Source organism: Rubrivivax gelatinosus (assembly GCF_016583785.1).
In the GTDB taxonomy this organism is placed as follows: Bacteria; Pseudomonadota; Gammaproteobacteria; order Burkholderiales; family Burkholderiaceae_C; genus Rubrivivax; species Rubrivivax gelatinosus_B.
Window position 1 is genome coordinate 1 of sequence record NZ_NRRU01000027.1, and the last position, 53,374, is coordinate 53,374.

Annotated in this window: 38 protein-coding genes and 1 tRNA gene; 16 read left to right on the forward strand and 23 right to left on the reverse strand. The window is 69.7% G+C overall.

The features are described from left to right. A partial coding sequence (locus tag CKO43_RS09025) for a pyridoxal-phosphate dependent enzyme (protein ID WP_200378438.1) occupies nt 1-588 on the forward strand: 588 nt, incomplete at its 5' end. Nucleotides 589-601: 13 nt separating this feature from the next. Here the strand turns inward: CKO43_RS09025 and CKO43_RS09030 are convergent. From CKO43_RS09030 to CKO43_RS09095, 14 genes are all read right to left on the reverse strand, one after another. After that, a complete protein-coding gene (locus CKO43_RS09030) occupies nt 602-2,419 on the reverse strand; it encodes an AI-2E family transporter (RefSeq protein ID WP_200378439.1) in 1,818 nt (605 codons plus the stop codon). A gap of 257 nt (nt 2,420-2,676) precedes the next feature. Then, the gene (locus CKO43_RS09035; protein WP_200378440.1) at nt 2,677-3,714 is read right to left on the reverse strand and encodes an AraC family transcriptional regulator; all 1,038 of its coding nucleotides are present in this window, start codon (nt 3,712-3,714) and stop codon (nt 2,677-2,679) included. 161 nt (nt 3,715-3,875) lie between these two features. Continuing rightward, nucleotides 3,876-4,949: a protein-glutamate methylesterase/protein-glutamine glutaminase gene (locus CKO43_RS09040; RefSeq protein WP_200228288.1), complete on the reverse strand. Its 1,074-nt coding sequence runs from the start codon at nt 4,947-4,949 to the stop codon at nt 3,876-3,878. Continuing rightward, the gene (locus tag CKO43_RS09045; protein WP_200378441.1) at nt 4,946-5,473 is read right to left on the reverse strand and encodes a chemotaxis protein CheD; all 528 of its coding nucleotides are present in this window, start codon (nt 5,471-5,473) and stop codon (nt 4,946-4,948) included. Before CKO43_RS09045 ends, CKO43_RS09040 begins: the two co-directional genes overlap by 4 nt. Then, on the reverse strand, nt 5,470-6,273 hold the full coding sequence (locus tag CKO43_RS09050; RefSeq protein ID WP_200228290.1) for a CheR family methyltransferase: 804 nt from the start codon (nt 6,271-6,273) through the stop codon (nt 5,470-5,472). The genes CKO43_RS09045 and CKO43_RS09050 overlap by 4 nt, the downstream gene beginning before the upstream one ends. Beyond that, nucleotides 6,270-7,514 (reverse strand): EAL domain-containing response regulator, encoded by a 1,245-nt coding sequence (locus tag CKO43_RS09055; RefSeq protein ID WP_200378442.1) that lies wholly within the window; start codon nt 7,512-7,514, stop codon nt 6,270-6,272. The genes CKO43_RS09050 and CKO43_RS09055 overlap by 4 nt, the downstream gene beginning before the upstream one ends. Nucleotides 7,515-7,531: 17 nt before the next feature. Next, on the reverse strand, nt 7,532-9,460 hold the full coding sequence (locus CKO43_RS09060; RefSeq protein WP_200378443.1) for a HAMP domain-containing methyl-accepting chemotaxis protein: 1,929 nt from the start codon (nt 9,458-9,460) through the stop codon (nt 7,532-7,534). 34 nt (nt 9,461-9,494) lie between these two features. Further along, on the reverse strand, nt 9,495-11,309 hold the full coding sequence (locus CKO43_RS09065) for a methyl-accepting chemotaxis protein (RefSeq protein ID WP_200378444.1): 1,815 nt from the start codon (nt 11,307-11,309) through the stop codon (nt 9,495-9,497). A gap of 36 nt (nt 11,310-11,345) precedes the next feature. Next, entirely contained in the window at nt 11,346-11,894 is a 549-nt protein-coding gene (locus CKO43_RS09070) for a chemotaxis protein CheW (RefSeq protein ID WP_200228294.1), read from the reverse strand. A gap of 12 nt (nt 11,895-11,906) precedes the next feature. After that, nucleotides 11,907-13,580: a methyl-accepting chemotaxis protein gene (locus tag CKO43_RS09075; protein WP_242481108.1), complete on the reverse strand. Its 1,674-nt coding sequence runs from the start codon at nt 13,578-13,580 to the stop codon at nt 11,907-11,909. A gap of 56 nt (nt 13,581-13,636) precedes the next feature. Then, nucleotides 13,637-15,829 carry a chemotaxis protein CheA gene (locus CKO43_RS09080; protein ID WP_200378446.1) on the reverse strand — a complete coding sequence of 731 codons (2,193 nt, stop codon included), beginning with the start codon at nt 15,827-15,829 and terminating at the stop codon, nt 13,637-13,639. Then, complete coding sequence (locus tag CKO43_RS09085) at nt 15,826-16,125, reverse strand: STAS domain-containing protein (RefSeq protein WP_346728233.1); 300 nt, start codon at nt 16,123-16,125, stop codon at nt 15,826-15,828. The genes CKO43_RS09080 and CKO43_RS09085 overlap by 4 nt, the downstream gene beginning before the upstream one ends. A gap of 68 nt (nt 16,126-16,193) precedes the next feature. Then, nucleotides 16,194-16,562 (reverse strand): response regulator, encoded by a 369-nt coding sequence (locus CKO43_RS09090; protein ID WP_200228298.1) that lies wholly within the window; start codon nt 16,560-16,562, stop codon nt 16,194-16,196. A gap of 14 nt (nt 16,563-16,576) precedes the next feature. Continuing rightward, nucleotides 16,577-17,755 carry a methyl-accepting chemotaxis protein gene (locus CKO43_RS09095; protein ID WP_200228299.1) on the reverse strand — a complete coding sequence of 393 codons (1,179 nt, stop codon included), beginning with the start codon at nt 17,753-17,755 and terminating at the stop codon, nt 16,577-16,579. Between the two features lie 1,060 nt (nt 17,756-18,815). Between CKO43_RS09095 and CKO43_RS09100 the strand changes: the two genes are divergently transcribed. Further along, on the forward strand, nt 18,816-20,579 hold the full coding sequence (locus CKO43_RS09100) for a methyl-accepting chemotaxis protein (RefSeq protein WP_200378448.1): 1,764 nt from the start codon (nt 18,816-18,818) through the stop codon (nt 20,577-20,579). A 374-nt stretch (nt 20,580-20,953) separates the two neighbouring features. Here CKO43_RS09100 and CKO43_RS09105 read toward each other — a convergent pair. The 3 genes from CKO43_RS09105 to CKO43_RS09115 form a co-directional block, all read right to left on the reverse strand. After that, nucleotides 20,954-21,030 (reverse strand) — tRNA-Val (locus tag CKO43_RS09105). Between the two features lie 84 nt (nt 21,031-21,114). After that, complete coding sequence (locus CKO43_RS09110) at nt 21,115-23,352, reverse strand: RelA/SpoT family protein (RefSeq protein WP_200378449.1); 2,238 nt, start codon at nt 23,350-23,352, stop codon at nt 21,115-21,117. After that, a complete protein-coding gene (locus tag CKO43_RS09115; RefSeq protein WP_200378450.1) occupies nt 23,349-24,212 on the reverse strand; it encodes an alpha/beta fold hydrolase in 864 nt (287 codons plus the stop codon). Before CKO43_RS09115 ends, CKO43_RS09110 begins: the two co-directional genes overlap by 4 nt. Nucleotides 24,213-24,292: 80 nt before the next feature. On the opposite strand from CKO43_RS09115, the gene CKO43_RS09120 reads away from it, so the two are divergent. Beyond that, complete coding sequence (locus CKO43_RS09120) at nt 24,293-25,069, forward strand: 3-hydroxybutyrate dehydrogenase (RefSeq protein WP_200228303.1); 777 nt, start codon at nt 24,293-24,295, stop codon at nt 25,067-25,069. A gap of 24 nt (nt 25,070-25,093) precedes the next feature. On the opposite strand, the gene CKO43_RS09125 is transcribed toward CKO43_RS09120, so the two are convergent. Next, a complete protein-coding gene (locus CKO43_RS09125) occupies nt 25,094-25,795 on the reverse strand; it encodes an SIMPL domain-containing protein (RefSeq protein WP_200378451.1) in 702 nt (233 codons plus the stop codon). Nucleotides 25,796-25,970: 175 nt separating this feature from the next. Here CKO43_RS09125 and ompR point away from each other — a divergent pair, with 175 nt between their 5' ends. Both ompR and CKO43_RS09135 read left to right on the forward strand, forming a co-directional pair. After that, nucleotides 25,971-26,705 carry an osmolarity response regulator transcription factor OmpR gene (ompR, locus tag CKO43_RS09130; RefSeq protein WP_200378452.1) on the forward strand — a complete coding sequence of 245 codons (735 nt, stop codon included), beginning with the start codon at nt 25,971-25,973 and terminating at the stop codon, nt 26,703-26,705. Between the two features lie 90 nt (nt 26,706-26,795). Beyond that, on the forward strand, nt 26,796-28,124 hold the full coding sequence (locus tag CKO43_RS09135) for an ATP-binding protein (RefSeq protein ID WP_200228306.1): 1,329 nt from the start codon (nt 26,796-26,798) through the stop codon (nt 28,122-28,124). Nucleotides 28,125-28,127: 3 nt separating this feature from the next. Here the strand turns inward: CKO43_RS09135 and CKO43_RS09140 are convergent, their stop codons facing one another. The 3 genes from CKO43_RS09140 to ispD form a co-directional block, all read right to left on the reverse strand. Further along, the gene (locus CKO43_RS09140) at nt 28,128-29,285 is read right to left on the reverse strand and encodes a hypothetical protein (protein ID WP_200228307.1); all 1,158 of its coding nucleotides are present in this window, start codon (nt 29,283-29,285) and stop codon (nt 28,128-28,130) included. Between the two features lie 62 nt (nt 29,286-29,347). Beyond that, complete coding sequence (gene ispF, locus CKO43_RS09145; RefSeq protein ID WP_200378453.1) at nt 29,348-29,842, reverse strand: 2-C-methyl-D-erythritol 2,4-cyclodiphosphate synthase; 495 nt, start codon at nt 29,840-29,842, stop codon at nt 29,348-29,350. Continuing rightward, nucleotides 29,839-30,528: a 2-C-methyl-D-erythritol 4-phosphate cytidylyltransferase gene (ispD, locus tag CKO43_RS09150; protein WP_200228309.1), complete on the reverse strand. Its 690-nt coding sequence runs from the start codon at nt 30,526-30,528 to the stop codon at nt 29,839-29,841. The genes ispF and ispD overlap by 4 nt, the downstream gene beginning before the upstream one ends. A gap of 26 nt (nt 30,529-30,554) precedes the next feature. Between ispD and mfd the strand changes: the two genes are divergently transcribed. The 5 genes from mfd to CKO43_RS09175 all read left to right on the forward strand — a co-directional run bounded on the left by mfd (nt 30,555) and on the right by CKO43_RS09175 (nt 40,956). Beyond that, nucleotides 30,555-33,992: a transcription-repair coupling factor gene (mfd, locus tag CKO43_RS09155; RefSeq protein ID WP_200378454.1), complete on the forward strand. Its 3,438-nt coding sequence runs from the start codon at nt 30,555-30,557 to the stop codon at nt 33,990-33,992. 124 nt (nt 33,993-34,116) lie between these two features. Next, entirely contained in the window at nt 34,117-34,830 is a 714-nt protein-coding gene (gene serB, locus CKO43_RS09160; protein ID WP_200378455.1) for a phosphoserine phosphatase SerB, read from the forward strand. Nucleotides 34,831-35,173: 343 nt separating this feature from the next. After that, the gene (locus CKO43_RS09165; RefSeq protein WP_276570310.1) at nt 35,174-37,993 is read left to right on the forward strand and encodes a methyl-accepting chemotaxis protein; all 2,820 of its coding nucleotides are present in this window, start codon (nt 35,174-35,176) and stop codon (nt 37,991-37,993) included. Between the two features lie 5 nt (nt 37,994-37,998). Continuing rightward, on the forward strand, nt 37,999-39,468 hold the full coding sequence (locus CKO43_RS09170) for a chemotaxis protein CheW (protein WP_200378456.1): 1,470 nt from the start codon (nt 37,999-38,001) through the stop codon (nt 39,466-39,468). A gap of 129 nt (nt 39,469-39,597) precedes the next feature. Continuing rightward, nucleotides 39,598-40,956 carry a TrpB-like pyridoxal phosphate-dependent enzyme gene (locus tag CKO43_RS09175; RefSeq protein ID WP_200378457.1) on the forward strand — a complete coding sequence of 453 codons (1,359 nt, stop codon included), beginning with the start codon at nt 39,598-39,600 and terminating at the stop codon, nt 40,954-40,956. A gap of 134 nt (nt 40,957-41,090) precedes the next feature. Here the strand turns inward: CKO43_RS09175 and hrpA are convergent, their stop codons facing one another. Continuing rightward, nucleotides 41,091-45,101 (reverse strand): ATP-dependent RNA helicase HrpA, encoded by a 4,011-nt coding sequence (gene hrpA / locus CKO43_RS09180; protein ID WP_200378458.1) that lies wholly within the window; start codon nt 45,099-45,101, stop codon nt 41,091-41,093. A gap of 30 nt (nt 45,102-45,131) precedes the next feature. Continuing rightward, on the reverse strand, nt 45,132-45,521 hold the full coding sequence (locus CKO43_RS09185; protein WP_200228315.1) for a VOC family protein: 390 nt from the start codon (nt 45,519-45,521) through the stop codon (nt 45,132-45,134). Nucleotides 45,522-45,575: 54 nt separating this feature from the next. Here CKO43_RS09185 and argA point away from each other — a divergent pair, with 54 nt between their 5' ends. The 6 genes from argA to dnaG all read left to right on the forward strand — a co-directional run. Then, complete coding sequence (gene argA / locus CKO43_RS09190) at nt 45,576-46,916, forward strand: amino-acid N-acetyltransferase (RefSeq protein ID WP_200228316.1); 1,341 nt, start codon at nt 45,576-45,578, stop codon at nt 46,914-46,916. Between the two features lie 17 nt (nt 46,917-46,933). Then, entirely contained in the window at nt 46,934-47,206 is a 273-nt protein-coding gene (locus CKO43_RS09195; protein ID WP_200228317.1) for an oxidative damage protection protein, read from the forward strand. A 266-nt stretch (nt 47,207-47,472) separates the two neighbouring features. Next, the gene (locus CKO43_RS09200; protein WP_200378459.1) at nt 47,473-48,513 is read left to right on the forward strand and encodes an extracellular solute-binding protein; all 1,041 of its coding nucleotides are present in this window, start codon (nt 47,473-47,475) and stop codon (nt 48,511-48,513) included. An 89-nt stretch (nt 48,514-48,602) separates the two neighbouring features. Next, nucleotides 48,603-48,911, forward strand: coding sequence for an H-NS histone family protein (locus CKO43_RS09205; protein ID WP_200228319.1), 309 nt, complete (start codon nt 48,603-48,605; stop codon nt 48,909-48,911). Nucleotides 48,912-49,161: 250 nt separating this feature from the next. Further along, nucleotides 49,162-52,041 (forward strand): putative bifunctional diguanylate cyclase/phosphodiesterase, encoded by a 2,880-nt coding sequence (locus tag CKO43_RS09210; protein ID WP_242477918.1) that lies wholly within the window; start codon nt 49,162-49,164, stop codon nt 52,039-52,041. Next, on the forward strand, nt 52,038-53,374 hold a 1,337-nt coding region (gene dnaG / locus CKO43_RS09215; RefSeq protein ID WP_200378460.1), incomplete at its 3' end, for a DNA primase. The genes CKO43_RS09210 and dnaG, both read left to right, overlap by 4 nt.

Sequence of the window (53,374 nt, forward strand, 5' to 3'; positions counted from 1 at the left end):
TTGTTGCCGCTGGCCGCCGGACGGCGCGCCTACATCATCCCGGGCGGCGGCTCCAACGCCATCGGCGGCCTGGGCTACGTCGCCTGCGCGCAGGAACTGCAGCAGCAACTGTTCGAGCAAGGCCTGCACATCGCCCGCGTCGTCGTCGGCTCGGGCAGCTCGGGCACGCATGGCGGCCTGCTCGCCGGTTTCCTGGGCAACCGCATCGCGATCCCGATCACCGGCATCGGCGTCAGCCGGGATCCGGCCGACCAGGTGCCGCTGGTGCACAAGGAGGCTCAGGCCGTCGTCGACCTGATCGGCGCCGGCTTCGAGGTGCCGCGCGCGGCGGTGCACTGCGTCGGCGGCTACTGGCAGCCCAAGTACTCGGTGCCGAACGCGGCGATGGTCGAGGCGGTGCAGCTGCTGGCACGCACCGAAGGCGTGCTGCTGGACCCCGTCTACACCGGCAAGATCATGGCCGGGCTGATCGGCCTGGCGCGCAGCGGCGAGCTGAAGGCCGACGAACCGGTGCTGTTCCTGCACACCGGCGGCCTGCCCTCGCTGCACGCCTACGAGCCGGTGGTGCTCGGCGACACGCCGGTCTGAACCCGCGCCGCGCTCAGCTCGGTCGCCGCTGCACCAGGGCGACCGCCTCCTCGAAGGAGTAGGCGGTGTGGTGCACCCGGTCGGTGGCCAGCGGGTCCTGCGGCGGCTGGCCCGACAGCGAGGCCGGCAGCATCGCCACGACACGCGCCTGCGGCAGCTGGGCCAGACAGGCGTCGAGCGCGCGCAGCTCGTGCGCGGCGCCGGCCTCGCCGCCGCCACAGACGACGAAGACGACGCCGATCGCCTCCGGACGCATGTCGGGCGGCACCTCGGCCAGCTCGTTCACGGTGGCGTGGCGCGCGTCGTGGTGCTCGCTGCGCAGCACGCGAACCAGCAGCTCGGCCGTCAGTTCGGAGCCAGCGTCGGGCAGGCTCACGCACAGCAGCAGCGAGCCCGGCGGCACGTCCAGCGGGCCCTGCCAGCGGCCTTCGACACGCTCGCGTTCGCGGCGCAGGCGCAAGCCCAGGCCGGTGCCGTCCAGCACCGCCGAGCGCCGCCGCGACGGCAGCGGCGCGCGCGTCAGCTCGGCCAGCACCTGCAGGATGACGCGCTGCGCCGCGGCCTGCTGCTGCGGGCTGATCAGCTGGCGCTCGTAGTCCTGGTGCGCCAGTTCGAACGCCGGCATCACGACCTTGTCGCAGTAGGCGGCGAGCGACTTGCGCTTGAGGAAACGGCGTGCGTCGGCCAGGACCTCCACCGGGTCGCCGCTGATCGCACGCTGGTAGAAGCGCTGCGACAGGTCCAGCGCCGGCGCATCGCCCAGCAGCAGGTCGAGGAAGGCGAGCGAGGGCACGTGGCGCCCGGCGACCACCAGGCACAGCGTCAGCGGCGTCGACAGCAGCAGCCCGACCGGCCCCCACAGCGCGCCCCAGAAGATCGCCGCGACCACCACCGAGAACGGCGACAGCCCGGTCGTGTGACCGTAAAGCTGGGGCTCGACGACGTAGGCCGCGACCAGCTCCACGCCGAGGAAGACGAGCGCCGTCGACAGCACCAGCTCCCAGCCCGGCGCCATCGCCGCCGCCATCGTGCTGGCGAACAGCGCCGCGGCCGGGAAGCCGACGTAGGGCACGAAGCGCAGCAAGGCGCCGAGTGCGGCCCACACCACCGCATGCGGCACTCCCAGCAGGCCGAGCAGCGCCCAGATCGCGAAGCCGACACCGGCGTTCACCGAGAACTGCGAGATGAAGTAGCGCGACAGCCGCTGCCCGGCGTCGTCGAGTGCGCTGGTGGCGGCACGCAAGTCGCGCCCGCCGAGCAGCCGGATCAGCCGGTCGCGCAGCGAATCCTGCTCCAGCAGCGCGAACACCAGCACCAGCACGACGACGCCGACGAAGCCGAGCGGGCCCCAGACGGCGGCCACGAGCTGGCCCAGCAGCGAGGCGCTGGCGCCGTCGTCGCCCGCGGCTGGCGCCTGCGTGTCGGCGTCGGCCGGCAGCGCTGGCGCCGGGCCCAGGTCGCCGATCATCCGGCCGGCGCGGCCCTGCACTTCCTGCAGCGGCCGCAGCATCAGCTCGCGCAGCGTGCCGACCTTCTGGCGCACGTTGTTCTCGTAGCGTGGCAGCTCGTGCGAGAGCTCGCCGACCTGGGCGACGAGCACGCCGGCGACGGCCGCCACCAGCAGCCCGACGATCAGCAGCGCGGCGATCGCCGCCGGCGCCTGGCCCAGGCCGAGGCGGCGGATGCGGTGCACGATCGGCGCCATCACGAAGGCCAGCGTGATCGCCAGCGCGATCGGCTCGAGCACGTCGCGGCCGACGTACAGCAGGCCCAGCAGCGCGATGCCGACCAGGATCTTGAGCGCGAAGGGCTGGGGAGTCGGCGAAGTCATCGCATGGGACGGGACGGCATGGCAGCCGCGAGTATCCCAATACTTCCAGCGCTCGCCACCGCCCGCGCCGCCGGCAGCCGCGTGCGCGATGCTGCGGCATTCCACCCTCAGGCGCCGTTGTCGGCTGGCTGCCGCCGAAGGATGCCGGCTCTGGATGCACGGCGCTGCGGGAACTGGAGCTCAGGAACCGGGCGCCAGATGAACGCTGCTCGGAACAATCCGGCAAATCGTGCCGGCAGCAAACTTCCATGGACAACTCACCGGGTACCGTCGCGAGTGGCGGATCGGTCGGATCGGGCCATGTCCGATGGATTGGAACCGGTCCAGCGCTTGAAGGCGCGACGGAAGCTGCCGACGCCGGCGAAGCCTGTCTCCGCAGCCGTTTCCCGGACCGAGCGCTGCCCGTTCACCAGCAGTTCCAGTGCCCTCGACTTGCGGCAGTCGTCGAGCAGATGCCGGTAGCTGACGGCCTGTTCTGCCAGCCGGCGCCGCATGGAGCGCTCGCTCATGTGCAACTGCGATGCCAGCACGGCCGGGCTCACCACGTTGGGCAGCAGACGAAGTATCTCGCCCTCGACGTTCGACGATGTCGTCGACTCGGTCGACGCCCCCCGGGTCTCGCGTTCCATGATGTCGACCGCTTGCCTGCAGGCCACGGCGCTGGCCTGCGGCAGCGGGTAGTCGAGCCAGCCGTTGTCGGTGACGAGCAGGTTTCGGAGCCCGCCGAAGAACACCGGGCAGCCGAAATAGCGCTCGAGTTCCTCCGCGTTCGACGGCCGGATGCGCACCATCTCGACGAACATCGGCACGTAGTGCGCACCCGTCAGCACGCGGCGCAGGGTGACGCAGGCGGTGAACACTTCGTCGACCAGAAAGGACCCGATGTCGTGGTCGCCGGATCGGGGTTCGGCCACCAGAACATGGCGGCGGTCGGGCAGCTCGGCGCGCAAGGAAACCAGGTAACCGGCACAGCTCTGGAACTGCATCTCCAGTGCGATGGCTTCCCCCAGCGTCCTGCTGGCCAGCTGGCCCAGGGCGAGCGCGCCACGGTGGGTGATCCTGCTGCGGACGCCCAGCCGAAAGCCCAGCGCGGCGTCCCCGATCAATGCCAGCGCACGCCGCACGAGCAGGGTTGCGCTGTGATGGGGAATCATCGCCCCCGGAACCTCCAGCTCGCCCAGGCCGAACGCGAGCTCCGTGAACAGCGCGTCCGGATCGGCGTGCAGCCGCAAGAACTCGTCCTTCAGTGACCGCAGCAGAACCGGCGCGACCCGGCGCTCGCGGTCGCCGGCCATCGGCACGCCAGGGCTCGACAAAACAAGCCTGCTGCCGTCCGCTGGGCGAGACAAGAGATCGGTTTCGGGAATCGATACACCCGACCGTAGGCTGTCCGGGAGCGCCGGTCAGTACGCCAGCGCACATGGATCGCCGGCCCGCGGGGCCGGATCGCCCCGCCTCACAACTGCTTCAGGATCTCCTGCGCCATGCCGGACAGCGGCAGCGTGCGCTCGACGCCGCCGCGCTTGATCGCTTCCTTGGGCATGCCGAAGACGACGCAGCTTTCCTCGTCCTGCGCCACCGTCTTGGCGCCGGCGCCGCGCATCTCGAGCATGCCGGCCGCGCCGTCGTCGCCCATGCCGGTCATGATGATGCCGAGCGCGTTGACGCCGGCGCTCTTGGCCACCGAGCGGAACAGCACGTCGACCGAAGGCCGGTGCCGGTTCACCAGCGGCCCGTCGACCACTTCGACGAAATACTGGGCGCCGCTGCGCTTCAAGACGAGGTGGCGGCCGCCGGGGGCGATCAGTGCCCGGCCGTTGACGACACGGTCGTTGCTTTCGGCCTCCTTGACGCTGATGTGGCACAGACCGTCCAGCCGTGCCGCGAACGCGGCCGTGAACTTCTCGGGCATGTGCTGCACGATGACGATGCCGGGACAGACACGCGGCAGCGCCGTCAGCACCTCCTCCAGCGCCTGGGTGCCGCCGGTGGAGGTGCCGATCGCGACAACGCGCTCGGTCGTCTGCGTCATCGCGCGCGGCGAAGCCGCCGTCAGGATCACGTCCGCCGTGTTCTTGCCGACCGCCACCAGCGGCGGCGCGGCGGCGTTCACGGCCAGGCGGCGCACGTTGGCGCGCGCCGCGGCCTTGACGGTGGCGACCAGGTCGTCGGCCGCATCGGTGAGGAACTGCTTCAAGCCGAGCTTGGGTTTGGTGACGATGGCCACCGCGCCGGCGGCCATGGCCTCGAGCGTGGTCTTCGCGCCCTTTTCGGTCAGCGTCGAGCAGATCACCACCGGCGTCGGCCGCTCGCTCATGATCTTGCGCAGGAAGGTGATGCCGTCCATGCGCGGCATCTCGACGTCGAGCACGATGACGTCGGGCCACTGCTGTCGCATGCGTTCGATGGCGAGCAGCGGGTCGGCCACCGCGGCCATCACCTGCAGGCCCGGCGCCGCGGCCAGCATGCCGCCGATGACCTGACGCACGACGGCCGAGTCGTCGACGACGAGCACTTTGATGGGGTTCATGCTGCCTGCCTCGCTGACTGCTGTGGCGCCTGGCCCGGCAGCAGCCAGGCTGGCAGGCGCAGCTGACGCGACCAGACATGGCCGCTCTCGATGTCGAACACGATCTGGCGGTGGCCGAAGCCGAACAGGCTCTCCGACACGACCTCTATGCCCTGGCGCTGCAGCAGTTCGCGCGCGGCTTCGCCGTTGCGGCGGCCGACGGCCGCGGCGCCGCGTTTGTGTTGCGCCGGGAACATGTCGCCGCCGCCGAAGATCTTGGCTTCGCACTGCGCCACCACGACCTTGCGCGCCAGCAGCTCACGCAGCATCAGCGTCAGCGCCTCGTCGCCATAACGCGCGTCCAGTGTGGCGGCCGGCGCGGTGCCGGCGCGGCTGAACAGCAGCGAGTGCGACATCGCGCCGACGCGCAGCCGGGCGTGCCACAGCGTCACCGAGACGCAGGAGCCGAGCATGGTGCGCACGCGCTGGCCCGCGTTGCCGACGAAGTACTCGCCCGGCTGCAGCAGCACCGTGTCGGCGCTCATGGCTTGCGGTAGATCGAAGGCGCCAGCTGGACCACGGCCGTGCTGATGTCGTTCAGGCTCTCGGAGTGGCCGATGCAGAAATGGCCACCGGGTTTGAGCAGCGCCAGCACGCGGTTGACCACTTCGCGCTTGGTGTCGCCATTGAAATAGATCATCACGTTGCGCAGGAAGATGATGTCGAAGCTGCCCAGCCGCGGCAGATCGGTGTTCAGGTTCACCTGCGCAAAGCTGACGCGCTGGCGCAGCGCCCGCTGCACGAGCAATGTACCGGCCTGGTCGTCCTGTCCCTTGAGGCAGAAACGCTTCAGATAGTCCGCGGGGATGTTGCGGCCGCGCTCCATCGGGTAGTGCCCGGCGCGGGCACGCTGCAGCACCCGGCTGCTGATGTCGCTGCCGACCACCTCCCAGCCGGTGTCACCGAGCACGTCGGCCAGCACCATCGCGATGCTGTAGGACTCCTCGCCGGTCGAACTGGCCGCGCTCCACACGCGCAGCGGCGTGGCGGCCACGCGGGCCGCCATGGCCAGCCGGCGCAGCAGCTCGAAGTGCTTGGGCTCGCGGAAGAAGTAGGTCTCGTTGGTCGTCAGCAGGTCGACCGCGGTCTGCACCTCGGCCGCCGCGCCGTCGCTGCTGAGCAGATCGAAGTACTGGCCATAACTCGACAACTGGTGCGCCTGCAGGCGCTTGGACAGCCGGCCGCTGACCAGCGCCTTCTTCGCCGGCGCCAGCGTGATGCCGGCGGCCTCGAAGATGAAGCGCTGGAACTTGCTGAATTCCTGGTCGGTGATCGTGGTCGTCATAGGGTCTCGTTGGCGGCCTCGGCGCGCAGTTCGTGCAGGATGGACTGGTGGCGTCTGAGCCAGGCCGGCAGTTCGTCTGCCGGCATCGCCCGCGCGATCAGGTGGCCCTGGCCGACGCTGCAGCCCAGGGCCTGCAGCAGCCGCCAGTCTTCCAGGGTCTCGACGCCCTCGGCCACCGTCACCAGGCCGAGCTGGCGCGCCATGTCCAGCGCCGAGCGCAGGATGACGCGCAGGTTCCTGCGCTGCAGGGCGCCGTGCACGAAGCTGCGGTCGATCTTCAGCTCGGTGAACGGGATCCGGGCCAGTTGCTGCAGCGATGAGAAACCGGTGCCGTAGTCGTCGATCGACAGACCGAAACCTTTGAGCCGCAGTCGCGCGAGCACACCCAGCGCCGCGCCCATGCAGTCGACGACCGAGCTTTCGGTGATCTCCAGCACCACCTGGTCCGGCCGCAGGCCGTGTTCGGCCACGAGATCGGTGACCTCCTGCACCAGCTGCGCCCTGTCGAGCAGCCGCGGCGACAGGTTCACCGCCATCGACAGGCGCAGCCCGTGGGCGTTCCAGTCGGCGGCCTGGGCCAGCGCCTGGCGCAGCACCGACAGCGTCAGCGCGTGGATCAGTCCCTCGGATTCGGGCAGCGCGACGAAGCGGTCGGGCGGCACGAAGCCGCCGCCATGCGGCCAGCGCGCCAGCGCCTCGACGCCGCGCACGATGCCGGTGCGCATGTCGACCTTGGGCTGGTAGTGAACACCGATGCTGCCGTCGGCAATGGCGGCGGCCAGCGCCTGGGCGTCAATTGCCGGACCCGGCGCGACCGGCGGCGAGGTGGCAGCGGCCGTCCGGCTTCCCAGCTCCGCCAGCGCGGCGCCCAGCGCCGCGGTCGACAGCGGCTTCTTCAAGCCGGGCAGCACGGCCAGCCCGAGGTGGCAGGCCAGGGTCTCGACGCTGTCGATCACGGCCTTCTCTTGGCCCGAGGCCACGATCAGCGGCAGCGCCAGGCCTTGCGGCAGCAACTGCTGGATCAGCTCGATGCCGTCCATGCCCGGCATCTCGAGGTCGACGATCATCAGGTCCGGCGTCAGCACCAGATGGCGCAGCAGCGCCAGCGCCTCGGCGCCGCTGGCCGCTTCGTAGATCAAAGGCACACCCAGCTCCCGGCAGGTCTGGACCGTGCGTTCGCGCTGCACGGCGCTGTCGTCGACGACGAGCAGCGACGCCACCGGTGGTGTCGGGCTGGACATGGCGGCGAGCCGGTGTGTCAGAAGCGGGCGAACTGCGCCTCGTCGATCACCGCAGCGGCGGCGTCGGCAGGCGAGGACCGGCGCAGCTCGCGCCGCGGCCGGCTGGCCGGGGCTGGCTTGCGGACCACGGCGGCCGGCGGCCGCAGCGCGGCCACGGTCCGGACGACCTTGAAGAAGGCCATGGTCTGCTGCAGCTGTTCGGCCTGGCCGCTCATCTCCTCGGCGGTGGCGGCCAGCTCTTCGGAGCTCGACGCGTTCTGCTGCGTCGTCTGGCTCAGCTGCGTCACCGCCGCGTTGATCTGCCCGACGCCCGAGCTCTGCTCTTCGGACGCCGCCGTGATCTCCTGCACCAGGTCCGAGGTCTTCTTGATGTTCGGCACGATCGAGTCGAGCAGGCGCCCGGCCTTCTCGGCGAGCTCGACACTCGAACTCGCCACCGTGCCGATCTCCTGCGCCGCGATCTGGCTGCGCTCGGCCAGCTTGCGCACTTCGGCTGCGACGACGGCGAAGCCCTTGCCGTGTTCACCGGCACGCGCCGCTTCGATGGCCGCGTTCAGCGCCAGCAGGTTGGTCTGGTAGGCGATGTCGTCGATGATCCCGATCTTCTTGGCGATCTGCTTCATCGCCGCCACGGTGGAGCGCACCGCTTCGCCGCCTTCGGCAGCTTCTTCCGCGGCCTTGGTCGCCATGCCGTCGGTGACCTTCGCGTTCTCGGTGTTCTGCGAGATCGACGAGGTCATCTGCTCCATCGACGCGCTGGTCTCTTCCACGCCCGCGGCTTGTTCGCTTGACGCCTGGCTCAGCGACTGCGCCGTGGCGCTGACTTCTTCGGACGCACCGGCCAGGGCCTCGGCGCCGCTGTTGATCTCGGCCACCACGTTCGCCAGCTTGACCACCGTGTTGTTGACGTAGAGCTTCATCTCGCCGAAGGAGCCGGGGTAGTCGCGCTCGATCGACATCGTGAGGTCGCCCTCGGAGAGCGCGCCCATGACACGCACCACGTCCTGGATGCCGTCGCCGGTGGTCGCCACGAACTGGTTCAAGCTGTCGCCCATCTCGTGCTGGAAGCCCTGCAGGCCGGTGACGTCGACGCGCGCTGCGAAGTCGCCGCGGTTGGCGGCTTCCACCACCCGGCGCTGGCCGTCGATGACCTGCCCGAGCCGTTGCACCATCTGCTGCAGCGCATGCAGCAAGCTGTGCTGGTCCCCGGGACGCAGCGTGATCTCGGCGCTGAGGTCACCCTCGGCGACACGGCGCATCAGCTCCGCCGCGTGCGCCGGCTCGCCGCCGAGCTGGCGCGAGACGATGCGCGTGACCACCAGGCCCAGCCCGATCGCCAGCACGACCGAAGCGACGACGGTGCCGAGCAGCACGATGCGGGCCGACGCGACCGCGTCCGCGCCCGATTCGTCGGTCTCCTTGGCGTCCGAGGCCAGCTCGACGATCATGGCGCTCAGCGTGTTTTCTGCATCTGTGATGGCCTTGCGCGCCTCGCCGTTGCTGAGATCGGCGGCCTCGGCCGGCTTGCCGGCCAGTGTCAGGGCCGCGACCCTGTCGTTCTGCGCCACATAGTTCGGCAGCTGGGCGTCGAGCTGCCCGAGCAGCGCCTTCTCTTTGGCCGACAGGTCGGTGCCGCGGTAGGCGTCGACGGCCTGGCGGAACTTTTCCAGGTGCGCCTGTGCCCGCAGTACCGTCGCCTGCTGCTCGGCGACGTCCTTGATGGCCGGCAGCCGCATGTAGACGCGCGAATGGTCCGTCAGCCGCGCCATCGCCACAGACACCTGCTGTGCCGGCAGCACGCTGCCGGTGTAGGTTGTATCGAGCATGTGGCCGAGCTCGGTGACGCGCAGCAGGCCATAGACCCCCACCGCCGCCGTGAGCAGCGAGCAGGTCAGGAATGTCAGCAACAGCTTGTGCGCCAGCTTCAGGCGGAGGAACCAGTTCATGTGAACACCTTGGAAACGCTTGCAATCAGAACCATCAGAACCGTGCGAACTGCGCCTCGTCGATGGCGTCTGCACCGCTTGCCGCCGGGTTCGCGAAAGCCAACGAGCCGCTGCCGCGAGTCACCTTGCCACGGGCCGGTTTCGGCTCCTCGGTCTTGCGCCTGGCCACGGAGGACACCGCCGCGGCGGCTGCACGCGCCGGCCTCGCGCTGGCCAGCTTGAAGAAGGCCATGGTCTGCTGCAGCTGTTCGGCCTGGCTGCTCATTTCCTCGGCGGTGGCCGCCAGCTCTTCGGAGCTCGACGCGTTCTGCTGCGTCGTCTGGCTCAGCTGCGTCACCGCGGCGTTGATCTGGCCCACGCCCGAGCTCTGCTCTTCGGACGCCGCCGTGATCTCCTGCACCAGGTCCGAGGTCTTCTTGATGTTCGGCACGATCGAGTCGAGCAGGCGCCCGGCCTTCTCGGCGAGCTCGACGCTCGAACTCGCCACCGTGCCGATCTCCTGCGCGGCGACCTGGCTGCGCTCGGCCAGCTTGCGCACCTCGGCGGCGACGACGGCGAAACCCTTGCCGTGTTCACCGGCACGTGCCGCCTCGATCGCGGCGTTCAGCGCCAGCAGGTTGGTCTGGTAGGCGATGTCGTCGATGATCCCGATCTTCTTGGCGATCTGCTTCATCGCCGCCACGGTGGAACGCACCGCTTCGCCGCCTTCAGCAGCTTCTACTGCGGCCTTGGTCGCCATGCCGTCGGTGACCTTGGCGTTCTCGGTGTTCTGCGAGATCGACGAGGTCATCTGCTCCATCGAGGCACTGGTCTCTTCGACGCCCGCGGCCTGTTCGCTCGAGGCCTGGCTCAGCGACTGCGCGGTCGCGCTGACTTCCTCGGAGGCGCCGGCCAGCGCCTCGGCGCTGGCGTTCACCTCGGTCACGACCTGCGACAGCTGGGCGATGGTGTCGTTGACGTGGCCCTGGATGTCGGCATAGGCACCTTTGTACGCACCGTCGATGGTCTGCGTCAGGTCGCCAGTGGCGACGCCGCCCATCACGCGGCCGACCTCGCCGATGACTTGCTGCAACTGACCGACGGTCTGCTTGACCGCGAACAGCATGCTCGACTCATCGCCGGGCCGCGTGGCCACCTCGAGTGCCAGGTCGCCGACGGCCACCTTGCGGAGCACCCCGGCCGCGTAGTCGGGTTCACCGCCCAGCAGCTTGAGCAGCCCGCGGGTGATGAAATAGGCCACGGCCACAGCCACGGCCACGGCCAGCAGCGCCAGGCCGATGATCAGCGTGCGAGTTTGCTGGTAGGTCGTCTCGGCTGACGAGGCGCCCTGGTTCATCAGATCCTCCTGGAATGCGACGATGACCTTGAGCGACTGCTCCAGTGCCTGGTTGGCCGGCGAGAATTCTGACTTTTGGTACGCCAGGGCTTGGGCTTTGTCGGCCTTGATGGCGGCGAACAGCGGCTCGTACTTGTCGTTCAAGGCAGCCCGCTTCTCGGCGACCACCTTGAACAGCTCGCGTCCCTTCTCGGTGCTGATCAGCTTGTCGATGCGCGCGAGAAGCTCGCCGTTGGCGGCGCGGTTCTCCTGCACCTTCAGCTTCAGCGCCTCGGCTTCGGCATCGCTGGTGGCCAGGAGCATGCTGCGCACCCGGCGCCCGTTGTCCACCGTGCGCAGCAGCATCTCATTGGCCAGGAGGGCCTTGGGGAGGCGGTCCTTGGTGATGAGTACCGTGGCGTCGTTGACCGAGGCCAGGCGCAGCACGCTCAGCACCGAGATGGCGAGCAGCAGCAGGATGACGACACCGAACCCGAGGGCCAGGCGGGTCGCGACTTTCAGATTGGAGAACATGGACGGTTCTTTCGGTTCGCGCAGGCGCGAGGTGATTCAGGCGACAGCGGGTTCCGCCGCGTCCGCGCGCGGCTGCTCATGGCTGCCGACCTCGTCGAGTCGCAAGACCTGATCGACGTCGAGCAGGATCACGAAACGGCCGCCGACTTTGGCCATGCCCGTCAGGAAGTCGGCGCGCAGGCGCGCACCGAAGGACGGCGGCGGCTCGATCTCGGTGGCGGCAATATCCAGCACCTCATTGACGGCATCGACGATGACGCCGATGACGTGGCGGTCTTCGTCCGCCTGCACCTCGACGATGACGAAGCAGGTCTTCTTGCCGACCGGGCTCGAGGCGCGGCCGAAACGTGCCTGCGGGTCCACCACCGGCACCACCGCACCACGCAGGTTGATCACGCCGCGCACGCTGGGCGGCATCATCGGCACCTCGGTCAGGTTGTGGTACTCGATGATTTCCTTGACCTGCAGGATGCTGATCGCGAAGACCTCGCTGCCGAGCATGAAGGTCAGGTACTGGGCGGGTTCGAGCGCGGCCGGCGCCATGGCGGCGGCCTGCGCGAGGGGCTTGTGAGCCAGGGTGTTCATTCGGAGCTCTCCTCAGAAGCGGGCGAACTGCGATTCATCGGGGGCGGTGTCGGCAGCGTCGGCGACCGAGTTCGCGCCGGGAACGCCTGCCGCACTGCGCCGGCTGCCCTGGCGGCGGCCCCTGGCAGCTGCCGGCTGGCGCGCCGCGGCGTTGGCGATGACCGATGCCGCCACGCGCGCCGGCGAGCCGCCGGACATCTTGAAGAAGGACATGGTCTGCTGCAGCTGTTCGGCCTGGCTGCTCATCTCCTCGGCCGTGGCCGCCAGCTCCTCGGAGCTCGACGCGTTCTGCTGCGTCGTCTGGCTCAGCTGCGTCACCGCCGCGTTGATCTGGCCCACGCCCGAGCTCTGCTCTTCGGACGCCGCCGTGATCTCCTGCACCAGGTCCGAGGTCTTCTTGATGTTCGGCACGATCGAGTCGAGCAGGCGCCCGGCCTTCTCGGCGAGCTCGACACTCGAACTCGCCACCGTGCCGATCTCCTGCGCCGCGATCTGGCTGCGCTCGGCCAGCTTGCGCACTTCGGCCGCCACCACCGCAAAGCCCTTGCCGTGTTCGCCAGCCCGCGCCGCTTCGATCGCCGCGTTCAGCGCCAGCAGGTTGGTCTGGTAGGCGATGTCGTCGATGATCCCGATCTTCTTGGCGATCTGCTTCATCGCCGCCACGGTGGAACGCACCGCTTCGCCGCCTTCGGCAGCTTCTTCCGCGGCCTTGGTGGCCATGCCGTCGGTGACCTTGGCGTTCTCGGTGTTCTGCGAGATCGACGAGGTCATCTGCTCCATCGACGCGCTGGTCTCTTCCACGCCCGCGGCTTGTTCGCTCGAGGCCTGGCTCAGCGACTGCGCGGTCGCGCTGACCTCTTCGGAGGCACCGGCCAGCGCTTCAGCGCCGCCGTTGACCTCGGCGACAACGCCCGACAGCTTGTCGACCATGGTCTTCATCGCGTACAGCACGCTGCCCTGGTCGCCGTCCCGGAGCTGGACCTTGACCGTCAGGTCGCCAGTGGAGACGCTGGTGGCGATGTCGGCAACGTAGGCCGGTTCACCGCCCAGCTGGCGCGTCAGCGAGCGCGTGATCACGAAGGCGATCAAGAGTGCGATGACCGCACATCCCGACAGCAGGGCGATGGTCAGGAGGCGGGCCGAGGCATAGGTTGCCTGGGCGACCTGCGCGGCCTTGGCGCCGCCGTCGATGTTGATCTGGGCCAGCTTGTCGGAGGTCGCGCGCATCGAGTTGTAGCGCTTCAGGCCTTCGCCATCCAGAACGGCTCTCGCCTCCGCGCTCTTGCCCGCCCGCACCAGGGCGACCAGCTTGGCGTGCTCCGGCAGGAACACCTCCAGGTCGGCCTTGAAGAGGTCGTAGCTCTGGCGCTCTTCAGGCGACGAGACGAGTTGAAGGTAGGCGTCCCATTCCTTGCGGATGGCGCCAATGCGTTCTTCCATCTCTTTCTCGCCCGACGCGATCAAGCCGGGATCGGTCTCGAGAATCGACCGCAGCTCGAGCACCCTGACGCGGTTCAGGTTCGACTTGGTGAGCAGTACGCCGCGTACGCTGGGCATCCAGTTGGTTGCCAGGTCGATGGCGGTGTCGTTCACGATCGACAGGCGCGTCATCGAAAAGATGCCGAAGCCGACCATCAAGAGCAATACGAAGGCGAAGGATCCAAAGAGCTTCGTCGACAACTTCATGCGGGAGAACATCTCAATTCCTTCGGGCTGATGGTCACTGGAGCAACTGCTCGTTTTCAAGCAAGAACGGATCGGTTTGCAGCGGCGGCCGGGGCCGGAGCCGCGGTCTGGCGCGCGGGCACCTGGGCCTGCTGCATCAGCAGCGGCACGTCGAGGATCAGCGCCACGTCGCCGCTGCCCAGGATGCTGGAGCCGCTGATGCCGCGCACCTGCGCGAACATCTTCGACAGCGGCTTGATGACGGTCTGGGCTTCGCCCAGAAGCGTGTCGACGACGAGCCCGAAGGTGTGCCCGCCGTGCCGGACGACGACGATGTTCTGCCGCGTCGGCGGCGTGCCGGGCACGCCGAACAGCTCGCGCAGGCGTATGAACGGCATGACGTGGCCGCGCAGGTCGGCGTAGTCCCGGCCCGGCTCGGCCTTGAACTCGATGCACTCTTCCACCACGTCCAGCGGCACCACGAACACCGACTTGCCGACGCCGACCTGGAAGCCGTTGATGATCGCCAGCGTCAGCGGCAGGCGCACCGTGACGGTGGTGCCGCGGCCCGGCGTGCTGGCCAGGGCGACGCTGCCGCGCAGCGCCGTGATGTTGCGTTTGACGACGTCCATGCCGACGCCGCGGCCCGACAGATTCGTCACCTTGTCGGCAGTGGAGAAGCCGGGCTCGAAAATCAGGGCGTAGGCTTCGTCGTCGCTCAAGGTCCGGCCGGCTTCGACGAGACCCCGTTCGACCGCCTTGGCCACGATCTTGTCGCGGTTCAAGCCGCCGCCGTCGTCGCTGACCTGGATGACGATGCTGCCCGAGTCGTGGTACGCGTTCAGCGCCAGCGTGCCCTGCGCCGGCTTGCCGCGCGCGGCACGCAGTTCGGCCGAGTCGATGCCGTGATCCATCGCATTGCGTACCAGATGCATCAGCGGGTCGCCGATCTTCTCGACCACGGTCTTGTCGAGCTCGGTGTCCTCGCCGCTGACCTGCAGCTCGATGTCCTTGCCGAGTTCGCGCGCCACGTCGTGCACGACGCGCTTGAAACGGCTGAAGGTGGCGCCGATCTTGACCATGCGCAGTTGCAGCGCGCTGTCGCGCACCTCCTCGACGAGGTCGGCGAGCGTCGAGTTGGCTTCGTGCAGCTTCAGATCGGGAATGCGGCGCCCGATCAGGTTGGCGCCTTCGGCGGCGATGATGAGTTCGCCGACGAGGTTGATCAGGCGGTCGAGCTTGTCGGCGTCGACACGCACCGATTGGCCTTCGTGCGGTTTGCCATCGTGGCGCTGCCGCGCCAGGGCGGCGTCGACGACCTCGGGTGAAACCGCACCCTGCTCGGTGAGGATGCTGCCGATCGGCTGCCGCACGGCCGCTGGCGTCTGCGCTGCCGCTGCCGCCTGCGTCTGCAGCGCGGTCTCCAGTTCGCGCGCGGTGACGCTGCCACAGCGCACCAGGATCTCGCCCAGCCGCGGCGGCTCTTCGGGCAGGTCGGCGATCAAGGCCAGGTACTCGGCGACGCGGCTGTGCGGCGGCACCATCTTCAGCACGCAGTCGTCGATGACGAACTCGAACACGCCCTCGATCGTCGCCTTGTCGACCGCGCTCTTGAACGCGATCTCGAAGCCCAGGCAGCAGGCCTCGGCGTCCAGCGTTTCGAGCGCCGGTACGGCGTCGTGCAGGGTCACGATGCGTTCGATGCTGCCCAGCGTCGCCAGGTAGCGGATGAACGACAGCGGGTCCATGCCGTTGCGCAGCACGCTGGCGCCGAAACGCAGCGACAGATGCCAATGGTCGACGCCGCCGCCAGCCGCGGCCGCGCGGGCCGGCTCCAGCTGCGCCTCGGCCGCCTGAGCCGACGCTGACACGGCGGGCGCGGCCAGGTAGTGCTGCAGCCGCGACAGCAGCGCGTCCCCGCTCGGGTCGGCACCGGCCGCGGCAGCCGGCAGACCGGCCTCGACCTTGTCGATCAGGCTGCCGATGTGGTCGGCACACCCGAGCAGCAGCGGGATCAAGGCGTCGTCCAGCGCGATGCCGCCTTCGCGCACCTCGTCGAGAACGCTCTCCACGACGTGGGTGAACGCGACCACGCCGTCCAGGCCGAACAGGCCGGCGGAGCCCTTGATGGTGTGCGCGGCGCGGAAGATCGCGTTGATGCTCTCGGCGGGAGCGGCCTCGTCGGCCACGCGCAGCAGCGCAGCCTCCATGTCGTCGAGCAGTTCCCGACCTTCGACGATGAAGGTCTGCAGGGCGTCGTCGAGGTTCATGCCGGGGTCCGTGAAGATGAGACGTCGAAGTGGGCGGTCAGGCCGAGCGTGGCCAGGACATCGGCCACGGCCGGGCTGGTGGCGGCCAGGCTGAGCCGCGAATCGGCAGCGGCCGCCGACCGCTGGGCAGCCATCAGCAACTGCACGCCGGCACTGTCCATGTCGGTGACACCGCCGAGATCGAGCTCGAGGTCGGCACCGGGGTCCAGGGTGGCCAGCGCGGCCAGCAGGCTTTCGCGCAGTTCGCTGGCGCGGTAGATCGTCAGCTCACCGTCGATGCACAGCGGGGGGCTCACTGGGGCACCCTTCGGCCTGACGGCCGGTCCCGCCAAGCGGGAATGAGCCCCGGACAAGTCCTGCGGGCTCATGCCAGCACCAGCTTCTGCACGACGGCCAGCAGTTGCGGCGGGTTGAAGGGCTTGAGCATCCAGGCCTTCGCACCGGCCGCCTGGCCTTCCTTCTTCTTGCCTTCCTGCGACTCGGTCGTGAGCATCACGATCGGCGTGAAGCGGTAGGCCGGCAGCCCCTTGATCGCCTTGACGAGCGTGATGCCGTCCATGTTGGGCATGTTGACGTCGCTGATGATCAGGTGGACCTTCTGGCCCGTCAGCTTCTTCAGCGCGTCGACGCCGTCGCAGCCTTCGAGCACGTCGTAGCCGGCACCGCGCAGCGAAATGGCGACGACCTGGCGCAGCGAGGCCGAGTCGTCGACGATCATGATGGTCTTGGCCATGGGTTCCCTGGCTTTCAGAAAAAGGTGACTTCTTCGAGCGGCGAAGGCGCGGCGGCAACAGCGGGCGCGCCGCTGCTGCGGTGCGTGTTGCGCTCGTCGGCCATGGCGTAGCTGCCTTCGAGCTCGGCCAGCAGCGCGGCCGCGTCGACGGCCTTCAGCGCGCCGTCGATCTCGAACTGCTCGCGGGTCGCAGCCAGCAGCTCCGGCAGGCGATCGATGTTGTGGCGCACATGGGTCATGCGCTGGCTGACGCGGTCCTGGAACTGCAGTTGCACCAGGGCCTCGACGATCTCCGCCTGGATGTCGACGCTGGCGCGCTGCAGCACCTCGGCCGAACCCTCCAGCGCCTGCGTCACGCCCTGGAGCTGGCCGAGCACGCCGTGAATCGTCTGTTCCGAGGCCAGCGCCGACGCGCTTTCGCGTGCCGCCGAAACCTCGGCATTGCGCCGCGTGCTGACGATGGCCGCAGCGATGACACCGACCTTCTCGGCCATGCGCCGCCCGGTCTCGCCCGACATCGCCGAGAGCTTGCGCACTTCCTGCGCCAGTACCGCAAAGCCGCGGCCGCTGTCGCCCGCGTGGGCGGCTTCGATGGCGGCATTGATGGCCAGCAGATTGGTCTGCGCCGCGATGTTGGCCACCTCGGCGGCCATCTGCGTCAGTTCATCGACGAAGCGGCCCAGGCTCTGCACTTCGGCGTGCATCGCGCTGTTGCTGGCCAACGCGTTGTGCAGCGAGCCGAGCACGCCTTGCAGTTCCTGTCGGCTCCGGTCGAAGACGCCTGCCGCACCATGGTCGCCATCCGGCGCCGACGCCTTCAGCGCCTGTCCCAGGCGGTCGACGATGCTGCCGAAGCGCTGGCTCAACGCCGCGACCGCGGTCTCCATCTGCAGACGCGACTGCTCGATGTGCACGCTCCACAGCGGCAGCACGTCGCGGCCCAGACCTTCGTTGGCAATCACGAACGCCGCGGTGGCGCCGTGCGCCGCCTCGTGTCGGCGCTGGCTCGTGCGATCGGCCCACAGGCCGCTCAGCAGCAGCAGCGCAGCGGCCAGCACGGTCCAGGGTGTCAGGCCGCCGCCAGCGGCTGCGGCCAGTGCTGCGCCGGCCAGGGCTGTCGCCGCGGCACGCCAGCGCCCCCACGACTCGCGGGTGGCATGGGCGGTACGGGCAGCCGTCCTATCGTCTTGCATGGCGGGTTTTCACGAGCGTTGCTCCGGTTCGACGGTTCGGCCGCATTCGGCCCTTGCTCTGGGCATTTCGGCCGCGTGCCGTCATGCGGGAGCGCCTTGGCGGACAACATGCGGGCCGCCGCGGCCAACCGGCAGCCGACCACGCAACCCATCACGGCCGGGGGAAGCGCGTGGCGTTGCCGCACGCGTGCGGACCGGGAACGGCGCGGGCGTGAGCGGTTCTGCCGCGTTTGCCGCCCAGGCGGCTAGCGCAGGCTCCGGCCCCGGGTCCGGCTGCGCGGTGGCATAACGCGCTTCGTCGCGCGCCGCCTGCCCGCGGGCCACTCGCGAGCACGCAGCAGCCGGGCGGCGACAGTGCCGCATTGGCCGGCCCGGGCACGGCGGCAAGCGAGTACAGGGTTCCCGTCTCGGCGGTGATGGCCCCCTGGCACCGACAGCGGCGCGCAGAGGCGCCTGCTGGCCGCCGTCATGCAGCCGAGGCCAGCAGCGGAAGTTGCCCAGGAACTACCCCGGGCGGCCAGCGAGTAGTCGGCCGAAAAGCGAAAAAGCCCGGTAGATCAACGATCTTCCGGGCTGTCTGTTGGCAGGCGCGATTGGACTCGAACCAACGACCCCCACCACGTCAATGTTGAGTCAAGGACGCCCACAGGCGGCGCGAGAACTATCTGGACAAGGAGCACCGGGCCGATCACCGATCTGGTCCGCCACGGACTGGAACTGCTGACAGTGGCGCAGATCAGCGGAACTCTCGCCGACTGCGAAATGGCGCAGCCGACCCATTGCTGCCCCCGGCCAGTTTCGGAGCGGATGGCCGCTCCACCCAGGAACTTGACCTTCGCCAACGTCGCCGCGGAAGTCAGCGATGGCGACAGCGGTCGCTCGCGGAGGCCGTCTTTCCGACACTTGTCCGAAGTCTGCTACTGAAGTTGTATCGCAGGCCGATAACAGATCGTGTAGTTCGGCCATCCGTACGACGAGTCCGGGAAAGCAACCCTGTGCTCGCATTCGCTTGCTCTGATCCCCCTGACCTCGCCGTCTCCCTGTTTGAAGGAACAGAGCAATGAACAACCTGACCGTGCGTGCCAAATTGACCTGGGCCTTTGGCCTTCTGGCTCTGGTGGTGCTGCTCGTCTCCGGCTTCGCCATCAAATCGCTGTCTGACGCCGATCGGCGGTTCGACGGCTTCGTCAATGGCATCACCGAACGCCTCGACATGGCCGGGCACGTGAGAAGCGCTGTGGCCCACAGAGCCATCGCCGCACGCAATCTGGTTCTCGTCACCAGCCCCGAGGACATGGCCGTCGAGAAGGAAAAGGTCCTTGCCGCTCACAAGGAAGCGACAGAGTCGATGAGCAAGCTCAAGCAGATGGGCCAGGCGAACGATGTTTCTGAAGAAGCACGCCGTCTGATTGCGGAAATGGACAGAGTCGAGAAGGCCTATGCGCCTGTCGCCCTGGACATTGTCGACAAGGCCATGACCAAACGGCGCGACGAAGCCGTCGAGAAGATGAACAAGGAGTGCCGCCCGTTGCTGGCCAGCCTGGACAAGGCAGTGCAGGCGTACGTCGACTTCGTTCGCACCGTGTCTGACAAACGCGTGGAGGCTGCCGCGGCAGACTATGCCGCGCAACGCAACCTGCTGATCGGTGCCTGCGCGCTCGCCTTCCTGCTGGCCGGCGGTGCCGGCGTGCTGCTCACACGCAGTCTGACGCGCGCACTTGGCGGCGAGCCGGCTGAACTTGGCGCGGCCATCCAACGTGTGGCCGATGGCGACTTGAGCGTGCGCATCGAACCGCGTTCGGGCGACGACTCCAGCGTGATGGCCACTGCAGCCCGCATGCAGACGGCGCTGTCCCTGTTGGTGTCCAGCGTGCGGCAGAACTCTGAGAGCGTGGCCACCGCCAGCGCACAGATCGCGCAGGGAAATCAGGACTTGTCCAGCCGCACCGAACAACAGGCCAGCGCGCTGCAGCAGACGGCCGCCACCATGGATCAGCTGGGCACCACCGTCCGCAACAACGCCGACAGCGCTAAGCAGGCCAACCAGCTGGCCCAGGGCGCGTCGGCGGTGGCTGCGCAAGGCGGCGAGGTGGTCGGAAAGGTGGTTACCACCATGCAGGGCATCAACGACAGCAGCCGCAAGATAGGCGACATCATCAGCGTGATCGACGGCATCGCCTTCCAGACCAACATCCTGGCTCTGAACGCGGCGGTCGAAGCCGCCCGCGCGGGTGAGCAGGGCCGCGGCTTTGCCGTCGTGGCTTCCGAGGTTCGCAGCCTGGCCCAGCGCAGCGCCGAAGCAGCCAAGGAAATCAAGACACTGATCGGCCGCAGCGTCGAGCAGGTCGAGCAGGGCACCGCGCTGGTCGATCAGGCCGGCAAGACCATGGGTGAGATCGTGGGCTCCATTCAGCGGGTGAGTGACATCGTGGCCGAGATCACTTCAGCCAGCGCCGAGCAAAGCTCGGGCGTTCAACAGGTGGGCGAGGCGGTCAGCCAGATGGACCAGGCCACGCAGCAGAACGCGGCGCTGGTGGAAGAAAGCGCCGCCGCCGCGGAAAGCCTGAAAGGACAGGCACTGCAACTGGTACAGGCGGTGGCGATGTTCAAGCTGTCGCCTGGAGGGCACGCGGGCGCCGCTGACGCTGCGGCCCCGGGAGCCAACGAGCCCAGCGGCGAGCGGCGCGGCCCGAACCGTGCCAAGAACGTCACCCGCCCGGCTTTCAAGGCCAAGCGTGCCACTGCACCTGCACAGACCCTGCGGCCGAGCCCGGGCGCCAACGCATCCGCCAGGACCGGCACCGACGACTGGGCTTCGTTCTGAGCGCGGCGTGCCGCGCCAGCACCTGCCCCCACCCATCAAGGAGTCGTCGATGAACCTGATTACCGAAGAGCGCCCGTTGGTTGCCACGCGGTGCATTGATTGAACCGCCCCGGCTTCCAAGGAGGCTCCTTCGCTTGAGAATGGACGGAGTGCCAGCGGAGACGTAGAGCGGTCACCTGCCGCATCCTGGACACCGGGACGGCAGCGCGAACTAGATCTTCGGCTTTGGCGTCTCGGCCGTAGCCAACGGCTGCCTTCGTGCCGAAGGCAGCAGATACTCGCAGGAGGGGGCCCAAAGTCCGCCCCTGCGTTCCATACAGGCAGAAAAAAAGCACTTAGCGTTTCCGCTAAGTGCTTGATTTCCCTACCAAATTTGGTAGGCGCGATTGGACTCGAACCAACGACCCCCACCATGTCAAGGTGGTGCTCTAACCAGCTGAGCTACGCGCCTAATGAGCCTATGACTATACCTGGGATTCGCGTTTTTGCAAATACCCGAGTGTTCTACCCCCTCAAATGACAGCTTTCGAAGTCATCAGCGCCGGCGCGCGTGGCGAACGCCGCCGATGCCGGTCAGCTGCTTCAACACCTGCGTCAGCCGCGCGGTATCGGACACCTCCACCGTGAACGTCATCCAGGCGGTGCCGCCGCGCGTGTCCTTCACGCTCTGGGTGTGCACGCCGATGACGTTCATCTTCTCCTTGGCAAATACCTCGGAGATGTCGCGCAGCAGGCCCTGGCGGTCGCTGGCTTCGATGATCACGTCCAGCGGGTAGACGCCTTCGCGGTCGCGGCCCCACTCGACTTCGATGACACGCCCCGGCTCCTGCTGCGCCATGTGGCGGAAGTTGGTGCAGTCGCGGCGGTGGATGGCGACACCCTTGGCGCGCGTGACGAAGCCGCCGATGGTGTCCGGCGGCGCCGGCCGGCAGCAGCGTGCCAGCGTCGTCAGCAGCGAGTCGACGCCGACCACCAGCACCCCGCCCTTGCCGCGGCCGCTGCCCTCGTGGCGCGGGCGGCGCAGCGCGATGGTCTCGTCTTCCTCGGCCGGCGCCGGCACGGCCGGGCGCAGGATCTGCTCGATGTTGCGCAGCGAGAACTCGTCCTTGCCGACGACCTCGAACAGCGCGTCCGCCGTCTTGAAGCCCAGCTGTTCGGCCAGGCCTTCCAGCTTGACCGCGGTCTTGCCCTCGCGCTGCAGCAGCCGCTCGACGAGCTCGCGCCCGCGCGCCACCGTCAGGCCCTGCGCCTGGGCGTTGAACCAGGCGCGCACCTTGGCCTTGGCGCGCGGGCTCTTCAGATAGCCGAGCTCGGGGTTGAGCCAGTCCAGTGACGGCCCGCCTTCTTTGGCCGAGACGATCTCGATCGTCTGCCCCGACTGCAGCGCCGTGTTCAGCGGCACCATCACGCCGTCGACCCGCGCGCCGCGGCAGCGGTGGCCCAGGTCGGTGTGCAGCGCGTAGGCGAAGTCCACCGGCGTGCCCCCGGCCGGCAAGTCGATGATGCTGACCTGCGGCGTGAAGACGTAGATGCGGTCGTCGAAGACCGGTGCCGTGCTCGTGTCCTGGGGCGAGGTCGTTTCGCGCTCCCAGGCCAGCAGCTCGCGCAGCACGGCCTTGCGCGCCTCGGCCAGGCGTTCGTTGAAGTCACCGGTGGCGCTGACGCCGGCGTAACCGCGCACGCCGGCCTCCTTGTACATCCAGTGCGCGGCGACGCCGTGTTCGGCGTGTTCGTGCATCGCACGCGTGCGGATCTGCACTTCCAGCGGCCGGCCGTCGGCGTCCTGCACCACGGTGTGCAGCGACTGGTAGCCGTTGGGTTTGGGCCGCGCGATGTAGTCGTCGTACTCGCCGTCGACCGGGCGGAAGCACTCGTGCACGCGCGACAGCGCGGCATAGCAGGTGGCGACGTCGTCGACGATGACACGCAACGCGCTCAGGTCGAAGACACGTTCGATCGTCAGCCCCTTGCCGCGCATCTTCTTCCAGATGCTGTGCAGGTGCTTGGGCCGGCCGTGGACCTCGGCGCGGATGCCGGCTTCGGCCAGGCGCTCGACCATGCGCCGGCGCGCGGCCTCGATGCGCTGCTCGCGTTCGACGCGCTTCTCGTCGAGCAGGCGCGCGATGCGCTTGTATTCGTCGGGCAGCAGGAAACGGAAACTGAGGTCCTCCAGCTCCCACTTGATCTGCCAGATGCCCAGGCGGTTGGCCAGCGGCGCGAAGATCTGCTGCGTCTCCTCGGCCAGTACGGGCGGACAGGGCACACGCTCGGCGGCGTACCAGCGCAGCGTCTGCAGGCGCGAAGCCAGCCGCAGCAGCACGACGCGCAGGTCGTGCGAGAACGCCAGCAGCATCTTGCGCACCGCCTCGGCATGCTGCTGGCGCTGCGCGGCGAGCAGCGGCGCAGCGCGTGTCGCACGCTGGATCTGCACCAGGCGCCGGGTGTGCGTCACCAGGCTGGCATAGGAGCTGCCGAAGGCCTTGGCGACCATCTCCTCGGGGTGCTGCAGGTAGTCGCCGGCATAGACCAGGTAGGCGGCGGCGCGCATCGACGGCGCGGCACCGATGGCCTGCAGAATGCCGGCGACACCGTCGGCGTGCGCCAGCGCCGGCTCACCGGTATCCAGCAGGTGGCCGGCCAACAGCGGCTCGGCGAAGGCACGCGCGCGGTCAAGGGCGCCGGTGCCGTCTTCGGCGGCACCGGCTTCGCGCGCCGCCAATTCAACGATCGCGGCCGCGTCGACGGCCGCTTCGGAACGATCGGCGGTCTTCATGGTGCGAGCAGGAAGTCGCGCACGACGGCGCGCTGCTCCGGTTGCACCAGCATCGGCGCATGGCCGACGCCGGCGAACTCGTGCAGCCGCGCGCACGGGCCGCGGCGTGTCATGGCCTGGGCGGTGGCAGGCGACAGCAGGTCGGACTCGGCCCCGCGCAGCAGCAGCGTCGGGCAGCGCAGGCGGTCGTAGGCGGCCCAGAGCGCGGCTTCGCCGGCGGCGGCGTGTTCCGCCGTCATCGCCCGGAACGGGATCGCGATCGCCGGGTCGTAGTGCGGCTTGAAACCTGCGCCGTCGGGCACGAGCTGCGGCCGCGTCAGCTCCAGCCACTGCTCGGCGCTGTGCGGGCCGAAGCCGAGCGAGATCCGGCGGATGGCCTCGGCCGCCTCCTCGACGGTGGCCCAGTGCGCCGGCTGGCCGAGGTAGCCCTTGATGCGCTCCAGCGACGCCGGCTCGATCGTCGGGCCGACGTCGTTGAGCACCAGGCGGCGCAGCGGCGAGCCCGGCAGGCTGGCCAGCCCGAGCCCGATCAGCCCGCCCATCGAGGTGCCGACCCAGTCGACGCTGTCGGCATCCAGCCGCGCCAGCAGCGTGACGATGTCGGCGACGTAGCCGGGAACGGTGTAGCCCGCCGGGTCGGCCAGGCGCTCGCTGCGGCCGCGGCCGACGATGTCGGGGCAGACGACGCGGTACTCGGCGGCGAGCTCCCGTGCCAGCGTGTCGAAGTCGCGCCCCTGGCGCGACAGGCCGTGCACGCAGACGAGCACGCGGCGGTTCGTGCGCTCGCCCCACTCCCAGTAGGCCATCCGGTGCAGCCCGCGGGAGTCCAGGCACTGCACGTAGTCGAGACGGGGGATCATGGTGGGGACGAAGAGGATGGCGCGCAGACGGGGTACACCCCAGAATCAGCCGATCGTAGCAACCGGCGGGAGAGCGTCGCATGCTCCAGGGTAAGACGGCACTGGTCACCGGCTCCACCAGCGGCATCGGGCTGGGCATCGCGGTGGCGCTGGCGCAGCAAGGCGCCAAGCTGATGCTCAACGGCTTCGGCGACGTCGAGGCCGCGCTCGCCACGGTGCGCGCCGCCAGAGGCGGCGGCGAAGTCGCCTACCACGGCGCCGACATGCGCAAACCGGCCGAGATCGAGGACCTGGTGCACCAGTGCGGCCAGCAGTTCGGCGGCCCCGACATCGTCGTCAACAACGCCGGCATCCAGCACGTCGCGCTGGTCGAGGATTTCCCGGTCGAACGCTGGGACGCGATCATCGCGATCAACCTCAGTTCGGCCTTCCACTCGATGCGCGTCGCGCTGCCGGGCATGAAGCACCGCGGCTGGGGCCGCATCATCAACATCGCCTCGGTGCACGGGCTGGCGGCCTCGGCCGGCAAGAGCGCCTACGTCGCCGCCAAACACGGCGTCATCGGCCTGACGCGGGCGGCGGCGCTCGAGTGCGCACGCAGCGGCGTCACCGTCAACGCGATCTGCCCGGGCTGGGTGCTGACGCCGCTGGTGCAAAAGCAGATCGACGCGCGCGCCGCCGATCACGGGCTGACGAACGAAGAAGCCGAGCGCCAGCTGCTGGCCGAGAAGGAGCCCTCGCTGCGCTTCACGACGCCCGAGCAGCTGGCGGCGCTGGCGCTGTTCCTGTGTTCGCCGGCCGGCGACAACGTGCTCGGCACGGCCTGGAACATGGACGGCGGCTGGCTGGCGCAGTAGGCGCCAGGGCCGCCGCCCTGCCCTCTACTTCGCCGACATCTGCACGCTGCCGCCGACGGTGACGGTGACGCTGGCCTTGCCGGCTTCGACCGGCAGCGCCTCGTCGGCCATCGCCGAACGCGCCTTCATCGCCATCGGGTACACGCCCGACGGCGGTTCGTTCGACGACACCGAGACCTCGCGTATGCCCCAGCCGCCGAAACCGAACTGGCGGCTGATCGCGTCGGCCTTGTTGCGGAAGCGGCCGATGGCCTCGGCCGAGAGTTCGGCCTCGGCCTTCTCGCGTGCCTCGCGCGACAGCGAGTAGCCCACGCGTGCGATCGTCATCGTCGTCACGCGCCCGGTGAACTGGGCGATGCCGGCGACGTCGCGGCCCTCGACGACGAGTTCGGCGCTGCCCTGCCAGCCGTTGGCCACGCCTTTGTTGCTGTAGCGCGGATAAAGCGCGAAGTTGCCGGTGTGCAGCTCGATCTGCCCCGGGCGCGCCACCTTGCGTGCCTCGGCGAGTGCGGCGTCCAGGGCCTGCTTGAGCTGCGACTGCACCGTCTGCGCGTCCGGCCCTTCGCGCGAGGTCGAGAAGCCCACCTGCAGCAGGTCACGCGGGATTTCGGCCGTGGCGCTGGCGCTCAGGCTGACGACGTTCTGCGGCGCCGGCAGCGTCTGCGCCTGCACGGCGGCACACAGTGCGACGGCGGCAATGGCGAAGGCCTTTCGGGCAAGGGGCATAAATACGTTTCCTTTCAGGTGCAAGGGTTGCTGACTCGATTTCCCTCGTGCGACACACGAGTGGACACGAACGCGTGGCCGAAACGCCGCAAGACTTGTCACAACATGTCAGCAAAGGCGGAACCCGGCCGAAAACGGCCCGCACAATGCCGCTGTTACAAGTTTGGAGTCGGTGATGAACACCCCCGCCAATTCACGTGCCGACCGCATCGTGGTCGTCGACGATGATGCCCGTATCCGTGACCTGCTGCGCCGCTACCTGTCCCAGGAAGGCTTCGAAGTCCTGCTCGCCGAGGACTCGAAGGCGCTGAACCGCGTGCTGACGCGCGACACGGTCGACCTGATCGTGCTCGACCTGATGCTGCCCGGCGAAGACGGGCTGTCGATCTGCCGCCGCCTGCGTGCGGCCAACGACCTGACGCCCATCATCATGCTGACGGCCAAGGTCGAGGACGTGGACCGCATCGTCGGCCTCGAAGTCGGCGCCGACGACTACCTGCCCAAGCCCTTCAACCCGCGCGAACTGCTGGCCCGCATCCACGCGGTACTGCGCCGCAGGCCCGCGCCCGAAGCTCCGGGCGCACCGTCCAAGGAGCCGCAGGTCGTCAGCTTCGGCCCGTTCGAGTTCGATCTGTCGCTGCGCCGGCTGTCGAAGAACGGCGAGCAGATCGCGCTGACCACGGGCGAGTTCTCGATGTTGAAGGCGCTGGTGCGCCATCCGCGCCAGCCGCTGTCGCGCGACAAGCTGGCGCAGCTGGCGCGCGGCCGCGAGTTCGAACCCTTCGACCGCAGCCTGGACGTGCAGATCTCGCGCCTGCGCAAGATGCTCGAGCCCGACCCGGCGCAGCCGCGCTACATCCAGACCGTCTGGGGCGTGGGCTACGTCTTCGTGCCGGACGGCGCGGGCTGACGCGCCGACACGACACGCACGCCGGTGCCGACCGCACCGCGCGCCCCTCGCCGAGCCCCGGCCCCCGCGCCGGCGGCATGATCGCGGCCGATGGCACGAAAGACCCTTGCCCTGAGCCTGTTCTGGCGCACCTTCTGTCTGCTCGCGATCCTGCTCGCCGGCGGCGTCTTCGCCTGGGTGCAGACGCTGCGTGCACTCGAGTTCGAGCCGCGTGCGGTCGAGTCGGCGCAGCAGATCGCCGGCCTCGTGAACCTGTCGCGTGCGGCGCTGCAGCAGGCCGACGGCATCAACCGCATCGCGCTCGTGAAGACGATGGCGCAGCAGGACGTGGTGCGCGTCGCGCCGCGCGAACCCGGCGACCGCTGGGAGAGCTACGAGGTCGACCGCTTCACGCGCCGGGTCTCGCGTGAACTGCGCGCGGCGCTCGGCGAGGACGCGATCGTCGCCAGCAGCGTCAACGCCAAACCCGGCATGTGGGTCGGCTTCACGATCGATGGCGACTCCTACTGGCTGCAGATCGACGACAACCACGCCAGCCCGCTGACCAGCAACACCTGGTTCGTCTGGATCGGCATCGCGCTGCTGGCGACGCTGGTCGGCTCGGTGGCGATCGCGCGCCTGATCAACCGGCCGCTCAAGCAGCTGTCTTTCGCCGCCAGCCGCATCCGCGAAGGCGACCTCGACTCGCGCCTGGACGAGAACACGCTGACCAGCGAGATCCGCGAGGTCAACCGCGGCTTCAACCGCATGGCGCGCGAACTGGCGCGGGTCGAGGAGGACCGCGCGGTGATGCTGGCCGGCATCAGTCACGACCTGCGCACGCCGCTGGCGCGGCTGCGGCTGGAAACCGAGATGAGCGTCTCCGACGACGAGGCCAAGCGCAACATGGCGCTGGACATCGACCAGCTCGACGCGATCATCGACAAGTTCATGGACTACGCCCGCCCCGGCGAGACCCAGCTGCGCCCGGTGCACGTGGCCCAGCTCGTCGACCGCGAGGCCGCGGGTTTCCGCGACCCGAGCCAGATCCGCATCCACTCGCGCGTCGCGATCGACCTGAAGGTGCTGGCCGACGAGACCGAACTCGGCCGCGTGCTGTCCAACCTGTTCGAGAACGCGCGCCGCTACGGCCGCGGCACCGACACCGGCATCGCCGAGGTCTCGGTCTCCTATGCGCGCACCGGCCCCTGGGTCATCCTGACGGTGCGCGACAACGGCCCCGGCGTGCCGCAGGAGAAGCTGTCGCAGCTGACGACGCCCTTCTTCCGCGGCGACGCCGCCCGCACCGCGGCCACCGGCGCCGGCCTGGGGCTGGCGATCGTCGAGAAGGCGATGCAGCGCATGGGCGGCAGCCTGGAACTGGCGAACGCGCCGGACGGCGGGCTGATGGCGCACGTCCGGCTGCGAAGGGCGCCTTGAGCTTCAGGGTGCGGCCGGCGGCGTCCCGGGGCCTTCGTTGACGTAGAAGTTGACGCGCGGCCGGACGTAGAGCTCTGAACTGCCGTCGGGCTGGATGCGGGTTTCGCTCTCCATTACGAAGCGGGTGCTGCCGCTGTTGCGCAGCGGCACCCACTGGCGTCGCGCGACGGTTCCACTGCTGCCGACCGGGCGCCGCGTGACGAGGTCCGTACCTTCGAAGCCCCAGGTCACCGGCATGCGGGTCTCGGTGCCCTCGGCGAGATCCTTGGACACCCGCGAACCGGTACCGTCGCGATACAGGTCGAAGTAGAACGGGGTGTTCGTGCCCACGTAGACGCCGGACTCCCAGAGGCGCGAGGCCCGCAGCGTGCCGCCGAAACCGGCGCCGGCCGCGGGTTTGACCATCGTCGTCTCGTAGACGGCGGTCGGCACGCCGGCGCTCCAGTCGGCGGCGATCCAGGTCTCGGCGCCGTTGGCGTCGACGGCGAAGCGCGTGTAGCCGCGCTGCCCGCCGCCCAGATCCAGAACCAGCCAGCCATCGACGACGCTCTGGGCGTAGACCCGGCCGCTCGCCTGGAAGGTCACGTTGCCGGCCGAGAAGCCGACGAGGTCGGCGCTCGGGAACAGGCTGACGTCGGCGTCTTCGCTGGGCCCCGCCAGCACCGTGCCGGGGGTCAGGTCGGCCATCGAAGGCCGCAGCTCGGCCGCCAGATGCCGTGTCACCACCCCCTCGTCCGTCGGCGAGCCGAAGGGCACGACGCGGCCGGCGTTGCAGCCGCTGAGCGTGGTGTCGGTGCCGATGTCGACGACCTTGGAACTCCCGCGGCGGGCACTGCCCGACAGCCGCACGACGGCCAGCTTCAGCACGTCGTGACGGACCTCGGAATCGGCCCCCGGGCAGTCGGGGTCCGAGGTGACGTAGCTGCTCGTGTACGGCGCGTCCAGCGTCGCGATGCGCGTTGCCCCGCGCCCGCCGACCGAGGCGCCGACACGGCCTTGCGTGGCGACGACGACCGCCCGCTCGCCCAGCCATTCGAAGACGTAGGCTGCGTTCGTGTTGCGCGGACCGACGTGCAGCACGGTGTCCGCCCGCGCCGCCGCCCCCGCGGCCGCGGCGGCCGCGGCCGCCGCGGCCACCAGGGTCCAGGTCAAGACTCTCATCGTTCCTCCCGTTGAAAGAGGCGCGATGCTAGGAGCGGCTGCGCGGCCGCCCGGCGTCGAAACTAGGGGGCGGCACGCACCAGCAGGCAGGCCGCGCGCGTCTCGATCGAGCGGCCTTCGCCAACGGGCCCCAGCTTCTCGGCGGTCTTGGCCTTGACGTTGACGCGCTCGACGCCGACGGCCAGCAGTTCGGCGATGCGCGCGCGCATCGCGTCGATGTGCGGCGCCATCTTCGGCGCCTGGGCGACGATGGTGGAGTCGACGTTGACGATCTCCCAGCCGGCGGCGCGCACGCGGCGCGCGCACTCGGCCAGCAGCACGCCCGAGTCCGCGCCCTTGAACTCGGCCGCGGTGTCGGGGAAGTGGCGGCCGATGTCGCCCAGCGCCGCGGCGCCGAACAGCGCGTCGGTGATGGCGTGCAGCAGCGCGTCGGCGTCGCTGTGGCCGAGCAGGCCGTGCGTATGCGGGATCGTGATGCCGCCGAGGATCAGCGGGCGGCCGGCGACGAGCTGGTGGGTGTCCCAGCCCTCGCCGATGCGGAGGTCAAGAGGGTTCATCGGGTTTGCAGCAGGCGCGCGGCCAGGGCGAAATCCGCCGGCCAGGTCACCTTGAGGTTCTCGAGATCGCCGGGCACGAGGCGCGGCGCCAGCCCCAGCGCCTCGACGGCGCTGGATTCGTCGGTGACGTGTTCGCCGGCCTCGGCCAGCGCACGCGCCAGCAGGCCGATGCGGAACATCTGCGGCGTCTGCGCGGCCCACTTGCCCGCGCGCGGCACGGTCTCGGCGACACGGCCAGCTTCCTCGGCCTTCAGCGTGTCGGCCAGCGGCAGCGCCAGCAGCCCGCCGACCGGGTCGGCCAGGCAGGCGGCTATCAGGCGCTCGACCCATTCGGGGCGCAGCAGGCAGCGCGCGGCGTCGTGCACCAGCACCCAGTCTTCGTCGTGGGCGCCCAGTTCACGCAGCACCGGCAGGCCGTTGGCGACACTTTCGGCACGCGTGGCGCCGCCGCAGCGGGCGAGCCAGCCGTTCCAGCCGGGCACGGCGGTCTCGAACTGCGTGTCCTCGGGCGAGAGCACGACCAGCGTGCCCGCCAGCCGCGGCACCGCAGCCAGCGCCGCGAGCGTGTGGGCGACGACCGCCCGGCCGGCCAGCGGCGCGTATTGTTTGGGGCCTCCGGCTCCGGCCCTCAGGCCGACGCCGGCGCACGGAACCAGGGCAAAACAGCGGGTCGGCGGCACAGTCATCCAGCGATTCTAGAATCGCGCCTCCCATGCAGATTCCGACCATTGCCCCGGGCAAGCGCTTCACGCTGCCGCGCCCGGTGGGTTCGGCCGACGCCCTGCTGCTGGCCCGCCTGGCCGCAGCACGCAAGGCCGAGCAGCGCCTGCTGGCCGTCGTCACGGCCGATCCCGCCGACACCACCCGTCTCGCCGAAGAGCTGCCGTTCTTCGACCCCGGCCTGCGTGTGGCCGTCTTCCCCGACTGGGAGACGCTGCCCTACGACACCTTCAGCCCGCACCAGGACCTGATCTCCGAGCGCCTGGCGACGCTGTGGCGGGTGCAGCAGGGCGAGGTCGACGTCGTGCTGATGCCGGCGACGACCGCGCTGGTGCGGCTGGCGCCACCGTCGTTCATGGCGGGCTACACCTTTCACTTCAAGCAGAAGTCGCGTCTGGACGAGGCCAGGCTGAAGTCGCAGCTGACGCTGGCCGGCTACCAGCACGTGAGCCAGGTCGTGTCCCCGGGCGAATACGCGGTGCGCGGCGGGCTGATCGACCTGTTCCCGATGGGCTCGCTGGTGCCCTACCGCGTCGACCTGTTCGGCGACGAGGTCGACTCGATCCGCACCTTCGACCCCGACAGCCAGCGCAGCCTGTACCCGGTGCCCGAGGTGCGGCTGTTGCCCGGGCGCGAGTTCCCGATGGACGAGGCCGCGCGCACGGCCTTCCGCGCCCGCTGGCGCGAGAAGCTCGACGGCGACCCGACGCGTTCGCGCATCTACAAGGACATCGCGCAGGGCATCGCCACCGGCGGCATCGAGTACTACCTGCCGCTGTTCTTCGACGAGATCGCCAGCGTCTTCGACTACCTGGGCGAAACCGCCGCGGTGGCGCTGCACGGCGAGGTCGACCAGGCGCTGGAGCGCTTCTGGACCGACACGCGCGAGCGCCACCGCTTCCTGCAGCACGACCCCGAGCGGCCGTTGCTGCCGCCGGAAGCGATCTTCCTGCGCCCGGACGAGTTCTTCGGCCGCACCCAGCCGCATGCGACGCTGGCGCTGCGCGGCAACGAGCCGGTGGACTGGGCGCGGCCGCTGCCCGACATCGCCGTCGACCGCGGCGCGCCCGAGCCGCTGGCCGGGCTGGAGCGCCACCTGAAGGCGACGCCGCACCGCGTGCTGCTGGCCGCCGAAAGCGAAGGCCGGCGCGAGAGCCTGCTGGAGCTGCTGCGCGACCACCGCATCGACCTGCCGACGGTCGCCAACCTCGCTGAGTTCCTGGCCGGCGACGAACGTTTCGCGATCGTCGCCGCACCGCTGGCCCAGGGCTTCCACTGGCACGAGCCGGCCGAGGGCGTGTCGGTCCAGCTGCTCACCGAGACCGAACTCTTCGCCACCGCGCCGCAGGCACGCCGGCGGCGCAAGCAGGAGCAGACCAGCAACGTCGACGCGCTGATCAAGGACCTGTCGGAGCTGAAGATCGGCGACCCCGTGGTGCACATGAACCACGGCATCGGCCGCTACCGCGGCCTGGTCGAGATCGACGCCGGCGAAGGCCCCAGCGAGTTCCTGCACCTGGAATACGCCGACAAGGCGACGCTGTACGTGCCGGTGGCGCAGCTGCACCTGATCAGCCGCTACACCGGGGTCAGTGCCGAAGAAGCGCCGCTGCACAAGCTGGGCTCGGGCCAGTGGGACAAGGCCAGGCGCAAGGCCGCCGAGCAGGTGCGAGACACCGCCGCCGAGCTGCTGAACCTCTATGCCCGGCGCGCCGCGCGCGAAGGTTTCGCGCACCGCTTCAGCCCGCAGGACTACGAGGCCTTCGCCGCCAGCTTCGGCTTCGAAGAGACGCCCGACCAGCGCGCCGCGATCCACGCCGTCATCCAGGACATGATCAGCCCGCGGCCGATGGACCGGCTGGTCTGCGGCGACGTCGGCTTCGGCAAGACCGAGGTCGCGCTGCGCGCCGCCTTCGTCGCGGTGCACGCCGGCAAGCAGGTGGCGCTGCTGGCGCCGACCACACTGCTGGCCGAGCAGCACTACCAGACGCTGGTCGACCGCTTCGGCAAGTGGCCGGTGAAGATCGCCGAGCTCTCGCGCTTCCGCTCGGCCAAGGAGGTGAAGACCGCGCTCGAAGGCATTGCCGACGGCACGGTGGACATCGTCGTCGGCACGCACAAGCTGCTCAGCTCCGACTGCAAGTTCGCGCGCCTGGGCCTGCTGGTGATCGACGAGGAGCACCGCTTCGGCGTGCGCCACAAGGAGGCGATGAAGGCGCTGCGCGCCGAGGTCGACGTGCTGACGCTGACGGCCACGCCGATCCCGCGCACGCTGGGCATGGCGCTCGAAGGCCTGCGCGACCTGTCGGTGATCGCCACCGCGCCGCAGCGGCGCCTGGCGATCAAGACCTTCGTGCGCAGCGAGAACAACTCGACGATCCGCGAAGCCGTGCTGCGCGAGTTGAAACGCGGCGGCCAGGTCTACTTCCTGCACAACGACGTCGAGTCGATCCAGGCGCGGCGCCAGAAGCTGGAGGAGCTGCTGCCCGAGGCGCGCATCGGCGTCGCCCACGGCCAGATGCCCGAGCGCGAGCTGGAGCACGTGATGCGCGACTTCGTCGCCCAGCGCCACAACATCCTGCTGTGCTCGACCATCATCGAGACCGGCATCGACGTGCCGACCGCGAACACCATCGTGATGAGCCGCGCCGACAAGTTCGGCCTGGCGCAGCTGCACCAGCTGCGCGGGCGTGTCGGCCGCAGCCACCATCAGGCCTACGCCTACCTGCTGGTGCCCGACGTCGAGGCGCTGACCAAGCAGGCGGCGCAGCGGCTGGAAGCGATCCAGCAGATGGAGGAACTGGGCAGCGGCTTCTACCTCGCGATGCACGACCTGGAGATCCGCGGCGCCGGCGAGGTGCTGGGCGAGAACCAGAGCGGCAACATGATGGAAGTCGGCTTCCAGCTCTACAACGACATGCTGGCCGAGGCCGTGCGGTCGCTGAAGGCCGGGCGCGAACCCGACCTGCTGTCGCCGCTGGCGGCCACCACCGAGATCAACCTGCACGCCCCGGCGCTGCTGCCCGACGCCTACTGCGGCGACGTGCAGACGCGGCTCAACCTCTACAAGCGCCTGGCCACGGCCGAGAAGGCCGAGCAGATCGACGCGCTGCTGGAGGAGATCACCGACCGCTTCGGCAAGCTGCCGGCGCAGGGCCAGACGCTGTTCGACACCCACCGCCTGCGTGTGCTGGCCAAGCCTTACGGCGTGCAGAAGATCGACGCCGGGCCGAAGCTGATGAACATCGTCTTCCGCCCGAACCCGCCGATCGAGCCGATGCGCATCGTCGAGCTGGTGCAGAAGAACCGCGCGGTCAAGCTCGCCGGCAACGACAAGCTGCGCATCGACCGCGAGATCGGCTCGCCCAAGGACCGCGCCCAGTACGTGCGCGACATCCTGCGCTCGCTGGGCGCACCGCGCGCGGCGTGAAGACGCCGCATCTCAATTCTTCCCCTTCTCCCGCGCGGGAGCGTGCCGGGGTGAGAGTGGTGGCGCACCACCAGCCCTCACCCCTACCCTCTCCCGCAGGCGGGAGAGGGAGCTGAAAGACACCATGCCCGCCACCGAGTTTCTTCCCGGCCTGTTCATCCGCGGCTTCGAGCCGCCGGCGCGTCTGGCCGACTACAAGCTGGTCGCCTTCGACATGGACTCGACGCTGATCAGCATCGAGTGCATAGACGAGATCGCACGCGCCGCCGGGCGCTACGACGAGGTCGCCGCGATCACCGAGGCGGCGATGCGCGGCGAGATCCCCGACTACAAGGAAAGCCTGCGCCGGCGCATGGCGCTGCTGGCCGGCGTGCCGGAAGCAGCGCTGCACCAGGTCTACGAGCAGCGGTTGCAGCTCAACCCCGGCGTCGAGACCTTCGTCGCCGCCTGCCAGGCGGCCGGGCTGAAGACGATGCTGGTCTCGGGCGGCTTCAGCTTCTTCAGCGAACGCATACGCCACCGCCTGGGCCTGGACTTCGCGCGCGCCAACTCACTGGGCATCGCCGGCGGCCGGCTCACCGGCACGCTGCTCGAGCGGCCCTGGGGCGACATCGTCGACGGCGCTGAGAAGCTGCGCGTGCTGCTGGAAGTGGCCGAGCTGATGGGCATCGAGCCCTCGCAGGCGATCGCGGTCGGCGACGGCGCCAACGACCTGCCGATGATGCGGGCCGCCGGCCTGTCGATCGCCTACCACCCGAAGCCGGCGGTGGCCGAACAGGCGATGGTGGCGATCACCAGCGGCGGCCTGGACCGCGCGCTGGACGTGCTGCGCACCTGAGCGCCGGCTCGCCCGCCGGCGGGCGCCGACCAGCACCCGGGCGGACCCTTCTCCGCCGTCAGTAAAGGACGCCGCGCGGCTGCAACTGGGCTGCGCTGCCCGCGCCGCCCTGTCCATTTGGTGAACTCCGCCACGCGCCGCGCCGGCCGCGGCAGGCCTCATGCGCTTTCGCGGCGGCGTGGCGTGTATCCTTTTTATTGTTTTTTTGATCACTATTGCCATTTAGCCGCGTTCCCGGCTCGCGCTGGCAAACCCGCCGCTGTTCCACTCCTGCTCGTCGGCACCGAGGGTTGCCCTGCGTCAGGGTTGGCCGGCCGCCCCATTCGCACCAAGGAAGCCCGCCATGAGTTCGACCGCCAGCATCGAAGCCGAGGCCGTGCGCCGCACCGCCCTGATGCAGGGCAAGCTCGCCGCGATCGACCGCAGCCAGGCGGTCGCGGAGTTCGCCCTCGACGGCACCGTGCTGCGCGCGAACACGAACTACCTGCGGCTGTTCGGTTACGCCGAAGCCGATGTGATCGGCCGCCATCACAGCCTGTTCTGCCATCCGCAGGTAGCCGAGCATCCGGACTACCGGGCGTTCTGGGACGCACTGCGGCGCGGTGAGTTCCGCGGCGGCGAGTTCGTGCGCAAGGCGGCCGATGGCAGCACCGTGTACCTGCAAGGCACCTACAACCCGGTGCTCGACGAACAAGGCTGCCCGGTGAGCGTGGTGAAGTTCGCCTACGACATCAGCGCCGACAAGCGCCGCCAGCTCGAAGAGACCGCCAAGGTCCACGCGATCGACCTGACCCAGGCGGTGATCGAGTTCGACACCAGCGGCACCGTGCTCGGCGTCAACGAGCGTCTCCTGCAACTGCTGGGTTATCGCGCCGAGCAGGTGCTGGGGCGCAGCCATCGCATGTTCTGCGCGCCGGCGACCACGGACTCTGACGACTACGTGGCCTTCTGGAACGCGCTGGCCGCCGGCCAGCCGCAGGCGGGCGAGTTCCAGCGCCTGGCCGCCAACGGCCACAGCGTGTGGCTGCAGGCGACCTACACCCCGATCGTCGACCCCTCGGGCCGCGTCTACAAGGTGGTCAAGTTCGCCTCCGACATCACCGCCGCCAAGCAGCGCGCGCTGGAGGACCAGGCCAAGATCGAGGCGATCGACCGCAGCCAGGGCGTCGTCGAGTTCGATCTGTCGGGACACGTGCTGCACGCCAACGACAACTTCCTGCGCCTGACCGGCTACACGATGGCGCAGCTGCGCGGGCAGCACCACCGCATTTTCGTCGCCCCGGAAGAAGCCGCCGGCGGCGCCTACCGGGCGTTCTGGCACAAGCTCGGCCGCGGCGAGTTCGACAGCGGCGAGTACCTGCGCATGGGCCGCGACGGTCGCCGCATCTGGATACAGGCGTCCTACAACCCGGTGCTCGATGTCGAGGGCATGCCGGTGAAGGTCGTCAAGTACTGCACCGACATCAGCGAGAGCAAGCAGCTGGAGGCCGAGGTCCGCTCGCGCATGGAGGCCGTGTCGGCCAGCGCCTGCATGATCGAGACCGACGCCGACGGCCTCATCCTGTCGGTCAATGCGCGGCTGTGCAGCGCCCTCGGCTACGGCCCGGGCGACCTGGTGGGCAAACACGAAGACGTCCTGTTCTTCGAAGAGGACCGCCAGGGCAGCGCGCGCATCGAAGACGGGGCGCTGCTGCGCGCCGGCAAGGCGCTGGCGCGCGAGTCCCGCCGCCGCGGCGCCGGCGGGCGCGAGGTCTGGCTGGCGACGTCCTCCAGCCCGCTGCCGGGTCTGGACGGACAGCTGGCCAAGGTCATCACGCTGGCGCAGGACATCACCGCCGGCAAGCTCGAGCGCCTGGATGCGCAAGGCCGGCTGACGGCGATCGACCGGGCGCAGGCGGTCATCGAGTTCGACCTCGGCGGCAAGGTGCTGGCCGCCAACGCCAACTTCCTGCGCCTGATGGGCTACACGCTGGAAGACATCCGCGGCCGCCATCACCGGATGTTCGTCGACGCGACACACGGCGCCGGCAACGAGTACATCGCCTTCTGGGAACGGCTGGGCCGCGGCGAGCATGTCCAGGGCGAGTTCAAGCGCCTGGGACAGGGCGGGCGCGAGATCTGGATACAGGCGACCTACAACCCCGTGTTCGACCCCCACGGCAACCCCGTCAAGGTGGTCAAGCTCGCCACCGACGTCACCGATGCCAAGCTGCGAAATGCCGAGTTCGAGGCCAAGGTGGCCGCGATCGACATCAGCCAGGCGGTCGTCGAGTTCGACCTCGAAGGCCGGGTGCTGGCAGCCAACCGCAACTTCCTGGCGGCGATGGGCTACACGCTGCGCGAGATCCTCGGCCAACACCACAGCCTGTTCTGCTCGCCCGAGTACACCCAGGGCACGGAGTACCGTGACTTCTGGCTGCGGCTCAACGAAGGCCAGTTCATCGGCGGGCGTTTTCACCGCGTCGGCAAGTACGGCCGCGAGGTGTGGATCCAGGCCAGCTACAACCCCATCCTGGATCTCAACGGCCAGGTCTGCAAGGTCGTCAAGGTCGCCAACGACGTCACCAAGGAAGTGCAGCTCGAGCGCTGCATCCGCGAGCGCAGCGGCGAGATGAACGGCCGCATGCAGGTGCTGCTGGAGAGCATCACCGGCATCGCCGCGAGTTCGGGCGTCGCGGCCGAGACCACCGTCGACGCTGCCGAGACCGCGCAGGCCGGCGTCCAGGCGCTGCGCAAGAGCCTGGCCGCGATCGAGACGGTGCAGCGCGGCTCCACGCGCATGAGCGAGATCGTCGGTGTCATCGGCGACATCGCCAACCAGACCAACCTGCTCGCCTTCAACGCCGCGATCGAAGCCGCGCGCGCCGGCCAGCACGGCATCGGCTTCTCGGTCGTGGCCGCCGAGGTGCGCAAGCTCGCCGAGAGCAGCAGCAGCGCGGCGCACGAGATCACGGCCCTGATCAACGAGACGATCAGCCAGGTGGGCCACGGCGCCGAGGTCAGCCGCGAGGCCGCACGCAGCTTCGAGGGCGTGCTCAGCAGCGTGAGCCGCGCACGCGGCCACGTCGAGCAGATTGCCGGCGCGACCGCGCAGCAGCGCACGCTGACCGGCGAGGTCTCGCAGATGATCGCGGCGCTGGGCGCGATGGCCCAGCGGGAATGAAGCCCGTGGCCGCCACCGACGCCGGTACCTGGGGCGACGTGGTCGTCGCCGGCATCGCGCTGGCATTGCCGCTGGCGGCGCTGCGGGAGGTCCTGCCGCGGGGCGCGCTGGCCGCACTGCCCTGCGATCACGCGGCGGTGCTGGGCGCGATGCCGGTGCGCGGCGTGTCGGTGCCGGTGATCGATCTCGGCCTGATGCTGGGCCGCAGCCCCGCGGCACCGGCGCCCTTCGTGCTGTTCGTCGTGCACGGCTCGCGCCTGCTGGGGCTGGCCTGCGACGCGGTGAACGGGGTGTTCGCCGCTGCCGCCAACAGCCGCAGCGCCACCCGCAACGTGGACAGCAGGGCCGGCCATCTGTTCGACGGCAGCGTGCGCCGCGCCGACAACGCAGCGCTGGTGAACCTGCTGTCGGTGGACGCGCTGGCCGCCATGCCCGGCATTCCCTGGATCGTCGATCCGGAACCCGAACGCCAACTGGGGGCCGACGCCGACTCCGGCGCCGCAGGCGCCGTGGAGACGCCGGTGCGCTCGTTGATGCTGTTGCATGCCGGCCGCGTGCGCCTGGCGATAGACGCCAACGCGGTCGAGGCCACGCTCTGGCAGCCGCACCTGACGTCCTCGGTGCTGGCCCAGGGCGCCTGCCGCGGCGTGCTCGACTTCGGCACCCGGCGCATCGGCGCCGTCGACCTCGTGGCCTTGTGCCGCCTGCACGCCCAGGCCGGCAGCGGCTCGCGCCAGGCCATCGTGCTGCGGCACGCGCAAGGCCTGGTCGCGCTGCTGGTCGAACGGGTGGTCGAGATCGTGCGCGTGCCCGCGGTCGACATCGTCGGCGGCACGCTGTTCGGCTTGCCGCAACCGGAACTGTTCGAGGGCATGTTCCGGGACGCGACCTGGGGCGAACACCTGATCCTGAACGCCGCGGCACTGGGCGCGCACCCGGAGCTCGAGGCACTGGCCGCGACCAACACCGACAGCGGCACCGCGCAGCAGCAGCACGGCGAGACCCGCAAGGGTACGGCCCAGGCGCTGATCACGCTGCGGCTGCCGCAGGAGGTGGCGGTGCCGATCGATCAGGTCGACGAGGTGCTGCCCTTCGGCGGTGTCGACGGCATGTTCGGCCCCGACACCGTGCTGCGACGGGTGCAGCAACTGCGTGGCCGCGTGGTGCCGGTGATTTGCCTGGCGCGGCTGCTGGGCTGGCATCCCGGCTCCGCCAGCCCCAGCGCAGCGGTGCTGGTGGTACGTGCAGGCGAGCAATGGATCGGGTTCGCGACGCCGCGCATGGACAGCATCGAGCACAGCGACTGGCGCCGGCGCCTGCCGGCAAGCGACGGCGCGCCGGGCGTCGCCGCTCAGGTGGCGCAGCGGGAGATCGTCAGCGTCGGCGCGCCGGGCGCCGAGCGCACGCTGCGGCTGGTCGATCTCCAGGCCCTGGCCGAGGCGCTGCTGTCCGAGGGCCACCGCCTCGTGGCCTGAGCGGCGAGCCGGTCGCGCCGCCGCCACTGCGCGCGCCGGGCGGAACTTGACCGGGATCAGGAGCTGGCCGGCGCCTTGCCGGCGGGCACGACCCCGATGCCAGAATCGCCGCGTCCCCCAGGAGATGCGATGACGACGAAGTTCCTGCTCGAAGAAAGCCGCATGCCGCGGCACTGGTACAACATCGTGGCCGACTTGCCGGTGCCGCCGGCGCCGCCGCTGCACCCGGGCACCCAGCAGCCCGTCGGCCCGGCCGACCTGGAACCGCTGTTCACGCGCTCGCTGATCGAGCAGGAAATGGCGACCGAACGCGAGATCGAGATCCCCGAGCCGGTCCGCGAGGTGTTCCGCCTGTGGCGCCCGGCGCCGCTGATCCGCGCCCGCCGCCTGGAGCAGGCGCTGGGCACGCCGGCCAAGATCTTCTTCAAGTACGAAGGCGTGTCGCCGGCCGGCAGCCACAAGCCCAACAGCGCCGTGCCGCAGGCCTGGTACAACGCCCAGGCCGGCATCCGCAAGCTGACGACCGAAACCGGCGCCGGCCAGTGGGGCTCGTCGCTGGCCTTCGCCGGCTCGCTGTTCGGGCTGGAGGTCAAGATCTTCCAGGTGCGTGTGTCCTACGACCAGAAGCCGTACCGGCGCGCGCTGATGGAGACCTACGGCGCGACCTGTATCGCGTCACCGTCGGCCGAGACCAGCGCCGGCCGCGCCGTGTTGGCCGAGCACCCGCAGCACCCGGGCTCGTTGGGTCTGGCGATCAGCGAGGCCGTCGAAGTCGCGGCGACGAACGACGACACCAAGTACGCGCTGGGCTCGGTGCTCAACCACGTGCTGCTGCACCAGACCATCATCGGCCAGGAAGCGATGCTGCAGATGGAGATGGCCGATGCCGACCCCGACGTCGTCATCGCCTGCACCGGCGGCGGCAGCAACTTCGCCGGCCTGGCCTTCCCCTACGTCGGCCAGACGCTGCGCGGCGGGCGCAGCAGGCGCATCGTCGCCGTCGAGCCCTCGGCCTGCCCCAGCCTGACGCGCGGCCGCTTCGCCTACGACTACGGCGACACCGCGCACCTGACGCCGCTGACCAAGATGCACACGCTGGGCAGCAGCTTCACGCCGCCGGGTTTCCACGCCGGCGGCCTGCGCTACCACGGCATGGCGCCGCTGGTCAGCCATCTGAAAGAGCTCGGCCTGATCGAGGCCCAGGCCTACACGCAGACCGAGTGTTTCGCCGCCGCGGTGCTGTTCGCGCGCTGCGAAGGCATCGTGCCGGCACCGGAAGCCAGCCACGCGGTCCAGGGTGCGGTCGCCGAGGCGCTGCGCTGCAAGGCCGAGGGCAAGGCCGAGACCATCCTCTTCGGCCTCAGCGGCCACGGCCACTTCGACATGGCGGCCTATACCAACTACCTCGGCGGCAAGCTGGTCGACGCCAGCTACGACGAGGCCGAGCTGGCGATGGCGCTGGCGGGGCTGCCGAGCGTGCCGGCTTGAAGCAGCGGGCTCAGCTCTCAGCCTGACAGCTGAGCCCAGGCCTTGTAGTTCCGGCATGACATCGCTCGCGCGATGTCAGCCTGCACTGCAAAGCTTGGTGCCGCCTGTGGCGGCCGCCCGACGCGGTCGGGCGCTCAGCCTGACAGCTGAGACCAGGCCTTGTCCAGCCGCTTGATGCTCACCGGCTGCGGCGTGCGCAGCTCCTGCGCGAACAGGCTGACCCGCAGCTCTTCCAGCAGCCAGCGGTACTCGTCCAGGCGCGCGTGCTGCGCGCCCTTCAGTTCGGCGATGCGGCGCCAGTAGCGCTGCTCCAGCGGGCGCAGCTCGGCCAGGCGGGCGGCGTCGCGCGCCGGGTCGGCTCGCAGCTTGTCCAGGCGCAGCGTCACCGCCTTCAGATAACGCGGGAAGTGCGCCAGCGCGGCCCAGTCGGTCGCGACCAGGAAACGTTTGGGCACCAGGCGCTGCAGTTGCTGCGCGACGTCGTCGGCGACGTCCTTGGGCGGGCGGCTGTCCTTCAACTTGCGCGCGGCGACGGCGTACTCGGCCAGTACCACGCCGGCCAGGCGCGCGACTTCCTGCGCGATCAGGTTCAGCCGCGTGCGGCCTTCGTCGAGGCGCGCCTTGAAGCTGCGTTCATCGGCCGGCAGCGGCTCGGCGAGGAAGGCGCGGTCGACCGCGACGTCGACGATCTGCTGGCGCAGCTCCTCGAGCGTGCCGCCCAGCGCCATGAAGGTGACGCCCATCTTCGGCAGATCGGGGATGTTCTTCTCGAGGTATCTCAGCGGCTCGCGGATCTGCAGCGCGACCAGCCGGCGCAGGCCCACGCGGTGCCTGGCAGCGGCGGCCTCGGGCTCGTCGAAGACCTCGATCTCGACGTGCGTGCCGCCGTCGACCAGCGCCGGGAAACCGATCAGCGTCTGCGCACCCTTGCGGATCTCCATCAGCTCGGGCAGCTCGCCGAAGGTCCAGGCGGTATGGCGCTGCGCCGCGGCCGGCGGCGGCGGCGCAGCGACCTCGGCGACGACACCGCGGCGCGGCTCCCTCTCCCGCCCCGCGGGAGAGGGCTGGGGTGAGGGCTGCGGTGCGGGCGAGGGAGCCTGGATCTTCAGCGCCGCCAGCGCCTGGAACGCACTGCGCGCCTGCACACCGAGTTCGGCCTTCAGCCCGGCGAGGTCGCGCCCCATCGCCAATTGCCGGCCATGTTCGTCGACGACGCGGAAGTTCATGAACAGATGCGGCGGCAGCTGCTCGAGCTTGAAGTCGTTGCGCTGCACCGCGATCTGGCTGCGTTCGCGCACCGCCTTCAGCAGCGCGTCGACCAGTTCACCCTGGGCGAAAGGCGCGGTGGCGCAGAACTCGGCGGCGAACTCGGGCAGCGGCACCAGGCGCGAACGCGGGCGCTGGTGCAGGCTCTTGCACAGCGCCAGCACCTTGTCGCGCAGCATGCCGGGCACCAGCCACTGGCAGCGCTCTTCGTTCGCCTGGTTCAGCGCGTAGATCGGCAGCGTCACCGTGATGCCGTCCTTGGCATCGCCGGGTTCGTGCAGGTAGGTCGCCACGCAATCGATGCCGCCCACGCGCACGGTCTTCGGGAAGGCGTCGGTCGTGATGCCGGCGGCCTCGTGGCGCATCAGCTCGTCGCGTGTCAGCTGCAGCAGTTTGGGCTGCTTCTTCACTTCCTCGCGGAACCACTTCTCCAGCGTCGCGCCCGAACACACCTCGGCCGGCAGCTGCTGGTCGTAGAAGGCGTGGATCAGTTCGTCGTCGACCAGCACGTCCTGGCGCCGCGACTTGTGCTCCAGCTCCTCGACCTGGGCGATCAGCTTGCGGTTGTGCGCCAGGAAGGGCAGCCGCGTGTCCCACTCGCCGTTGACCAGCGCCTCGCGGATGAAGATCTCGCGCGCGGCCTTCGGGTCGACACGGCCGAAGTTGACGCGGCGGTTGTTGTAGACCACCAGCCCGTACAGCGTCGCGCGCTCCAGCGCGATGACCTCGGCGGCCTTCTTCTCCCAGTGCGGCTCGAGCAGCTGCGTCTTCAACAGATGCCCGGCGACCGTCGGGATCCAGCCGGGTTCGATCGCGGCGATGCCGCGGCCGAACAGGCGTGTCGTCTCGACCAGCTCGGCGACGACGATCCAGCGCCCCGGCTTCTTGGACAGGTGCGCGCCCGGATGGCGCCAGAACTTGATGCCGCGCGCGCCCAGGTACCACTCGTCGTCGTCGGACTTGCAGCCGATGTTGCCCAGCAGCCCGGCCAGCATCGACAGGTGCAGCTGCTCGTAGGTCGCCGGCAGCGTGTTCAGGCGCCAGCCGTGTTCGGCGACGACGGTGAGCAGCTGCGAATGGATGTCGCGCCACTCGCGCACGCGCCGCGGGCTGACGAAGCTCTCGCGCAGACGCTGCTCCTGCTGGCGGTTGCTGAGTTTGTGCGACGGCGCGCCGCTGCCCAGACCGCCGGACTTGCCCCCTCTCCCGCTTGCGGGAGAGGACTGGGGTGAGGGTGTCGCCGGTGCCGCAGCTCGGCCCCTCACCCCAGCCTTCTCCCCGCTGGCGGCGAGAGGGAGCGATTCAGGCTGCGCGTGCCCGCGCCCTTCCTCGATCCAGTTCCACAGCTTCAGATAGCCGACGAACTCGCTCTTCTCGTCGTCGAACTTGCGGTGTTTCTCGTCGGCCGCCTGGGCCTGCTCGAGCGGGCGGTCGCGCACGTCCTGCACGCTCAGCGCCGCGGCGATGACCAGCACCTCGGACAGCGCCTGGCGGTCGCGCGCCTCGATGATCATGCGGCCGACGCGCGGGTCCAGCGGCAAGCGGGCGAGTTCGCGGCCGATCTTGCTCAGATCGCCCTGCTCGTCGATGGCGTCGAGTTCGTCGAGCAGCGCGTAGCCGTCGGCGATCGCCTTCTTCGGCGGCGGCTCCAGGAACGGGAAGTCCTCGACCGTGCCCAGGCGCAGCGCCTTCATGCGCAGGATGACGCCGGCCAGCGACGACCGCAGGATCTCGGGATCTGTGAAACGTGCGCGCTGGTTGAAGTCGGCTTCGTCGTAGAGCCGGATGCAGACGCCGTTGGCGACGCGCCCGCAGCGCCCGGCGCGCTGGTTGGCCGCGGCCTGGCTCACCGGCTCGACCTGCAGCTGCTCGACCTTGTTGCGGTAGCTGTAGCGCTTGACACGCGCCAGCCCCGAGTCGACGACGTAGCGGATGCCGGGCACCGTCAGCGAGGTCTCGGCGACGTTGGTCGCGAGCACGATGCGGCGGCCGTTGCCGGCTTCGAAGACACGGTCCTGCTCGGCCTGCGACAGGCGCGCGAACAGCGGCAGGATCTCCGGCTGCGGCCCGCCGCGCGCGGTGCTGGCCAGGTGCTTGCGCAGATGGTCGGTGGTCTCGCGGATCTCGCGTTCGCCGGGCAGGAAGACGAGGATGTCGCCGCTGCCGGAACGCCAGAGTTCGTCGACGGCGTCGGCGATCGCATCGCCCAGGTCCCAGTCCTTCTTCTCCTCGAAGGGCCGCCAGCGCTGCTCGACCGGGTACAGCCGGCCCGAGACCATGATCACCGGCGCCGGGCCGGCCGCGGACTCGAAGTGCTTCGCGAAGCGGTCGGCGTCTATCGTCGCCGAGGTCACGACGATCTTCAGGTCGGGCCGGCGCGGCAGCAGCTGGCGCAGGTAGCCGAGCAGGAAGTCGATGTTGAGGCTGCGCTCATGCGCCTCGTCGATGATCAGCGTGTCGTAGGCCTTGAGCAGCGGATCGGTCTGCGTCTCGGCCAGCAGGATGCCGTCGGTCATCAGCTTGACCGAGGCGCCCGGCTGCAGCCGGTCCTGGAAGCGCACCTTGTAGCCGACGACCTCGCCCAGCGGCGAGTTCAGCTCCTCGGCGATGCGCTTGGCGACACTGGACGCGGCGATGCGCCGCGGCTGCGTGTGGCCGATCAGGCCGCGGCCGCCGGCGCCCAGGCCGCGCCCCAGCTCGAGCGCGATCTTCGGCAGCTGCGTCGTCTTGCCCGAGCCGGTCTCGCCGCAGACGATGATGACCTGATGCTCGCGAAGAGCGCGCGCGATCTCGTCTCGGCGCGCCGAGACGGGCAGCGATTCGGGGTAGGTGATCGGCGGAACCGGGTTGGCCGGCCGCCCGGGGCGAGTGTCGGACACGGGGCGCGGATTATGGCCGCGCCCGCGTATTCACATCGGCTCGTAGCTCATGACGTTGACCGCCGCGCCGGTCGGATCGCGCAGCACGGCCATGCGGCCGACGCCGGGAATGTCCATCGGCGGCACGATCACCGTGCCGCCGAGCGCCTCAGCCTTGGCGATGGCGTCGTCGACCGAGTCGACCGTGACGTAGCTGCCCCAGTGCGGCGGCATGCCGGGCGGGCTGTCGGGCGGAATGCCCATGATGCCGCCGACGGCGGTGCCGTCGGCCGTCTTGACGACGCGGTAGGTGCCACCCGCGATCTCCTGGGCCTCGACGCTCCAGCCGAAGAGCCCGGCGTAGAAGCCGGCGGCCCGTTCGGGGTCGCCGGTGAGCAGTTCGTTCCAGCTGAACGCGCCGTGGGTCTTGAAGACGTCCATGCGATCTCCTGTTTCGTGGAGCGCCGATGATGCTGCGGCACAATCGCCCGCGCCATGAGCGTCGTTTTCCCGCACACCTTCGTCCCCTGGTTCCGCGCCGTCGCGCCCTACATCCACGCCTACCGGGGCAAGACCTTCGTCGTCGCCGTCACCGGCGAGATGATCGCCGCGGGCAAGCTCAACGCCTTCGTCCAGGACCTGTCGATCCTGCACGCGATGGGGCTGAAGCTGGTGCTGGTGCACGGCTTCCGGCCCCAGGTCAATGAACAACTCGCGGCCAAGGGCCACGTCTCGCGCTTCAGCCACGGCCGCCGCATCACCGATCCGGTGGCGCTGGACGCGGCGCAGGAAGCCGCCGGCCAGTTGCGCTTCGAGATCGAGGCCGCGTTCTCGCAAGGCCTGCCGAACACGCCGATGGCCAACGCCACGGTGCGCGTGGTCTCGGGCAACTTCCTGACGGCTCGGCCGGTGGGCATCGTCGACGGCGTGGACTTCCAGTCCAGCGGCCTGGTGCGGCGTGTCGACCACGGCGCGATCCGGCGCGCGATCGACATCGGCGCGCTGGTGCTGCTGTCGCCGTTCGGCTTCTCGCCGACCGGCGAGGCCTTCAACCTGTCGATGGAAGACGTGGCCACCTCGACCGCCGTCGCGCTGCAGGCCGACAAGCTGGTCTTCATGACCGAGGTGCCGGGCATACGCGAGAGCCTGGACGACCCCGAAAGCCCGATCGACACCGAACTGGCGCTGCTCGACGCCAAGCGCCTGCTGGCGCAGTGGCCGGCGCCGACCAAGCCGACCGACCCGGGCTTTTATCTGCAGCACTGCGTCAAGGCCTGCGAAGGCGGCGTCGAACGTTCGCACATCCTGCCGTTCGCGGCCGACGGCTCGCTGCTGCTGGAAGTCTTCACCCACGACGGCATCGGCACGATGGTCGTCGACGAGAAGCTGGAGAGCCTGCGCGAAGCCACGCCCGACGACGTCGGCGGCATCCTGCAGCTGATCGAGCCCTTCGAGCGCGACGGCACGCTGGTGCGGCGCGAGCGCACCGAGATCGAACGCGACGTCGACGCCTACACCGTCATCGAACACGACGGCATCATCTTCGGCTGCGCCGCGCTCTACGCCTACCCCGAGGCGCGCACCGCCGAGATGGCGGCGCTGACGGTGTCGCCGCTGGCCCAGGGCCAGGGCGACGGCGAACGCATGTTGAAGCGCATAGAACACCGCGCCAAGGCGATGGGGCTGGAATCGATCTTCGTGCTGACGACACGCACGATGCACTGGTTCATCAAACGCGGCTTCGCCCAGGTCGACCCCGACTGGCTGCCCGAGGCGCGCAAGCGCAAATACAACTGGGACCGGCGCTCGCAGGTGCTGGTCAAGCGACTGTTCTGAACACGAAGGAGACCCCGATGGCCCGCATGGTGAACTGCGTCTACCTGAAGAAGGAGGCCGAAGGCCTGGGCTTCGCGCCCTACCCCGGTGAACTCGGCAAACGCATCTACGACAACGTCTCGAAGGAAGCCTTCGAGCTGTGGAAGCGCCACCAGACGATGCTGGTCAACGAGAACCGCCTGAACCTGGCCGACGCCCGCGCCCGCCAATACCTCGCCCGCCAGATGGAGCAGTTCTTCTTCGGCGGCGGAGCCGACGCGCCGGCGGGTTTTGTCCCGCCGGCGGCCTGAGCGAAGCTCAGACATGAAGAACTGCGGGGCGCACTCATCTGCGCGCAGCGCAGGTGACGTGCGCACCAACGGTTCTTCTTCGGCGGCGGAGCCGACGCGCCGGCGGGTTTTGTCCCGCCGGCGGCCTGAGCGAAGCTCGGCGACGGCTACGACAACTGGCGCGCGACCCGGTCGCGCGGCCAAATCCCGCAGCCGATCACGCCAATCGATAACCATTCTCGTTCTCAGCTAGACTCCCTCAACACCAGTTGACCGGGAGTCTTTTCATGTTGCGTTCGCTGATCACCCGCATCGCCGCCGTCGCGCTGGCATTCGGTGCCACGGCCGTGCAGGCCCAGGATCAGGTGCTGAATCTGTATTCGGCACGCCACTACCAGACCGACGAAGCGCTCTACGAAAACTTCACGAAGGCGACCGGCATCCGCATCAACCGTGTCGACGCCGACGATGCCGGCCTGCTCGCCCGACTGCAGAGCGAAGGCCGCAACAGCCCGGCCGACGTCATCTTGCTGGTCGACGCCGCGCGCCTGTGGCGCGCCGAAACCCAGGGCCTGTTCCAGCCGGTGAAGAGCCGTGTGCTCGAACAACGAATCCCGGCGACGCTGCGCAGCAAGGACGAGGGCGAAGGTTCGCAATGGTTCGGTTTTTCGACCCGCGCCCGCGTCATCGTCTACGACAAGGCGCGCGTCCAGAAGCGCGATGTCGACACCTATGAAAAACTCGCCGACCCGGTGAACAAGGGCCGGCTGTGCACCCGCTCGGGCTCGCACCCCTACAACCTTTCGCTCTTCGGCGCCATGCTCGAACACCTCGGGCCGCAAAAGACCGAAACCTGGCTCAAGGGACTCGTCGACAACATGGCGCGCGCGCCCAAGGGCGGCGACACCGACCAGATCAAGGCCGTCGCCAGCGGCGAGTGCGCGGTCGCGCTGACCAACAGCTACTACCTCGCGCGCATGATGCGCTCGCAGAACCCGGCCGATCAGGCCGCCGTCGAGCGCATCGCCGTGGTCTTCCCGAACCAGGCGACGACCGGCACCCATGTCAATATCGCGGGCGGCGCCGTGGCGCGTTACGCGAAGAACCGCGAGGCTGCCGTCCGATTCCTCGAATACCTCTCTGGGGATGACGCTCAGTTGTATTTCGCCAACGGTAACAACGAATGGCCGGCAGTGCCCGGGGTCAAGCCCCGCAATCCCGCCCTGGAGTCCTTCGGCAGCTTCCGCACGGAAACCGTGCCGATTTCCGTGATCGGCATGAATCAGATCCGGGTGCAACAGTTGCTGGACCGCGTCGGTTACCGCTGATTCAAAGCTGTCGAGGTTAATTCGGCGGCCGCCCGGGCGTTGCGATGCTATATTCCGGGCACCCGACGGATTCGACAGGAGATACCTCGATGGCAACGTTGTCCGAATTGCTCGCGCAGAAGGCGGCACTCGAAAAGCAGATCGTCGAGACCCAGCGCGAAGAACGCGCTGCGGCGATCGCCCAGGTGAAGACGCTGATGTCGCAATACGGTCTGACGCTGGCCGATCTGAGCGCCAAGGGCACGACCGCGTCGCCGCGCCGCGGCAGTACCGGCAAGGTTCCGGCCAAGTACCGCGATCCGGACACCGGTGACACATGGTCGGGCCGCGGCCTGCAGCCCAAGTGGCTGAAGGCAGCGCTGGCCAACGGCCGGGCGCTGTCCGATTTCACCGTATAAAGCCGGCCACCTCAAACCGGGGCCGGTCCCGGCGCAAGGGCGGTCGCGGCGGTAGCATGGGCTTGCCCCTTCTTTCGCTGCCGCCACCCGCCGCGTGACCTCATCCGATAGCCGCCGACTTCTGCCACGCCTGCTGGCAGACTGGCAGACCGGCCCTGCCCGAGCCGTCGGCGCCTTTGCTGCCGCGCTCGGCTGCCTGCTGGCTGGACTGCTCGGCGGCTTTTCGCTTGCCGACATGCCCTGGAGCACGATGGGCCCCGCGGCTGGCGTCGTGCTCGCCGGCCTGGTGCGCTGGGGCCCGGGTTCGGCGGCTGGCGCAGCACTCGGCGCTGCGCTGGCACTGCTGGCCCAGCCCCTGCCGCCGCTGGAAATCGGCATCTCGCTCGTGGCGCTGGCTGCCGGTCTGGCGCTCGCCTGGCGGCTGCTGGGCCAGGTCGGCTTCGAACGCCGGCTCGAGCGCGCGCGTGACGTCGGCTGGCTCGTCGCCGCCTTGGCCGGTGTGTTCGCCCCGGTGGCGGCCGCCGTCGCCACCAGCGCCTTGCGCTGGACCACCCTGCATCCGCTGGTCGACCGTGTCGGCCCGCTCGTGGCCGCCTGGGCGACGCTGTCCATTGGCGCCCTGCTGACGGCCTTCCCGCTGCTGGCGCTGGACCGCCGCGCGCTGTTCGTGCTGGAACGGGCGCCGCGCCTGGCAAGCGCTGCGGCGCTAGCCGGCGGCGCGGCCTTCGCGACCGCCCTGCTGTGCGTGCCGGCAAACCAGGTCGGTCAGTTGGGCGGTCTGCTGCCGTTCGTGCCGCCGCTGCTGCTGGTGGCACTGGCCGTGCGCCATGGCGCGCCGCTGGCGGCGGCGGCGCTGCTGCTGTGCGCCACCGCCGGGGCGCTGGCCTGCGCCTCGGGCGCTCCATGGTGGGCCGGTGCGGTGCAGCCGGCGCCACTGGCCACCGGCGCCTGGCTGGCAACCCTGTCGGCACTGCTGCTGATGCTGCATGCCGGAGCCGTGGAAGCACGCTGGCGCGAGCAGCGCTGGGAGTGGGCGCTCGACGGCTCGCGCCTGGGTGTCGCCGACTGGCACGTGCGCCGTGGCGAAGGTTTCGCCTCGACCGCCTGGCGCGCACTCGCACCGTCTGCCGACGCCGGCTGGACGCCGGCGGTCTGGCTGCGCCAGGTCCACGACGACGACCGCGCCGGGCTGGAAGCGGCGATCGCCCAGATCGACGCCGGCCAGACCGGCCGGCTGCAGCTCGAACTGCGCATGCGCCACGAAGCCGGCTGGCGCTGGCGCCTGGCGACGCTGCTGGTCATCGAACGCGGCACCGACGGTCGCCCGGCGCGCATTCTCGCGACGCTGGCCGACGTCGAGGACCGCCACGAGGCACTCGAGCGCCAGCGCCTGTCGACCAGCCTGTTCCAGCACCTGCACGAAGGCCTGCTGGTGACCGACGCGGAGCTTCGCGTGCTCGAGGCCAATCCGGCCTACGCCGAGATCCTCGGCGTGCCGCGCGACCGGTTGCTGGGCACCGTGCCCTCGCTGCTGCGGCCGGCACCCGACGACGCGCGCGCGCGCCAACAGCGCGTCGAGATGTGGACCGCGCTGCGCGAACGCGGCACCTGGCGCGGCGAACTCGACGAGCGCCGCGCCGACGGCAGCCTGCGCACGCTGCAGGCGACGATCTCGACGGTGCCGGGCACCGACCGCCGGCTCAGCCACCACGTGCTGATCATCTCGGACATCACCGAGCAGCGTCACCAGCGCGAGCAGCTCGAGCGCCAGGCGCTCTACGACGAGCTGACGCGGCTGCCCAACCGCGCGCATCTGTCGACGCTGCTGACCGAAGCCATGGCCACCGCCGACCGCGACGGTTTCATGGTGGCCGTCTGCTACCTCGACCTGGACCACTTCAAGCCGGTCAACGACCGCTTCGGCCACGACGCCGGCGACCGCCTGCTGGTCGAACTGGCGAGCCGGCTGCGCAACACGCTGCGCCGCCGCGACCGCTGGGCCGACGTCGCCGCCCGCCTGCACGGCGACGAGTTCGTGCTGCTGCTGCGCGCCGGCTCGATCGACGAGGCGCGGCGCGCGATCGTGCGCGTGCTGCGCGTGCTGACCCAGCCCTATCTCGTCGACCCGGAAGCCGACCCGGTGCCGATCACCGCCAGCATGGGCGCGACCCTGTACCCGCTGGACCACAGCGACCCGGAAACGCTGCTGCGCCACGCCGACCACGCGATGTACGACGCCAAGCAGTCCGGGCGCAACGGCTACGTGCTGTTCGACCCGGCCAGCCGCCAGGAGCGCGAAGCGCAGGCGCTGGCGCAGGACGAGATCGAACAGGCACTCGACCGCGGCGAGCTGATGCTGCGCTACCAGCCCAAGGTCGACATGCGCAGCGGCCGCGTCATCGGCTTCGAGGCCCTGCTGCGCTGGGAGCACCCGACCAAGGGCGAACTGCCGCCGCACAGCTTCCTGCCGCGAATCGAGGAAGACCGGCTGCTGGTGCGGGTCGGCGACTGGGTGCTGTCGCAGGCGCTGGAGCACCTCGCGCAGTGGCGTCGCGACGGGCTCGACTTCGCCGTCGGCGTCAACGTATCGGCGCGCCACCTGCGGCGCGAGGACTTCGCGGCGCAGCTGGCGGCGCTGATCGGCCGCCACGGCCATGATCTCGCGCCCTATCTGGAACTCGAGGTCGTCGAGACCGCCGCCATCGCCGCCGAGGACAGCCCGACGACGTCCGAGCAGATGCGGCTGTGCCGCGAGCTCGGCGTGCGCTTCGCGCTCGACGACTTCGGCACCGGCTATTCGCCGCTGCGCTACCTGAAGGATCTGCCGGCGGACACGCTGAAGATCGACCGCAGCTTCGTGCACCACATGCTCGACGACGCCCAGGACCGCGGCATCGTCGAGGGCATCATCAGCCTGGCGCGCACCTTCGGCTGCAGCGTCGTCGCCGAGGGCGTGGAGACGCCGGCGCAGGCGCGCATGCTGCTGGATCTGGGCTGCGACATCGGCCAGGGCACCGGCATCGCCTCGCCGCTGCGCGCCGAGCAGGTCGCGCAGTGGGTGCGCGAATTCCGCGGCGTCTTCGTCATCGCGCCGGCACCCGGCGAAGCCTTGGCTAGACTCGGCGGGTGATCCCGCCCGGTTTTCTGCAAGACCTTCTGGCCCGCGTCGACATCGTCGACGTGGTGGGGTCGCACGTCGAGCTCAAGCGCGGCGGCGCCAATTTCATGGGGCTGTGCCCCTTCCACGCCGAGAAGTCGCCCAGTTTTTCGGTGAGCCCGAGCAAGCAGTTCTATTACTGCTTCGGCTGCGGCGCTTCGGGCGACGCGATCCGCTTTCTGATGGAACACCAGGGCCTGAGCTTCATCGAGGCGGTGCGCGACCTGGCGCAGCGCGTGGGCATGCAGGTGCCCGAGGAGCAGCTGAGCCCCGAGGAGCTGGTGCGCCGCGACCAGCTGCGCGAGCGCCGGCTCTCGCTGGGCGAGGTACTGGTGCGCGCCAACGACTTCTACCGCGGCCAGCTCAAGACCAGCCCACGGGCGATCGGCTACCTGAAGGCCCGCGGCCTCACCGGCGTCGTCGCCGCCCGCTTCGGCCTCGGTTACGCCCCGCCCGGCTGGCGCACGCTGGCCGGCGTCTTCCCGCGCTACGACGACCCGCTGCTCGAAGAGGCCGGCCTCGTGCGCCACCGCGAGCAGGCCGAAGGCGAGGCCGAGGACGGCGAGCGCGGCCGCTACGACTGGTTCCGCGACCGCGTGATGTTCCCGATCCGCAACGTCGGCGGCGAGGTCATCGGCTTCGGCGGCCGCGTGCTCGACGACAGCAAGCCGAAGTACATCAACTCGCCCGAGACGCCGCTGTTCAGCAAGGGCCGCGAACTCTACGGTCTGTTCGAGGCGCGCCAGGCGTTGCGCGAACGCGGCTTCGCGCTCGTCGTCGAGGGCTACATGGACGTGGTCGCGCTCGCCCAGCACGGATTCGCCAACGCGGTGGCGACGCTGGGCACAGCCTGCACCGCCGAGCACGTGCAGAAGCTGTTCCGCTTCACCGACGCGATCGTGTTCTCGTTCGACGGCGACGCCGCCGGCCGGCGCGCCGCCGCGCGTGCGCTTGAGGCGGCGCTGCCGCACGCGAGCGACCTGCGCAGCGTGAAGTTCCTGTTCCTGCCGCCTGAACACGACCCGGACAGCTATGTGCGCGAACTCGGCGCCGAAGCCTTCGAGCAGGCGCTGGCGGCGGCGGTGCCGCTGTCGCGCCAGCTGGTCGAACAGGCGGCCGAAGACGCCGACCTGGAGACCGCCGAAGGCCGCGCCCGGCTGGCCGCGCAGGCGCGGCCGCTGTGGGATGCGCTGCCCGAAGGCAGCCTGAAGGACCAGCTGCTGGGCGAGATCGCCGAGCGCGCCCGGCTGCCGCGCGAGGACCTCGCGCGCCGCTGGGGCCTGCGCCCGGGCGGCGCGGCAGCACC

What these genes read in the sequence shown, in the direction of transcription:
- CKO43_RS09095 (WP_200228299.1), bottom strand. Translation starts at nt 17,755, where the DNA reads ATGCAAGACGATAGGACGGCTGCCCGTACCGCCCATGCCACCCGCGAG.
- CKO43_RS09210 (WP_242477918.1), top strand. Translation starts at nt 49,162, where the DNA reads ATGGGCCCCGCGGCTGGCGTCGTGCTCGCCGGCCTGGTGCGCTGGGGC.
- CKO43_RS09030 (WP_200378439.1), bottom strand. Translation starts at nt 2,419, where the DNA reads ATGACTTCGCCGACTCCCCAGCCCTTCGCGCTCAAGATCCTGGTCGGC.
- CKO43_RS09060 (WP_200378443.1), bottom strand. Translation starts at nt 9,460, where the DNA reads ATGAACTGGTTCCTCCGCCTGAAGCTGGCGCACAAGCTGTTGCTGACA.
- CKO43_RS09175 (WP_200378457.1), top strand. Translation starts at nt 39,598, where the DNA reads ATGACGACGAAGTTCCTGCTCGAAGAAAGCCGCATGCCGCGGCACTGG.
- argA (WP_200228316.1), top strand. Translation starts at nt 45,576, where the DNA reads ATGAGCGTCGTTTTCCCGCACACCTTCGTCCCCTGGTTCCGCGCCGTC.
- CKO43_RS09035 (WP_200378440.1), bottom strand. Translation starts at nt 3,714, where the DNA reads ATGGCCGGCGACCGCGAGCGCCGGGTCGCGCCGGTTCTGCTGCGGTCA.
- CKO43_RS09055 (WP_200378442.1), bottom strand. Translation starts at nt 7,514, where the DNA reads ATGTCCAGCCCGACACCACCGGTGGCGTCGCTGCTCGTCGTCGACGAC.
- CKO43_RS09165 (WP_276570310.1), top strand. Translation starts at nt 35,174, where the DNA reads ATGAGTTCGACCGCCAGCATCGAAGCCGAGGCCGTGCGCCGCACCGCC.
- CKO43_RS09195 (WP_200228317.1), top strand. Translation starts at nt 46,934, where the DNA reads ATGGCCCGCATGGTGAACTGCGTCTACCTGAAGAAGGAGGCCGAAGGC.
- CKO43_RS09200 (WP_200378459.1), top strand. Translation starts at nt 47,473, where the DNA reads ATGTTGCGTTCGCTGATCACCCGCATCGCCGCCGTCGCGCTGGCATTC.
- serB (WP_200378455.1), top strand. Translation starts at nt 34,117, where the DNA reads ATGCCCGCCACCGAGTTTCTTCCCGGCCTGTTCATCCGCGGCTTCGAG.
- CKO43_RS09050 (WP_200228290.1), bottom strand. Translation starts at nt 6,273, where the DNA reads ATGACGACCACGATCACCGACCAGGAATTCAGCAAGTTCCAGCGCTTC.
- ompR (WP_200378452.1), top strand. Translation starts at nt 25,971, where the DNA reads ATGAACACCCCCGCCAATTCACGTGCCGACCGCATCGTGGTCGTCGAC.
- CKO43_RS09110 (WP_200378449.1), bottom strand. Translation starts at nt 23,352, where the DNA reads ATGAAGACCGCCGATCGTTCCGAAGCGGCCGTCGACGCGGCCGCGATC.
- CKO43_RS09070 (WP_200228294.1), bottom strand. Translation starts at nt 11,894, where the DNA reads ATGAACACCCTGGCTCACAAGCCCCTCGCGCAGGCCGCCGCCATGGCG.
- CKO43_RS09185 (WP_200228315.1), bottom strand. Translation starts at nt 45,521, where the DNA reads ATGGACGTCTTCAAGACCCACGGCGCGTTCAGCTGGAACGAACTGCTC.
- CKO43_RS09140 (WP_200228307.1), bottom strand. Translation starts at nt 29,285, where the DNA reads ATGAGAGTCTTGACCTGGACCCTGGTGGCCGCGGCGGCCGCGGCCGCC.
- CKO43_RS09065 (WP_200378444.1), bottom strand. Translation starts at nt 11,309, where the DNA reads ATGTTCTCCAATCTGAAAGTCGCGACCCGCCTGGCCCTCGGGTTCGGT.
- ispF (WP_200378453.1), bottom strand. Translation starts at nt 29,842, where the DNA reads ATGAACCCTCTTGACCTCCGCATCGGCGAGGGCTGGGACACCCACCAG.
- CKO43_RS09080 (WP_200378446.1), bottom strand. Translation starts at nt 15,829, where the DNA reads ATGAACCTCGACGACGCCCTGCAGACCTTCATCGTCGAAGGTCGGGAA.
- mfd (WP_200378454.1), top strand. Translation starts at nt 30,555, where the DNA reads ATGCAGATTCCGACCATTGCCCCGGGCAAGCGCTTCACGCTGCCGCGC.
- CKO43_RS09045 (WP_200378441.1), bottom strand. Translation starts at nt 5,473, where the DNA reads ATGAGCGCCGACACGGTGCTGCTGCAGCCGGGCGAGTACTTCGTCGGC.
- CKO43_RS09075 (WP_242481108.1), bottom strand. Translation starts at nt 13,580, where the DNA reads ATGAAGTTGTCGACGAAGCTCTTTGGATCCTTCGCCTTCGTATTGCTC.
- CKO43_RS09100 (WP_200378448.1), top strand. Translation starts at nt 18,816, where the DNA reads ATGAACAACCTGACCGTGCGTGCCAAATTGACCTGGGCCTTTGGCCTT.
- CKO43_RS09120 (WP_200228303.1), top strand. Translation starts at nt 24,293, where the DNA reads ATGCTCCAGGGTAAGACGGCACTGGTCACCGGCTCCACCAGCGGCATC.
- ispD (WP_200228309.1), bottom strand. Translation starts at nt 30,528, where the DNA reads ATGACTGTGCCGCCGACCCGCTGTTTTGCCCTGGTTCCGTGCGCCGGC.
- CKO43_RS09205 (WP_200228319.1), top strand. Translation starts at nt 48,603, where the DNA reads ATGGCAACGTTGTCCGAATTGCTCGCGCAGAAGGCGGCACTCGAAAAG.
- CKO43_RS09090 (WP_200228298.1), bottom strand. Translation starts at nt 16,562, where the DNA reads ATGGCCAAGACCATCATGATCGTCGACGACTCGGCCTCGCTGCGCCAG.
- CKO43_RS09115 (WP_200378450.1), bottom strand. Translation starts at nt 24,212, where the DNA reads ATGATCCCCCGTCTCGACTACGTGCAGTGCCTGGACTCCCGCGGGCTG.
- CKO43_RS09135 (WP_200228306.1), top strand. Translation starts at nt 26,796, where the DNA reads ATGGCACGAAAGACCCTTGCCCTGAGCCTGTTCTGGCGCACCTTCTGT.
- CKO43_RS09125 (WP_200378451.1), bottom strand. Translation starts at nt 25,795, where the DNA reads ATGCCCCTTGCCCGAAAGGCCTTCGCCATTGCCGCCGTCGCACTGTGT.
- CKO43_RS09040 (WP_200228288.1), bottom strand. Translation starts at nt 4,949, where the DNA reads ATGAACCCCATCAAAGTGCTCGTCGTCGACGACTCGGCCGTCGTGCGT.